The sequence below is a fragment of the Acidiphilium sp. MT5 genome, assembly GCF_054767495.1.
Genome location: NZ_BAABMR010000001.1, coordinates 1 through 54,999, shown reverse-complemented (window position 1 = coordinate 54,999; position 54,999 = coordinate 1). Strand labels below are relative to the sequence as shown.

The following is a 54,999-nucleotide window of genomic DNA, read 5'->3' as shown; positions in this document are numbered from 1 at the left end:
ACCAGTGCGTCATCCTCACGGTCTTGATGGGCGTAGATGGTGTCATAGCCGAGAATCCAGCAGATCGCGGCGGCGTAGAGGCTGAGCGCGGCCAGGGTGAGCTGGCCGGTGGCGGCGATCATGCCGAGCAGCGCGCCCCAGCCGAAGGTGAGGCCCAGCACGATTTGGGGAAACCAGGTGACGCGCTTGGCGGCGGGGTAGAGGGCGACCAGCAGGAGCGAGGCGGCGCCGGTGATTTGGGCGGGGCGGTTGAGTTGCAGCAGGATCAGCAGGCCGACGAGCGACAGCATGGCGAGGAAGGCGAGTGCGGCGGGCACCGAGACTGTGCCCGCTGCGAGTGGGCGGGCGGCGGTGCGCGCCACGGCGCGATCAAGCTTGCGGTCCCACAGATCATTCACCACGCAGCCGGCCCCGCGCATGACGATGGCGCCGATTCCGAACAGCAGGATCAGCCACAGGCTGAACCACAGGCCCTGATCGGCCAGCAAAATGCTCCACAGGCCGGGCAGGAACAGCAGCCAGGCGCCGATGGGCCGGTCCAGCCGGGCGAGGAGCGCGAAAGGTTGGGCGGCGGGCGGCAGGCGGGCAATCCAGCCATCGGGGCGGATATCGGTAAAATCGGCTGGGGCTGCTACAGGGCTGGTCATGGCTTCGATCATTCGCCTCCATTGTGGAGAAAAATTGCACGCTGGCGCGCTCATTGCCATGGATCGGGCGCGGGCGCACTATCTGGGTTCGGTGATGCGCCGGGGGGTTGGCGACACGCTGCTGTTGTTCAATGGCCGCGATGGCGAGTTTCAGGCGGAGATTAGCCGGTTGGAGCGCGGGGCGGTGACGCTGACGCTCGGCGCGCAGACCCGCGCGCCGGAGGCTGAGCCGGATGGTTGGCTGTGTTTTGCGCCGATCAAGCGCGATGCCAGCGAATGGGTGGTGGAAAAAGCCACCGAGCTGGGCATTGCGGTGATCCAGCCGGTGATCACCGCGCGCACCCAGCCACACCGGGTTAACCCGGAGCGGTGGGCGGCGATTGCCACCGAGGCGGCGGAGCAAAGCGAGCGGCTGAGCGTGCCGGAACTGCGCGCCCCCCTGCCCTTCGCCGCGTTGCTGCGCGACTGGCCGGCGGGGCGGATTTTATTTGCGGCGACCGAGCGGATCGCGGCGCCGGGCTTGGAATTACCGGCGGAGCGGACACAGGGCTGGGGCTTGCTGATTGGGCCGGAGGGTGGATTTGCGCCCGCAGAGCTTGACGAGCTGGCTCGGCATCCCTTTGTTACGAGGCGAACACTTGGACCACGGATCCTCCGGGCCGAGACTGCCGCCATTGCCGGGCTGGCTCGGCTGCTTGCCGTGCCGCCGGAAGCCTGATCAGGAGTTTGACGTGTCCAATCCCGGCGAAGCCGATGCCACCCCGATTACCGAGATGCACCAGCTTGCGGACTGGTTTGCCGCTGGCTGCAAGCCTCCGAGCGACTATCGCATTGGCACCGAGCATGAGAGTTTTGGCTTTCGCCATGCCGATCAACGCTCAATCCCGTATGAGCCGGATGGGATTAGGGCGGTGCTGGAGTCGGTTGCGGCGGCGGAGGGGTTGGCGCCGATTATGGATCGGGGGCAGCCGATTGGGCTGAATGGCGCGAATTTTTCGATTTCGCTGGAGCCGGGCGGGCAATTTGAGCTTTCGGGCGGGATTGTTGCGGATTTGCATGCCACAAGGGCGGAAATTGAGGCGCATATTGCGCGGGTGCAGCGCATTGCGAACCAGATGGGTATTGGGTTTGCGCCGCTGGGGTTTCACCCCACCGCGACGCGGGAGGATTTGTTTTGGATGCCGAAGGGGCGCTACGCGATTATGCGGGCGCATATGCCAAGGGTGGGCGCGCGCGGGCTTGATATGATGCTGCGCACTTGCACGGTGCAGGCCAATCTCGATTTTTGCTCTGAAGCGGACATGGTGCGCAAAATGCGCCTTTCGCTCCGGCTGCAACCGTTGGCGACTGCGTTGTTTGCCAATTCGCCGTTTCGCGAGGGCAAGCCGAACGGGATGCTCTCGAACCGGGCCTTTACCTGGCTGGATACTGATAATGCGCGCAGCGGGGTACCGGCGTGTGTGTTTGACGATGATTTCGGGTTTGCGCGGTATGCGGACTATTTGCTCGATGTGCCGATGTATTTTGTCTATCGCGATGGCGCGTATATCGATGTGGCGGGGCATTCGTTCCGCGATTTCATGGCGGGCAAGCTGGCCGGGTTTGAGGGGCAGTATCCGACGATGGGCGATTTTGCCGATCACGCGACCACGGCGTTTCCGGATGTGCGGCTGAAGCGGTTTATCGAGACCAGAGGCGCGGATTCTGGCAATCCGGCGATGTTGCTGGCGCAGCCGGCGTTGTGGACCGGGCTATTTTACGATGACGCCGCGCTGCAAGCCGCCGAGGCTTTGACGGCGGGCCTTGATTATGCGGCGGTGGTGGCGATGCGCGAGGCGGTGCCAGAGCGCGGCCTTGACCTCGCTCTTGGGCGCGGCACGCTGCGCGATTTGGCGCGCGACGTGATCACCATCGCCGCCGATGGCCTACGCGCCCGCGCCCGGCACGACGCGGCGGGGAATGACGAGACGCAGTATCTCGCGCCGCTGGAGGAAATTGCCGCGGGCGGACCGACGCAGGCGGAACATTGGCTGGGGCGGTATTTCGGCGCTTGGCATGGGGATGCGCGGAAGATTTTTGCGGAGGCGGCGCTGTAGGGGCGTGCTTATTAAACTTACTTCGTGTGGGACCCTAGCCGCTGCCTTTCAATGAGACGGGGTGTAATCTCTAGCCCGACGAGATCGCAGTATCTTTTGAAATCGGCACTATTTTCGGGGGGCCTCATATCTAGCCTCTCAGCCACTGCGTATCTTAGAACGGATGTTCCAACATGATCCTTTTTGAGTAAATTAGCAACTTCATCAAGTTCTTTCAACGGGAATGAACGATAACAGTCGAGTTTGATTATAACATCCAGATATTTTTTCATCGAGTTTGGAACTTTTTCTAAAACTTGCTGATAGGTTATATCCAAATTCTCATCCCCAACCGCTCGAGACAGCTTTCGACTACAATACGATATAAACCCTGCAGTGAGAATAAATACAATTTGTCGCGCGATTTTTTCCCTAATATCGTTATTTTTATCTTTGTATTCAGGATTTTGCTTGATCTCAATATGGTATAACGCAGTTTGTATCATATCAACTACTGTATCAATTGATTTTGATAATTTATCCAGCAAGCTACCAATACATCTTAAAATAGCATTTGATGCCACTTCGAGCATATTTTGTTTTGGTTCAGCGTCAATGCGCGCGTAATGATTTCTTAGGATATGACCGATAATTTCGACAGCAACAAACACTCGATCCATCTCGTCCAACATCACATTTGGGCCGGCCTCCATCGCCGACCTTTCAGACGCGTCAATCCTATCATGTGTGTCAAACCTGTTGTTACGACGCTCCTTTGTTTTAGTTTCATCCAAGATTTGATTTGGGATTTGTTCGATTAATCTATTAATAACTTCAGTATTTTCAATAGAAAATTCAAATTGTGGCGCAGCAACATATGCTTCACTTAAGTTTTTTATTAGGCTATCAATTACGATCATACTGTCGGTATGAAACGACAAAAATATTAATATATTGGCGGTCTGTCGTGACCAAGCATTAAGACAGAGGTCTCTTACATGGTCGGCCATCACCTGCTGGTTAAGATTGCGGCTGATATACTCGGACAGAAAAAAATTATATACATAGGTATGTCGGATCCTATAAATATCCTGACCCACCTCAAATATTCCAATTTGACGCATTTTTTCAAGTATTGCGAAAAGCCCTGACTTGCGTAAGGCTCGACGCGACGCGAATTGATCGACTACGCATTCCACTTCGTCAGCCGTCAGCTCCATACTACTAGAATTATATATGGCCCACGCGACCTCGGGAAGAAGGGCGTAAGCTTGCTCGGCCTCGGCAACTTTCAAATTTTTTAGAATAGCGCTATCAATTAGAAATTTGTAATACCTCACGTATCCACTATGGGCCAAGTCCGCCGACTGGCCACTATCAATAGCTTGAAGCAATATCAATACGATTAACGGTGTCCTAGGCACAATATGGGTTGTTAAAATTCTGTTTATAACCGTTCTTTTGCTCTCTACAGCATGCCTAAATTGATCATTAGATAAATCATCATATTTTTTTGCTTTACACCAATTCTCAATGAGTTCATATCTTTTTTTATGCCCCAATTCCGAGATTTCCGATTGAAAAAACTCTCGTAATATTGCGATATCTGCCGTATTTTCTAACACCGAAAACTTGTAAGAGGTCGCCGTAGTTATTATTACGCTATAGTACGAATCTTTGAGCCAACCTAAGATTTTTAAAGCGTATTTTTTACTTAGTGTTATTTGATCAAAATCATCAATTATAATTATAATTTTTTTACTATCAATTTTTTTTGCCTGCTTTTGGGAAAATCCAAGATACTGTTCACTGATGCATTGAGCTATTTTATTACTCAAATCGTCCACATTTGCAGACTTTATTTTTTTACTTGACAATAAGACTGGAAAAAAATTCCCCGCGTGCAGTATCCTAAATAACTTTTTGCAGGCGGTTGACTTTCCTGAAGTCTCACCGCCAACAATATGTATTGAATTACCGGACATTGCTTCGTCGCAGATTCGGGATATGTTCGAACTTAAACGTTTTAACTTTCCAGCAGCATCGCGCTCTTCAACTATAATATCTAGATCAATCCATATGTCTTCGAGACTTATCCAGGAATCTCCACTAATTAGATTTTTGTCAAGAGAATTAAGAACTTCACTCTCAAATACTGTGGAAATTTGGTATGAGCTGACAAGATATTCATTGTTTAAATCTTCAGAGTTTTTTTTTGTAAATTCACGAATTAAAATTTGCTTGATTTTTTCTTTCAAATCTTTTTCATCGATAAAATACTGATATAGTCCTGATGTGCTTATGCGTTCTTTATATTCGGCAATTTTCTGGAGCTGCAAAATTTGATTATTATCAATATGCTTCGCCTGAAACGTAACATCCTTAAAGAAAAAGCTTGCATGCCTCAGAGTCCCTGCCTGTAAAGCGCCAATTGCTCCATTAAACTCTTCCTCCGTGCCGGAACCATACTTTTGAGTCGGTGAACCAAAAGTCGCGCCCATGATTCCTATATATAAATCATATTCGCCAAGCTGCTGCGTGATTATTTCTTGAGGTTTATTACCGAATTCCGATACCGCATTTTCCTCCCACAACCACGGTTCGAGTCGAATACCATTTTTCTCGAAAAAGGACGACGTCTCCAAAATTGCTGATTTTGCCGCCTGCCTCTCGGCGACAACGTCAGTCGGGGACGACACAAATACGCGATAGACAATCATTTTTTGAGACATCGTGACCTAACCCTACAGCCGTGAGCAAAGAAAGAAATTACAACTTGAAAAAGATTGTGTCCACATTTTTTGGTGGCACAAAATGCGACGCAAGCAAACAAATCAGTTTGTCCTGGCGTTCCGATCAAACCTACACCCTGAGTTAGCGGAAATCTTGCAAACACTTGAGTGCTTTGCCGCCCTAAAAGTGTGTTTTTTACGCTGCCCCTAAAATGCCAAAAAGTTTTTTGGTTCTTTTTTACAAAAAAGAACTTTTTCTCCCCTCACCCTTTCAACACCGTCCCAATCGCCGCTGTCAGGTGCGACAATTCGTCGGGACTGATGGTCAGGGCCGGAGCGAGATAAACGATGTCGCGGAAGGGTCTGATCCAGGTGTTGTGGCGCAGGAATTCGGTGCGCAGGGCGGCGGGGTTGGGGATGGATTTGAGTTGGACGACGCCGATGGCGCCCATGACGCGGACATTGACCACGTTGGGCAGGGATTGGAGGGGCGAGAGTTCGGCCTTGAGTTGGTGGCTGAGGGCGGCGGCTTGGGCGAGGCGGTTTTCGCGTTCGAACAGATCGAGTGAGGCGTTGGCGGCGGCGCAGCCGAGCGGGTTGGCCATGAAGGTGGGGCCGTGCATCAGGGCTTTGGCGGGGCTGGCATCGAGGAAGGCGTTGAATAGCGGGGTGGAGACGATGGTGGCGGCGAGGGGTGAGGTGCCGCCGGTGAGGGCTTTGGAGAGGGTGATGATGTCGGGTGTGACGTTGGCTTGCTGGTAGGCGAAGAGGGTGCCGGTGCGGCCAAAGCCGGTGAAGATTTCATCGAAAATTAAGGTCAGGCCGTAATGATCGGCGGTGGCGCGCAGGTGGCGCAGGGTTGCGGGCGGGTGAAAGCGCATGCCGCCCGCGCCTTGGACTAGGGGTTCGACGATGATGCCGGCGAGTTCGGGCGCGTGGCGGGCGGCGATGGCATCGAAGGCGGCGATGCTGGTGGGATCGGTGGGGAGGGGGGCGATGATGTGGTTGGTGAGCATGCCGGCGAACAGGCTGTGCATGCCTTCTTCGGGGTCGCACACGGCCATGGCGGCGAAGGTATCGCCGTGATAGCCGCCGTGGAAGGCGAGGAATTTGGTGCGGGTGGTTTCGCCTTGGTTGAGGCGGGCTTGCAGGGCGATTTTCAGGGCGACTTCGACGGCGACGGAGCCGGAATCGGTGAAGAACACGCGCTCCAGCCCGGCGGGCATCAGGGCGGCGAGGCGGGTGGCGAGGCGGTAGGCGGGTTCGTGGGCGAGGCCGCCGAACATGATGTGGGGCATGGTTTCGAGCTGTTTGGCGACTTCAGCGCGAATATGCGGGTGATTATAGCCGTGGCAGGCGGTCCACCAGGAGGCGATGCCATCGATCAGGGTGCGGCCATCGGCGAGGGTGATGCGGCTGCCTTCGGTGCGGATGGCGGGGGCGGGCAGCGGCGCCGTTTGCATTTGGGCGTAGGGCAGCCAGACGTGATTCCAGCCTTCGGTGAGCCAATCGGGCGTTGGGGTGAGCGGGGTCACGCTGGGATGATTAGGCTTGTTTGGCGATGCCGAGTTTATCAAACAGGGCGTTATCACGGGCGATGGCGGGGTTGGCGGTGGTGAGCAGGGTATCGCCGTAAAAGATCGAGTTGGCGCCGGCGAGGAAGCAGAGGGCTTGGGCTTCATCGCTGAGGGCTTCGCGTCCGGCGGACAGGCGGACCATGGAGGCCGGCATGGTGATGCGGGCGGCGGCGATCATGCGGACGAAATCCAGCGGGTCGAGCGGGGCGGCGTGATCGAGCTTGGTGCCGGTGACGCGGACGAGGGCGTTGATCGGCACGGATTCCGGGTGCGGGTTGAGGCTGGCGAGGCTGGCGAGCAGGCCGGCGCGATCATCGAGGTCTTCGCCCATGCCGATGATGCCGCCGCAGCAGACGGCAATGCCGGCATCGCGCACGGCGGCGAGGGTATCGAGGCGGTCTTGGTAGGTGCGGGTGGTGATGATGTCACCGTAGAATTCGGGCGACGTGTCGAGATTATGGTTGTAGTAATCAAGGCCTGCGGATTTCAGGCGGGTGGCTTGATCGGGGCGGAGCATGCCGAGGGTGACGCAGGTTTCCATGCCGAGAGCTTTGACGCCGGCGACCATGGCGGCGACGCGATCGAGGTCATGATCCTTGGGCGAGCGCCAGGCGGCGCCCATGCAAAAGCGGCTGGCCCCGGCATCGCGCGCGGCTTGGGCGGCTTGCAGCACGGGTTCGAGGTCCATGAGCTTGCTGGCGGGCACGCCGGCATCGAAATGGGCACTTTGCGGGCAATAGCCGCAATCTTCGGGGCAGCCGCCGGTTTTGATCGAGAGCAGGGTGGAGATTTGCACGGCGTTGGGGTCGAAATAGGTGCGGTGCAGGCTGGCGGCGCGGAAAATCAACTCGGCGAAGGGCCGTGCGAGGAGGGTGGCGATTTCATCGCGCGTCCAATTATGGCGCAAATCGGGGCGCAAATCGGGGCGCAAATCGGGGTGGGCTGCGGCGTGATGGGCGGGGGAATCGAGCGTGATGGAATCGGCGGTGACGGACATGGGCGGCCTCCTGGTTGGGCGCAGAATAGTCTTGCGCAACGGCGAAGTGAAGGGCATCGGTAGGGGCGGAATGGGGATGGATCGGATGAGTGGGTCACTCGATGAATTTGCGGCGCGCAAGCTGGCCGGGCTGGAGCGCGCAGCCTTGCGGCGGCGGCTGGTGCCGACCGAGCGCAGCGCGGGGGCGCGGGTGGTGCGTGGCGGGGCGGCGCTGATTTCGTTTAGCTGCAATGATTATTTGAATTTATCGACCGATCCGGCGGTGATTGAGGCGGCGGTGGCGGCGACGCGCCGCTATGGCGCGGGGGCGGGATCATCGCGGCTGGTGACGGGCGATCATCCGCTCTATCGGGCGCTGGAGGAGCGGTTAGCGGCGCTGAAGGGCACCGAGGATTGCCTGGTGTTTGGCTCGGGCTATTTGGCCAATAGCGGGATTATTCCGGCATTGATCGGTCCGGGGGATGTGATTTTTGTGGATGAATTGGCGCATGCCTGCATTCATGCCGGGGCCAGCCTGTCGGGCGCGCTGGTGGTGCGGTTTGCGCATAATGATGTCGCGGCGCTGGCGGATTTGCTGGAGCGGGGGCGCGAGGCGGCGCGGCATGCGATGATTGCCACGGATACGGTGTTTTCGATGGATGGCGATTGTGCGCCGATGGCGGCGCTGGCGGCGCTGGCGGCGCGGTATGATGCGTGGCTGCTGGCGGATGATGCGCATGGGTTGGGGGTGGTGGCGCAATCAGACGTGAAGGTTGCTCTGCAAATGGGCACTTTGTCGAAATCGGTGGGGGCGTATGGCGGGTATTTATGTGCCTCCGCGCTGGTGTGTGCGCTGTTGCGCAATCGGGCGCGCAGTTTTGTGTATACGACCGGGTTGCCGCCGGGGGTGATTGGCGCGGCGCTGGCAGGGGTGGAGCGGATTGCGACCGATGCGGCCTATTGTGCGCGCCCGTTGCAGCATGCGCGCGCCTTTACCGAGGCGTTGGGGCTGCCCGACCCTGAGAGCGCGATTGTGCCGTTGATTTTGGGCACGGCGGATCAGGCGCTGGCGGCGCAGGCGGCGCTGGAGCAGGCGGGGTTTTTGGTGGCGGCGATCCGCCCGCCGACCGTGCCGGAGGGGACGGCGCGGCTGCGCTTCACCTTCACCGCCCAGCATGAGATGGCGGATATTTTGCGATTGGCTGATTGGGTTAGGCGGGAGATTTTGGCACCATGAGCGCGTATTTTGTGACCTCGACCGGGACCGACATGGGCAAGACCTATGTGACGGCGGCGATTTTGCGGCAAAGCCGGGCGCGCGGGCGGGTGGCGCACGCGATCAAGCCGCTGGCGAGCGGGTATCAAGCGGCGGAAGCGGCGACGAGCGATGCTGGCGTGTTGCTGGGGGCGATGGGGCGGGCGCTGACGGCGGAGGCGGTGGCGGCGATTTGCCCGTGGCGGTATGCCGCGCCGATTTCGCCGGATATGGCGGCGGCGCGCGAGGGGCGCAGCATTGATCTGCCCGCTTTGATTGGTTTTTGTCAGGCGGCGATGGCGGCGGCGCCGGGTGATTTATTCATCGAAGGGGTGGGCGGGGCGATGGTGCCGCTCGATCCGGATCATACCGTGCGTGACTGGATTAAGGCGCTGGGCGTGCCGGCGGTGGTGGTGGTCGGCAATTATCTCGGCACGATCAGCCATACATTATGCACGCTGGAGGCGCTGGCCAGCGCTGATATTGCGGTGGCGGCTTTGGTGGTGAACGAGCAGGGCGCAGGGCCGGTGCCGGTGGCGGAGACCATCGCGGCGCTGCGCCAGCATCAGCGGGGCGCGTCCTGCCCGATTGTCGCGGTGGATGCGCCGGGGTGGCTTGATTGGCTGGGCGGCGCGTGAGGCGGGTTACGATACGGTGAAGCCGCGCCCGGTGATGGCGTCACGCAGGGCGTCGGCGGTGATTGGTGAGTCGATGGTGACGTGGTGGGTTTGCAGATCGGCGGTGATTTTGGCGTTCGGATCGAGCGCGTGGACGGCGCCGGTGATGGCGCTGACGCAGCCATTGCATTCCATGTCGGGGATGGTGAATTCGGTCATGATCGGCTCCTGAATTTTCGCCCTTGATATGGGGGCTTGCCCTAGGGGAGGGTCAAGTATCGGGTGTGGGATGGGGCTGGGTGCGGCTTTTGGTGCCCCAGGCGCGCTGGCCGGTGAGCGCGTAAATCCAGCCCCAGCTCGCGCCGAGATGGCGAAATAGTTGGAAGCTGAAGGGTTCGAGCACGGCGGCGAGCAAGGCGTGGCCGAGGCGCACTTTGGTGTGGCCGCCGACCCAGCGTTGATAGAGCCGGACGGACCAGGCGTGAAACGCCAAATCGATCAGGATTTTGCCGAGAATGAACCCGCCGACGGGCAGCAGCAGCGCGATTTTGCCGGTGGCGGCATACCAGAGCAGGAGGGCAAAGGCGCAGAGGCCATAAATCGGCTGGAACGTGTCGATGGCTTTGACCGGCAGCATGGCGGTGCCGAGCCAGCCATAGCGCCCGGCCCCCACCATGTCGCGATACCAGAATTGGGTTTGCAAAAATCCACCGAACCAGCGGCGGCGCTGGCGCAAAAAGGCGAGCGGGGTGGAAGGCGCCGACGTGCGCGCGCGGGCGGCGCCCAGCACGGCGCTGCGCCAGGGCAGATCATGCTGATAGCCATAGCGGCGCAGCCGGTGGATCAGCTCGTAATCCTCGACCAGGCAGTCCGGATCGAACCCGCCGACGCGCATCACCGCGTCATGGCGAAAGCCGGCGAAGGCACCGGAGATCAGCAGCAGGCTGTTGAGTTGCATCCAAGCGAAGCGGCCCAGAAAATTGCGGACATATTCATAGGTTTGGAAATACTCGAAAATCCCGGCACTCAGCCCGGCGCCGCAGTGGGGGGCTAGCACGCCGGTGGCGGCGATCAGGTTGGGGTCACGCGCAAAGGCGGCGCGCATGGCGGCGAGGGCGTCAGGATCGAGCATTGTATCGGCATCGACGGTGAGGAACAGCGTTGTCTCGATGACGGCGAGGGCCGCGTTGAGGGCTTGCGCCTTGCCGCCATGGGGCAGGCGCAGCCAGCGCAGGCGCGGCTCGATCGGGCTTGGCGCGCTGATCGTGCCGAGGGCGGGCGCTTGGAGCGAAAATTGGCTTTGCAAAATGGCGGCGGTGGCATCGATCGAGCCGTCATCGGCGATGATGATGGCCTCCGGCGGATCGCTCTGGCGGGTCAGGCCCGCGATGGTGGCGGCCAGAACGGCGGCTTCGTTATAGGCGGCGACGATGATTGTCACGCTTGGTTTTGCGCCAGAGGGCGGTTCGCTGGTCTTGGGGAGCGGGGTGCGGAGCGAAAAAGTTTGCCAAAAGGTGAAGGCGAGCAGCAACGTGTCATAGGTGATATAGATAATGCCGACGGACCAGCCAGCGAGGCCGGTGGCGATGAAGGCGTTGGCGAACAGGCCGATCCAGAGGGCGAACACCGCGCCATGGATCAGCACGCTGCGGGCGGGCGTGGGCGGCGGCGTCAGGCGCGGCGAGGCGGCGCGCCGGGCGGTGTCTAGATTGCTCACGCAGCGTCTCCGATAAGGGCGTCGTTTGTGGCGATGGCGGGTCAGGGCGGTATGTGTGGCGCCTGGGGCGAATACAAGCCCACTTGATCGGCGCGCCGATCGCCCGCACCATGATAAAGAGCGAATATGGCGGTGAGCGAATATGGCGGTGGGCGAATATGGCGGTGGGCGAATGATGTCAGGAGCGAACAGGCATGGAGCGCGGGATGAACGCTGTTGATCGATATACCCGGATTGCTGTTTTGCTGCATTGGGCGATTGCGGCGATGATTTTGGTGAATATCGGGCTTGGGTTGGGGGCGAATTATGCGCCGGATGCCTGGGTGCGGCCGATGATCGATTTGCATAAATCGATTGGGATTACCGTGTTGGGGCTGGTGCTCGCGCGGCTGATTTGGCGGCTGACCCATCGGCCCCCGCCATTTCCGGCCTCCTATCGGCCTTGGGAGCGGCGTGTGGCGCATGGCGCGCATTTGGCGCTGTATGGGTTGATTTTGGCGCTGCCGATCACCGGCTGGATCCATGATTCTGCCTGGTCGGCGGCGGCGAGCCATCCGCTGGTGCTGTTTGGGGTGATCCCGTGGTTTCGCCTGGGGTTTGTGATGCATTTGGCCCCGGCGACCAAGCATCATTGGCATTTATTGTTCGCCGCGATCCATACCTATTGCGGCTACGCGCTCTATGCGCTGCTCACGCTGCATATTGCCGGGGCGCTGAAGCATCAATTCATTGACAAAGTTCCTGAACTGCAACGGATGTGGCGATGAGCGCGGGGGTAACGATCCATGAGGCTGCCGCGCAAAGCGGTGCCAGCGCCAAGATGATTCGCAATTACGAGGCGATTGGGCTGATCGAGCCGCCGATCCGCGCCGATAATAATTATCGCTATTACACACCCCGGATGATCCATGAACTCAGCTTCATCCGCCGGGCGCGCGAGCTTGGGTTTTCGGTGCAGGATATTCGCAGCTTGTTAGCGCTGTGGCGCGACCGCAGCCGCCCCTCCGCCGATGTCAAGGCGATTGCGCTGGCGCATATCGCGGCCCTCGATGCCAAGGCCGACGCGTTGCGGGCGATGAGCGCCACGCTGCGCCATCTGGCCGGGGCCTGCCATGGCGATGACCGGCCCGATTGCCCGATTCTGGACGATCTGGCCGGGGCGGTTCAGGGCAAGACAGACTCGCGCTGACGCAACGCGTCAGCCGGTAAAATGGCGCGCAGCGCGTAGGGCGATGACCACCGCGAGCAGCGCCGTCCAGGCGGCGAGCAAGGGGAGCAGCAGGCCGACCAATGCGGTGGCCGCCGCGCCGCCGACATACAGCCCCATCGCGCCGATTTGCCGGGCGGTGATCGGCGGGATGGCGCGGGTGGGGCCATCGCTGCGGGCGACGCGCTGGGTGATGGCGCGGGTGATGCCCATCATGATCATGGTGAGGGTGGTGGTGAACACCACGGTGGGGATGCCGGGTAAATCGATGGTGCGTGCGGCGACGCTTTGCAGGCCCATGGCCATCGCGCCGATCAGGATCAGGCCATAGAGCGGCGCATGAAACAGCGGGTGCGGGGCTATCGCCCAGCCAAGCGCCACCAGCAGCAGGAGAAAAAATTCCAGCACCAGCAGCCGACGCAGCCTTGCGGCGCCGCTGGCTTTGGCGCCCAAATCAGCGAGGAACGTGCCGAGCGTGGCCCCCGCGCTGAAGCCGCCAAGGGCGGCAAGCGAGCGCGACGCGGCGATCAGATGGCCCTGGCCGAGCGCGATCCCGAGCAAGGCGGTGTTGCCGGTCATCGCTGAGGTGAACACATCATGGAACCGGTGAAAGGCGAACGCATCGGCACTGCCCGCCGCAAAAGCGAGAGCGCCGACGATCCGGTCCGCTTCGGTCAGATGGCGTGCGCCGGCCCGATCCACCACGTTCTAAATCGTTACACAATCAAGCAAATAATGCCCGGCTTGATCCTTGCGCACGCCGTGAATATCGGTCTCGAAGCCGGGGAATTGGCGGTCCCATTCGGCGGCGAAGCGCAAATAATCGATGATCCGGGGATCGGACACGCGCTCGCCGGGCACGATCAACGCGATGCCGGGCGGATAGGGCACCACCATGCGCGCGAGCACCCGCCCGTGCAGATCATCGAGGCCGACCTGCTCGACATGACCGCCGACCAAGGCGGCATGGGCCTGTTGCGGGGTCATGGCCGCTTCGGGTAGTTGGGCGAACATCGCGTTTTGCACATCGAGCGCCCGGCCGGCGCGATAGGCGTGGTGCTGGGCGGCGCACAGATCGCGCAGGCCCATGCGTTGATAATGGCCGGGGTGATCGCGCAATAAATCGGGCAACACATCCGCGAGCTTGGAATTGGCGGCGTAATGGGCGCGGAAGGCCAGCAATTCGGTGACCAGATTGCTCCATTTGCCGCGGGTGACACCCAGGGTGAACAGGATCAGGAAATGGTAGGTGCCGATTTTTTCAACCACAATGCCGCGTGACCACAGAAAGCGCGCCACAATCGGCGCGGGAATGCCGCCGGCATCGCTCAGATCATCAAGGCCGGGGCATAAAATGGTAACCTTCATCGGATCGAGCAGCGAAAATCCGGGCGAAATATCATCAAACCCGTGCCAATCGCTGCCCGGCGCGAGGGTCCAGCCCGCTTGGTCCAGCCCAGCTTGATCGGGTTCCCACAGGCGGAACCACCAATCGCCCGCTTCGGCGAAGCACCGCCCGATGCCGCTGATTGCGGCGCGGAAGGACGCGGCTTCGTTCAATGTTTCATCGACCAAGGTGCGGCCCGCCGCGCCGCGCATCATCCGAGCGGCGACATCGCAGGAGGCGATGATGCCATACCAGGGCGAGGTGCTGGAATGCATCATGAAGGCTTCGTTGAAGCGGTCCGGATCGAGTTTTTGGGTCTGGCCTTCCTTCAAATGCACCATCGAGGCCTGCGAGAAGGCGGCGAGCACTTTGTGGGTCGATTGGGTGGAGAAGACCAGCGGATCGACCGGGCCGCCGCCATCGCTCATCGCGTAGAACCCATCATAGAACGGGTGAAACCGCGCTTGGGCGAGCCAGGCTTCATCGAAATGGATCGCGTCGCAGACCGGCGCGAGGGCTTGTTTCACCGCATCCGCATTGACGCACAGCCCGTCATAGGTGGAGTTGGTGATGGTGGCGAGGCGCAGACGCCCGCCGGCCCGCGCTTGTAACGCCCCGGCATCGAATTGATGGCGCGGGATCGGGCCGATAATGCCGTAGCGATTGCGGCTGGGCATCAGATAAATCGGTCTTGCGCCGGTGAGGATCAGCGCATGGATGATCGATTTATGGCAATTGCGATCGACCAGCACGGTATCATCGGGGCCGACCAAGCCGCTCCAGACGATTTTATTCGCGCTGGAGGTGCCGTTGGTGACGAAAAACGTGGAATCCGCGCCGAAAATTTGCGCGGCCTCACGCTCCGCCTCGCGCACCGGCCCGGCATGATCGAGCAAGGAGCCGAGTTCCGGCACTGAAACCGACAAATCCGCCCGCAGCGCCGTCTCGCCGAAAAACCGATGAAACGCCTGGCCGACCGGCGAGCGCATGAACGCGACGCCGCCGCCATGGCCGGGCGTGTGCCAGGAATATTTCGCGGCATCGGTGTAGCGCACCAAAGCGCGGAAAAATGGCGGCAGCATGGCCTCCAAATATCGATGGATGGCGCTCGATACGTAGCCCGCCATGAATTCCGGACTATCATCATGGACGTAGAGATAACCATCGATCTGCTGCATCAGCGCGATTGGCGGGTCCGCCGGCATGCGCCGCTCGCCATAGAGAAAAATCGGCATGTCCGGCGCGCGGGCCGAGGCGAGACTGACAATGTCGGTCAGGGTTTCGAGCCATGCGGCCTGATCGGCGCCGCCATCGATCGAGATCAGCACGCAGGACAGGCCGGTGTAGAAAATCCGCCCGGCGCGCGCATCCTCCTGCGCGATGCCGCTCAGCACCCGATGGCCGCGCTCGGTGAGGGCGGCGACCAGGGCGGTGACCACGCGCCCGGCGGCGTTATCCGCGCCAAACCCATCATCGATCACCGCAATCGGATAGTCGATTTTTTCTCTCATCGCCTATTGTTTTCTGTCATAATTGGAATCCGGCGCGACCGCGCGGGGTCAATGCGTCCAATTGCCCCGCCTGGTGACGCGGAAATTATCCGCATAGGCGCGGGGGCGCAGGCGCTGCTCGGCGGGGATTTCCAGATCAAAGCTGATGCCGTGGCGCTGGGCGTAGGCGATGGCCTCATCGCGACTATCGAACATCAGGCGCACTTCGGTGGCCAGCATGTCGGCACTGCCGGTCCAGCCCATCAGCGGATCGGTGGTTTTGGCCATGCTCGGCTCGAATTCGAGCACCCAGCGATGGGTTTTGGCCTTGCCGGACTGCATGGCCGTGCGCGGGGGTAGAAAAATTCGGGCGCGGTTCATCTTTGCTCCGCCTATCGGTAACGATCAACTCAACAAACGACCAACTCAACCGCAGAATCGGGGCGCCCGGACTCGAACCGGGGGCCTCTTGTACCCAAAACAAGCGCGCTACCAGGCTGCGCCACGCCCCGCTCCAACTTTTTCTCTCCTATTCGCCTTGGGCGGCGAACGCAACCGGGCAGGGCAATCGGGGCAGGGCAATCGGGGCAGGGCAATCGGGGCAGGGCAATCGGGGCACCCCCATTGCACGCCGCGCGCCAACGCAATAAACCATAGCGGATCGCCAAGGTGCCACGCGGGTATGATGTAATGGTAGCCTGTCAGCTTCCCAAGCTGAATGCGCGGGTTCGATTCCCGCTACCCGCTCCAATTTGCTGTCCGCCAATGTTCGCAGGTGTCTGGACAAATCCCAAAAATCCAAGATAATTTGAGGCGATCAAGTCGCTATTGTTTTCTCCCATTCGCATTCAACCACCAACTGATGGGGGTATGAAAGGGGGTTTACGGAAAACAGGCTTGTCGATACCCCCACGCGAGGGGGTATGTTTAGTTAGACCTTGGAAAGGCTTATCTCGTTATGGCCCTGACAGACGTTGCAATCCGGCATGCCAAGCCCGGTGAGAAAGCAGTCAAGCTGGCAGACGGTGGCGGCATGTTCCTGCTTGTTACGCCAGCCGGGGGCAAACTCTGGCGGCTCAAATATCGCATTGATGGGCGCGAGAAGCTGTTGGCAATGGGGGCATATCCCGAGATTGGACTGGGCGAAGCCCGCAGGCGTCGCGAAGAGGCGCGGGAACTGATCGCGCTTGGCAAAGACCCGTCACGCGAGAAACAGCGCGACAAGATGCGCGCTCGCATACAGGCAGCGGACACCTTCGCGGCAATCTGTAAGGAGTATTGCGAGAAGCGCAGGCGCGATGGCACCAAGGGCTGGGCACCCGCAACGGCGATCCGCAGCGAATATCTGCTTTCGCTTGTTTGCGGGTCCATCGGCAGACTGCCCATCGGCGAGATTGAACCGGCGGACGTGCTGACGGCTGTTCGCCGAATCGAAGGCAAGGGTAAGCTGGAGAGCGCACGGCGCAGCCTGCAACTTGCTGGTGCAATTTTTCGTTATGCGGTGGCGACGGCGCGGCTAGCATCCGACCCGACCCGTGATTTGCGGGGCGCCCTCACAGCGCCAACTGTCACTCATTACGCCGCGATCACCAATGCAAGGCAGGTAGGCCAATTGCTGCGCGCTATCGATGACTATGACGGCAGCGGCATCACGAAACTCGCATTGCGGATTGCACCTCACGTCTTTGTGCGTCCCTGCGAACTACGCGAAGCCAAATGGAGCGAGTTTGATTTTGACGGCGCGCTTTGGATCATCCCAGCGGTGAGAATGAAAATGCGCAGGGACCACCACGTCCCGCTTTCGCGACAAACTATTTCCCTATTGCATGAAGTTCAAGCAATCACTGGACCAACCGGCTATTTGTTCCCCTCGGTCCGCACGCGCACTCGCCCGATGAGCGAGAATACCATCAATGCCGGGCTAAGGCGGCTGGGCTATGCCGGCGATGAAATGACGGGGCACGGCTTTCGCGCCATGGCTTCCACCTTGTTGAACGAAAGCGGCAAATGGCATCCGGACGCGATCGAGCGCGCGCTGGCGCACGGAGATGCCGACAAAGTCCGGGCGGCATATCACCGGGGCGCACACTGGCATGAGCGCGTAGAAATGGCGCAATGGTGGTCGGACTACCTCGACCAGCTACGGATAGGGGTAGTCGGCGCAACAAAAATTTCGCCCGACGGTTGCGAGATGCCGACTGAAACCTCTGCTCAACTAGGTGTCGAAGGGCGGGGGTGGAGTCGTTGACGAAAGCGGTCGAGATGCATGGGCAGGATATTGCGGGCGAATTGGCCAAGAGAAGGATGGATGTGGCAACAAGGGTAAGGTGAAGTGATCCGATCAAGATAGACGGGTGGGATCGGTGACGAGATTACGTGAGCGTGAAGTATCGACAGAGGGGGACGTCGTGAAAGCCTGCAAGGGTGAAAGTTTGTCGCCCTATGCTTGCGGTGAGCAACGCCCCTTTCGGCGGCTTGCGCGCGAGCGTCAACACGGTGCCTCACGGGACCGCACTGCATAAAGATGATGGGATGGTGCCCGTTCTTGCGAGCGACGGTCGCCGACAGGCCGAGGAGATATTGTCCGTCGTCGAATGCTTTGAGACAGTTGGCGGTCCAGGTCTCGTCGATAAAGACGAGGCGATCCGGGTCCAGATCGAACTGGCCATCGAACCAGTCCTGGCACTGCTTCAGGATATCGGGGCGGTCCTGCTCGGTAGCGCGGCCAGTCTTTTTTTACGCGTCATGCCGCGGCGGATGACGAAGTGGTGAAGCCCGGCCACCGAGAGCGGATTGCCGTCGCCGGCGCTACTCCAAAGCGGGCCACCGCTGCCCGGCAACTCATCCTCTCACCAATCCATCACATCGGATTTGCAGTTGCTGCTATTTCCAGGCGATCGCTGCGCTGCCTTCACCGGCGAGGCGGCGTTGCTCGGTGCGGTGGAAGCCGGCCGCGCGGCACCATTCATCGAACTGGGCGAATGAATAATTGTAGCCGCCCGGTGTTTGGACCAGCATATTCAGCGACATCAGCAAGCCGGATGCGTTCGCGCGTCGCGCATCGTCGATGATGTTCTCGATCACGATGAACGCGCCGCCCTCGGGCAGCGCGGTATAGGCCTTGCGGATCAGGTGCTCCTTGGTCGCAAGGTCCCAGTCGTGCAGAATGTTGCCCATGGTGATGACGTCGGCCGACGGCAGATCGTCGGTGAGGAAATTGCCGCTCTGTGCGAAAATCCGCTCACTAAGACCGGCCGCCTCAATTTTCATGCCGGCGATAGCGGTCACCGCGGGGAGATCATAGGAGATGCATCGGACGGATTGGTGGCGCCGTGCGATGGCGATCGAGAGGGCACCGCCAGCGCCGCCGACATCGCAGATCGTCGTGAAGCGACCGAAATCGAATGTGTCGGCTAGGGCGATGAAATTGCCGAGCTGCCGCCCTGCCATCGCATCGAGAAACTCGGCGAGGCGTTGCGGGTCGGCATAGATTGCGCCAAAAAAATCCCTGCCACCGTTTTGCTTGTCTTCGCTCTGAGGCAGGCCGGTGCGGAGCGCATCGGTCAGGTGGCCCCAATGATGATAGAGGCGGCTGTTGGCCATTCGGAGAATGCCGCCAAGGTAGAGTGGACTCGCCGGGTTGAGGAAAGCGGCGGTATCGGCGGTGTTGGCATAGAGTGCGTCGGCTCCATCGCCCTCGCGGTTCAGCAGACCGAGCGCCACCAGCGCGTCGAGGAAGTCGGCAGTGCCACGTCGGTGTAGGGCGAGGCGGTTGCGCAAATCGTCGCGACTCAGCGGACCTGCGCCGAGGACCTCGAACACGCCGAGTTCAACCGCGCTCAACAGGGTTTTCGAGGCGAAAAACCCCATGCCGATCTGCATGATCTTTGATGGATCCGGTCGTGTCTCTTGCATCAGGCCTCCAAGCTGTTGGCAAAATTGCGTGATGGGGGACGTGAAAGGCGGAGTATCGAAGTGAGTTAGCGCTTGGCTTAAGCTGCCCGGCGGCGTGGCGGGTCGATGTGGCTGAATATCATTATTCTGCCGTTCCGGAAGCCGCAGTCTGTTAAAGATTGCGTGAGGGTCGGTGGGCGGGATTGCGTGCGTCACCGCCTCACTCTTGTCCCTACAGGGCTGTTCAACCCCCCGGAATGACAGCTCACAAAGTCCGGCATGCAATGGCAGCGAGCCATACTTGCACCAAATAAGCTGCTCTGAGCTCACGCTGAGGCCACGTGGTGCTATCGCAGTGCTTATGCTCGACATTGCTTTCTTGGCATCGAGTTTGGGATGGTCAGAACAATGCGCCTTGCCAGTCTGGCGCGCAGAACCTTGGGGTCACCCTCATTCCCGACAATCATGCCGGCCGCCTGCGGCTGGGAAATATACGCTTATTGTCCATCGCTGCGTTTTCCGGCCAGACACTCGGGTGCGAGATCATTAAATAATGATCCTATGATCTTGAGAATCCAAAAAAGTTTTATTGTATTGCTCTCCTTTGGTCTCGCGGTCATCCGTCGCTATTGTATGATCAGATCGGGCGTCGGTGGATTAAATTCTGATCGACAACAACCATCGAAAGGGCATTTCCATGTTTCATGGTTTTAGGTTCTGAAATCAATATGATGGGCGGGAACGTTACGTTTCCGCCCATTCTCTTTTTGTTGAGATTTAACTTTAGATAATTGCGGTGTTCTAATGCTACGCTTTAATCGTGGCCTAGGGATATTGTTGCTGGGCGAAACTATTTCTGCAATTGGCACTCAACTAACGACGATCGCTCTTCCGCTGACTGCTGTGGTGCTCTTGGGCGCATCGACGGCGGAGATTGGTGTGCTGAGTGCTGCCGGACTGGCGGCTTTTGCGGTTTGCGGCATTGCCGCCGGTGCGGCGATCGATCGATCGGCCAAGCGCCGGATTCTGGTGATGACTAATTTTGCAGCCGCACTCATTCTCTCCCTGGTGCCCCTTGCGTTTGAAGTACATTTCCTGTCGCTCGCACTACTGATCGCGGTGAATTTCATCGCCTCGGGTTTGGTCGCAGCGGAGGAAATCGGCCAGATGAGCGCGCTGCCGGAACTTGTCCCATCGGACGCCCTGGGCCAGGCCAATGGGCGGTTATCGGCAGCCATGGCCGTCGCCACGATCGCCGGACCCGCAGTCGCGGCGACGCTGGTGGCGCTCCTGAGCGCACCGGGGGCGATCGCGGTGGACGCGATTTCCTTCGCGTTCGCAGCCGGTATCATGTTGATGCTGCCGGAACTGCCGACGGTGCGCACCGCCCCCTCGCGCGACCAGACGATGAGCGCGCGGATAACCGAGGGACTGAGGACGATCGGCACCGACCCGATGCTGCGCATGTTGATCGGATTGCTGGTTCTGGCCCGCTGCCTAGGCGCGATGTGTATTGCCTTGGAGGCAATTTTCATTGTCCGCCAACTCGGCGTGCCACCTGAATGGTTTGCGCTCGCCTTTGCCGCGGGTGGTGTCGGCGCTCTGATCGGTTCGCTGGCGGCAGGCGCCGTGATGGCCCGCGTTAAGCCGTTGCCATTGTTGGGGGTTGCCCTAGCCGTGGCCGCGACGGCGCGGGCGGCGATGAGCATGCTTCACGGCGCGCCGATGATGGTGGCGATCGGGTTCGCCGCCTGCCTGCTGGTCACCTCAATCGTCGGCTCCCTCATCAGAGTGTCGGTTCTGAGCGCGATCCAGACTCTCCTGCCACCCGCGCTGATGGGCCGGGTGTTCGGCACCCTGTCAACCCTGATGGGTGCCGTGATGCCTCTCGGTGCCATGGCCGGTGGCTTTTTGGGCACCGTGCTGAGCGTGCGTTCGACCTTGATCCTGGCAAGCCTTGGCTACTTAACCCTGGCGCTGGTCATTGCTGCGCGAATTTCTGGCCCTCAATCGGCTGTTATTGCAGTCACACCGAGGCCCGAACAGATCGAATAGATTGACCCAGCAAGACAACATTGTAGGTTTAATTTGTCGGAGATTTGCGTATGACAAGAAGGGCCACCGCCGATCCGGCGGATCCGTATGCCGAAGCCTCCATGGAGGGTCTACGGCACCACTCGCCGCTATTTCATCCGCAGCGCACGGTGATCATCCCCAGCCCCTATGATATCAACGAAACCCTGGCGCAGGTGCTGCCGAGCGAGCAACGGACCAGCGTATCGGCAAGCCGCAGCTTCCAACCGATCGACCGGCGCGGTTATCGGGCCGAGCCTGAGGCGTTCGGCGTCGTGGTCGCGGGCGCTGCGATGGCCAGCACGCAAATCTACGCGAACACGGTCAAGCGGGGGATGGAAATGGTGGTGCAGGACCATCTTCCCCACAGTCACACTTTCGGGTTCCGTAAACGTGGCGCCATGTCGGTGGCGGGCAACGGCCGCGCGTCGGATGGTGAATGGGCGGTCGGGACCGGCGTCGTATTCCGGGAACGGCCGGGTCTCAAGGTAAAAATCAGCGACGACCATGTGGGCATCACCTTCGACTTGCCGCACGAGCGGGTCGTGCGCGTGCTGGAGGGTCTGATCGAACGTCCGGTTAGGGCGGATTTCGCCTTCGCACCGGCATTTTCGATGACCGATGGACCCGGCGCCGCTGTAGCGCGGTTGGTGCAATTCATCGAACTGGAGCTTGGGGCGCCGGGGTCTTTGATGAATGTCGGACCGATCGCGGCAACGATGGAGGATCTGCTGATCCGTGCCCTGTTGTTCGCCCACCGCCACACCCATTCGAACTTGCTGGACGTCGATGCGAAAAGAGCGACTCCAACCAACGTGCGTCGTGCCGAGGCGTTCATGCGCGCGCATGCGGCCGAGGCGATCAGCATTGAACGTTTGGCGGCGGAAGCGGGTTGCGGTGTGCGATCGTTGCAGATGGCGTTTCGGCAGTTCCGTGGGTGTACGCCGATGGAGGCCCTCCGGCGGTTCCGGCTGGAAGCCGCGCATCACGAAATCGAGAACGGTCACGATGGTGCATCCTTAATCGGGATTGCCCTGAAATACCATTTCTCGAACCAGGGCCGGTTTGCCCGGCATTATCGGGCGCTATTCGGCAAAATGCCGTCGGATGGGCAGAGACGCAAAATTTGATTGAACAGATGGAGACTGGAGCTACCACAACACTTGCATTTTATGGCGAGTTCCGAATCAATCGGCAACCATGATTCAGAAGCTGATGAATGGTGGCGCGTCGGTTGACAATACACTGGAACTCTGTGCGTCTTCGCACCGAGATAAGTAGGGTCGCATCCGTTCTTTGTTCACGCAGGCGCGTGTTGCGGCACCGGCCAGGGAATTTCGTAATGCGCTGCTTGGGCGGAACGGTTGGACGTCGATGCCTTGCCTGATGTCTTGCGGGATTACGTTGTCGAGCGTCTGGCCGTGGACGACTTGGTTCTGGTGGTTGACGAGACTGGTTTCCGCAAACAGTGCTGCACGTCATGTGGCATTGGTCGGCCATATACCGGCTCTGTGAGTGAGATCACCAACTGCCAGATTGGCCTGTTTGCAGCCTATGTTTCGCACAAGGGCCATGCATTCATCGACCGGGCGCTGTAATGCCGCAAGCCTAAACATCCGATCCAGCGCGCATGCAGGCGGCCCATGTGCCTAACACGATCACCTTCGCGACCGAGTCCGCGCCGGCTTCGGCGATGATCGGTCGGACGATCGATGCCAGAGTTCTTTTTCCCCTGGGTTGCTGTAATCCGGTGGATTTCTCGCTCGACCATGTTGGTGTCGAGTTCGATGCGACCATCATCAAGGGACATGGTCAGACCTCCCCAATGGCGCAGTGCATAGCGCATCGCACCCGAGGATGATGGCGCGTGGTATGTCGCGTCGATCGCTGTCAATGCCACACGACAGGGTTGCGGGACGGGCCGTCTGCTCCTGGACGAGATCGCGCGTCAGGCACGCGCTGCGAACGTGCGGTCGCTCCGCATCACCGTCATCAACCTACGGGAAGAGCTGATCGCCTGGTATGAGCGGCGAGGCTTCGTGCGGACCGGCGAGACTGAACCATTCCCCTATCACGACCCGAGCGTAGGCCAACCGCTTCGCGGCGACTTGGTCTTGTTCAATCTGGAGATGCCTTTGTGACGACGCGCCAGGTTGCGGTATAAAACGTCGGCTTTTTCAAGCTTGCCGCTCGATCAGGCGCGGGAGTTTTACGAACGGATCAGGCGGGGCGATAATCCTGAATCTCAGTCGTGAATGCGGCGTGCCGCAAAGTTGTGATTTGACCCTTCCAGCCACCCTTAGGCAAAGCGCTTGGGGGTATGATTGGGGTTTTTTTATTATGCAAAAAATAACTGTTGGAATATCATAGAATTGCTTATCATTCGCGGCACCCGCTACCGAAAATACACGGTCGAACCCATATTTGGACACATCACGCAGGCCAGAGGCTTCCGACAATTCCCCTCCACGAAACCGAAACGGTAAAAGCCGAATGGACAATGATCCGCACCTCCCGCAACCTCGGGAAATTCACCGCTTGAGGGCCAACCCGGCAACCAAAGTTTTTGGCCGACACAAATAAATGGCACTAAAAAATTATCGGGACAGGCTCGGGCCCGTTTTGTTTTTATCGGCAATATGTGTGTAATTAGCAGTCACCCCAAACCCGCCCGGAGTGATGACATGAACACCGAGATCAACAAAGCCAAACTTTATAGACTAGCGGAGGCCCGCGCACTGTTATCCATAGGCAACACAATGATATGGAAACTAATTGGGCGCGGAGAACTTGAATGCGTGAAACTAGGCCGGCGTGCGATGATTCCCGGCAGCTCAATCGCCGCGCTTATCGACGGCTTGCCGCGCTATCAACCGAAGTCCAGCCCACATGCCAATCACGATAAGCCATAAATGTGATCCGATCAAAATCCTTTTTTCTTTCCTTTGGATTTCTCGAATCGACCCCTCGTGCGACCGCAGCCCGGCGATGGCAGGCAAGGGCGCGGGGCGGGCCCCTCGCCCGACCCACGGGAAACGCAGCCACGCGCAAGTCGGCGCTCGCGCCGACGAGCATGGCGAGGCCCTACCCCTTGCCGGTCAAGACGGGTGCGTGAGTTCGCCCCGGGAGCATCTGGATTGGGCCGCAACCTCGAAATAAAGTCGTTTCGCGTTGCGGGAACTCATATTCATGCTTTTGTACGCCCCGCGTCCGGCGCGCGGAGTGGCCGGAAGAAGGCACGAATTTCAAAGGCGAGTGCGCGAGGCTGCTCAAGAGCAGCGAAATGGCCACCGGCGGGCATCGACCTCCAGCGTCGGACGTCGAACACGCGTTCGGCCCAGGAGCGCGGCGGTGTCGGAAGTTCTCGCGGGAACACTGCCATGCCGAGCGGCGGAATCACCCGCTCGCCAGGCCCGAAGGCGAGCGGGTCCAGCCGGTTCTCTTTGTATAACCGTAACGAGGCGGCGATGTTGTCGCTGAACCAGTAGAGCGAAATATTCGTCAGCAGACTATCGAGCGAAATGGCGGATTCGACATCTCCGCCGCAATCGCTCCATGCGCGCATCTTCTCAGCGATCCAGGCGGCAAGTCCGAGTGGCGAGTCGGTCAATGCGAATGCCAAGGTTTGCGGCTTGGTGCTCTGTAGAGCTGCGTACGCGCCTTCCTGCACAGCAAATTCTGCCGCCGCATCAAGAAAATGCTGCTCCTCCGGCGCGATGGGAGGTGCGCCAGCACCAAGCGGAGGGCGAAAGCTTCCTGGTATGTAGTTGAGGTGAATACCGGTAAGGTTCTCGGGAAAGAGTCGCGCCAACCAGACCGATACCCCCGCCCCAATGTCGCCGCCCTGCGCCCCAAAGCGGTCGTAGCCGAGCCGACCCATCAACGCCCGCCACAGCTTGGCGATCTCGCGCGAGCTCATGCCTGGCCGCACCGGAGCCGGAGAGAAACCGTAGCCGGGCAGCGACGGGACCACCACGTCGAAGGCATCCTCTGGGGCACCGCCATGCGCGGAGGGGTCCGTCAGTAGGGGGATCAGATTTTCAAACTCAATGAATGAGCCGGGCCAGCCGTGCGTCAGCACCAATGGGAGCGGCGATGGCCCACGGCCCGGCTGAAAGACAAAATGGATGTCCTGGCCGTCTATCGTCGCTATCCTATGCTGCAGGCGGTTGAGCCGCGTTTCCTGGACGCGCCAGTCGAAGCTCTGCAGCCAGTGATCGGCAAGGCGACGCGCGAATGAGAGACTCATTCCGTCCTGCCAGCCTTCAGCGTCGTGCGTGTCCGGTAAGCGCGTTGCGGCGAGCCTGTTGCGCAGGTCTCCCAGCAAGGCGTCAGGGATCGATATCTGGAAGGGACGAATTGTCGTGTTTGCTTCGTCACAAGGTGTCAGCCCAGCAGGCATGTTATATCTCCTTTTGCCACCAACCCCGCGCGTTCATGGCCGCGGCGCCGGCAGGATCGTTGAAGCTGCTGCCAAAATGTTCTTCGCCGGTGCCGCTGCTCTCGCCCGAGGCGAAGCACCCAAGGCGATCCCCGGCGCATCAAATGGCGCCAATGTCTGTCTGCTCATCATTCGAGCTGCGGCAGGCTTGCGTGCGGTCCTCATCCGGGACTTTCGGCGAGACAGGTCTCCCGCCGACGCCCCCCGCAGGAACCTCCCCAATTCGTCGCATCACAGCGCATTTTCCCGCGCCGCCTGCCAGGCAGTCGCCATTGCGGGCCGAAAGCCCAGGCTCAGCGCGAGCGAACCGTCCAACACGCCGTACCAGGGATGGGTGAGCGGCGTGGCCGCAGGCTCCATGGGCTGGCCAGCGAGCGCACTCAGATCGAAGATCGTCATCGGGGCATCGTCCACCGCGTTCACGATGCGCCCGTCCAGGACGCCGTCGAGACCCATTTTGATGAACGTCGTAATGTCTCGGTGATGAATCATGCTTAGCCGGTTGGCCGGATGGAGCCTCATAAGTTGCGCGATATGCGGGATCTGCCCGAGATGGCCGTCCGCATCGCCATAAACGAAGCCAAGACGTAATATCGACCAATTTAAGCCGCTCTCTTGCAGCAGTTGTTCAGCTGCGATTTTACTCGCCGGGTAGTCGCGTTCGGGCGCGACGGAATCGCTTTCCCGTGAGGGCCTGGAGCTGTTTTCGCGATAGACCAGACCGGTGCTCGCCATGATGAAGCGAGCATTGGCCGCATGTGTCTTGGCGGCTGCGATGAGATTGCGTGTGCCATCCACGTTGGCGCGCCAGATTTCACTTACATTCGATGTGCGCAGAATGGCAGCAAGATGGAGGATCGCCGTAGCGCCTCTGACAGCCTCGACCAGGGAGGTCGGGTCGAGAATATCGCCTTCGACTGAAGTGACACCTGACGGAACCGTTTTACCCGAGCGCACCAGCGCCCGACAGTTCAGGCCGGCTTCCAAGAGGCGAGGCAGCAGGCGGCTGCCGACAAGGCCGGTCCCACCGGTCACAAGAATGGTCATAGTTGCTCTCCTTTATTCAGAACCATACGTCGTCTTGCCGCCGTGATCTGACTGTCGGGATGCCCGGGCGCTGTCCGTTGCGATCCGGTCCAGCGTGGTCCTGATTTTTCCAGGCCAGATCAACGTCGTGTGATGATTGAGCCGCAGGGTATCGGGCCGGATGGCTATATGGCGTTACGGCCCGCCCAGTGTTCGTCGATGAACGAAGCGGCGATCTCAAGCGCCGTTCCGGCTGTCTTGAGGGACCCGACATCTCGTTGAAAAACATGATACATTCCCTCAAACAGATCGAGACGGACGATCGTTCCGTGCGCGGCCGCCCGCTCCGCAAAACGGATCGAATCGTCACGTAACAGTTCGTCCTCGCCCACCTGCACATTGATCGGCGGCATGGCTCGCAGAGCCCCGAACAGAGGTGACGCTTTCGGGTCGTGCGGGCTGGCGCCGTCCAGATAGGAATGGGCCAATCCCTGCAGCAGGGCGGGCTTGAAGACCGGGTCGTAGGTTGCTGGATCCGTAAAGGATGCGCCACTATTTGACAGGTCGGTCCAGGGCGAAAACGCCACGATCGAGGCCAGACGTGCATCGGGCGCGGTCTGATCGGCCATCGCGAGTACAAGTCCGCCTCCAGCGGAGTCGCCGACCGCTGCATATTGCTTGAATCCCCTCGATAGAAACCACTCCCGCGACTTGCAGACAGCGTCGAAGGCCGCGGGGAACCGCGCTTCCGGCGCAAGGGGGTAATCGGCGCTGAAGACAGTCCGGCCGGTCAGCGCCGCAAGCTGACTGGCAAAGCCCAAGTAAGATCGGGCGTCTCCAAGATGGTATCCGCCGCCATGAACGAACAGGATCGCGGAGTCCGGATCAGGCGAGGTGGGTTTCAGCCACCATCCTCGGGCTATGCCGAGATCCACCGGCTCCGCCGAAACCGCTTCGGCGAACGGTGCCTGCGCCGCCATTGCGGCGTAGAAGGCTCCACGATCCTCACCATGCAACTGCGCCAGAACGGCGTTGCGCTGGGCGATACGAAGCACCTGTTCGCCTTCGCGTGGCTGGGCGTCATGGCGGATGATCAACGGGCGAGCAGATTTTCCATGCGTAAAGTCAGGCATTGTACCTCTAACAAATTTAGGAGCTTACGGAATGTCAGCCCGCCCGCGACGACGTCGTTCCGGTCGATCGCAGCCAGCTTGATGTCCATCTCCTGCACTGCGCGGTGGAGCTGATAGGAGCCCGCGAAGTCGAGCGGTGTCAGCCCATTATAGATTGGGATAACGATATCAGTCACAGCGGATCTCCTTCTACAAATGAGAATATCGGGAACAGGCAGTGGCGTAAATGACATATAACCCTCGTATTGTGCCATAACGCACCGACCTGTTTCAGCTGCCGAGGACATCGCCTCACGGCATAAGCTCGCTTCTCATCCCCGACCCATAAACAGCGGCGCCGCGGCACGCATACGGTTGGCCAACGCGTCCGCCACGGCACGGATACGCGGGACGTGCCGCGTGTCCTCATGCTGCACCAGCCAGATTTCCCGGGCCGGTAACGGCGGTGCGTCGAGCCGCACGAGATCCGTATCCGCCGCGACATGATGCCCCAGCACCACAATGCCTAACCCAGCCTGTGCGGCTGCCAATTGGCTGCCGCGGCTATCAGTACGCAACGCCACCTCGGCTCTGGGTGCCATGGCAGCCAGCGCATCTATTTCAGGATAAGTGCCGGTTTCGTCGCGGGAGAGAATCAGCCGGTGTCCTGCCCCATCGCCACCTGGCAAGGGCTTCGTCGCCCGCGCGGCAAGATAAGCCGCGCTGGCGTAGAGCCCGAAAGAGACCTCCCCAATCCGACGCCCGAGGAGCAGTTGGCCCTTCGGGCGCGCCAAACGAATGGCCAGATCCGCCTCCCGCGCCGCCAGGGAAAGCGTGCGATCATCGGCAATCAGTTCAACCAGAATACCGGGATACCGTCCTGCCAATTCTGTCAGTGCTTGCATTAAAATGCCCACCGCAAAATCGCTCACCGTAGTGAGCCGCACATTGCCTTCGAGGCGTATATCCCTCCCGCCTACGGCACGCTCAACCGCCTGCGCCGCATCTTCCATCCGCTCTACTTCGGCGCGCGCGGCCTCACCCGCCGGTGTTACCCGAAACCCGCGCGGCGTGCGTTCCAGCAGCCGCACGCCGGCCCTGGCCTCAAGCGCCGCCAGCCGCCGTCCCATGGTGGATTGCCGCACCCCCAACCGCCGGGCTGCCGCCGAAAGGGTACCTTCACGCGCAATGGCCAAAAAGCTGTGCAAATCATTCCAATCCACCCCAGCCTCCATGCGAAAACGCATGATTATAGACCGATTATTGAGAATTAACCAAGCCTATTTGCTTGGCTATCTCGACCGTAAAGGAGATCCGCTGATGACATCAAACATCGACACGAAAACCGCTGGCTACGGCGTTCTGCTGCTCCGTCTCTCGCTGGGCATATTGTTCCTGGCCCATGCCGGGATCAAATATTTCGTCTTCACCCCCGCGGGCACAGAACATTTCTTCGCCAGCCTTGGCCTGCCGGGCTGGTTTGGCATTTTCGTCATGATCTGGGAGTTCGCCGCCGGAATTGCCTTGATCGTTGGAATCTGGCCCCGCTTGGCCGCATTGCTGATCGCTCCGGACCTGATTGGCGCTATACTGATGGTGCATATTCATAACGGCTTCCTCTTCACGGCAAAGGGCGGCGGCTGGGAATATCCGGCATTTTGGACGATTGCGCTCGTTGCGTTCGCACTGATCGGCGACGGTCCTTACACTTTGCTGCCAACCCTAAATCGGAAAATCACATGACGCTCCCCAGCCTGTTTGTCAGCCATGGCTCCCCCATGCTGGCCATCACGGACACACCGGCGAGGAGGTTCCTCGCCGGCTTGCCCACTCTCCTGCCACGGCCACACGCCATTCTCGTGGTGTCCGCGCATTGGGAAACTGCGGTGCCGATGGTGAATAAAGTTGCCAGGAACCAGACGATCCACGACTTCTTTGGGTTTCCGCGCGCGCTTTACGATCTTCACTACCCAGCACCTGGTGATGAAGCTCTGGCAGAACATATCGCCACTATGCTCGGGCAGTCCGGATTTGCCACAAGCCTTGAAACAACGCGCGGCCTTGACCACGGCGCCTGGGTGCCGTTGCTGCTGGCGTGGCCGGAGGCAAACATCCCCACGCTTCAGCTTTCCGTCCAGACAAGTCGCGGCCCGGACCATGCTTATCAGATTGGGCGCGCCTTGGCGCCGTTGCGCGACGAGGGGGTTCTGATTGTCGGCTCCGGCAGCTTCACGCACGATCTCAGGCGCTTCCGTGGGCAGCCGGTAAACGCCCCAGAAAGCGCTGACGTCACCGCGTTCAGCGACTGGATGAACACCGCCATCGTTCATAACGATACAACCGCTTTGCTAAATTACCGTAAACTCGCCCCTTATGCGCGTGACGAGCACCCGACCGAGGAGCATTTGCTTCCGCTCTTCACGGCTCTTGGCGCAAGCGACGGACCACCGCAAAGACTGCATAACTCAACCGAACATTCGATTTTACGAATGGATGCCTACAGCTTTGGATCAATAAACACGACACAGATGGCGCGTGGGCGCGCGCATTCTGCATCGATTTCGCATAAGTGTTATTTGGCGGCGGAACCAACTCGCGGTTAGGGGGCGAATATATGTCTTCGGTCATGAACTCCCTTCGTTATTTACGCGTCGGCACGAGCTTGCGCGACACGGCGTCCGCCCTGCTGCGCGACCTGCCGGCGGATGCGGCTTTCGCGCTACGCACGTCGGCGGCGGCGCTGCTCGCGCTCTATCTCGCGATGGCGCTGCATCTCGACACGCCGCGATGGGCGGCATGGACGGTGCTTACCGTCAGCATCCCCTCGCTCGACCATGCTTTCGTCAAGTCGGCCTATCGGATGATCGGCACAATCGTGGGGGCGGCCGCTGGCATCGTCATCGTCGCGCTGTTCGCGCAGAGGCCGCTGGCATTCGACCTCGCGATGGCGCTGTGGGCGGGTGTGTGTGCTTTCGTCGGCACCCGGGTCCGCCAGTACCAGACCTACGCGCTGGCGCTGACCTGGCTGACCACGGGGATTGTTTCGTATGGCAGTGTGGCGGATCCGACCGGTGTCTTCATCGTCGCGGTGAGCCGTGCTGCCGAGGTCGCGCTTGGCATTGTCTGCGCCGGCGGTACCGCGATTTTTTTCCAGGGGCACCGGGCGACGACGCTCGTTCATGCCGCCTCGCCAGTGCCAGGCCAGGCTAGGCGCAACGCCGTGCGGGCAGGCCTCGCCGTGATGCTAGCCAGCGCGTTCTGGTATGTGTCGCAATGGCAGGACGGGCCGTTCTTCGTGCTGATGTCCGGTGCCGCAACGCTGCTGTTCGCGACGCATCCATCAAAGGTCGCCGCGACGCTCGGCCTGTTGCGCGGGTTTCTGCTGGGGACGCTGCTGGGCCTGTTGGTCCGGTTCGCGCTGTTCACGCGCAGCGCGGGGTTCGTCAAGGAGGCTCTTGTGCTTCTGCCGTTCCTGATGCTCGGTGGGATCGGGCTTGCCGATTCCCGGACCCAGGGACCGGCGACCGGCTATAACCTCGCCTTCATTCTCGCGGCCGATCCGGCCAATACGCTGTCATTCGATCTCGGTGCCGCGCTCAACGAGGCGATGGCAATGATTTTCGGCGTACTCGTCTCGATCAGCGCCTTTCTCAGCCTGGTGCCGATCCGCGCCCAGCTACACCGGGATGGCGCATGATATGATGCCGATGCTCGCCGAAATGTCGATGTTTGGGATCGATATCGAACCTGCGGTGCCGATGCTGCTGCTCGCGGTGGTGCTGACCGACATCATCCGCCGGGGTCTGACCCGTTTGCGGATCGACCGGTTGGTGTGGAACTGGCCGCTGTTCATGCTTTCGATCTATGTCTGTACTGCTGCCGGTCTCATTCTGGGGATGCGGCCGCTATGATCTCCCGACACAGCATGCTCGACACCGCCGAGGGGCCGACCCTGCCGCGCCCGACCTCGTCTGCGGCGGCGCCGGCGCGGCGCTACCGCCCGGTTTTTTCAGGGCTCGCGACGATAATCGTCGTGGCCGTGGCGATCTGGCTCGGCTTTGCCGCCTGGCATCGCTATGACGCGACGCCCTGGACGCGGGATGCGCGCGTCCGCGCCTTTGCCGTGACGGTGGCACCGGAGATTTCGGGCCGGATCGTCGCGGTCGCGGTTCACGACAATGAGCAGGTGCGTAAGGGGCAGGTCCTGTTCAGGATCGATCCGGCAGATTTCGTCAATCGGCTCGCGATCGCACGGGCGACGCTCGCTGCCGACCGGGCGATTGCCGGGATGAAGGCGGCGGATTCGGCCCGCCGTGCGCGGCTGCCCGCGTTCGCGGTTTCGGCAGAAACCCAAGGCAATGCCGCCGCCGCCGCGCGCGCCGCCGCGGCCCGCGTGCTGGCGGACGAGGCGCGGGTTGCCCAGGCCACGCTCGATCTCACGCGCACGGTGGTCCGCGCGCCGGTGAGCGGCACGATCACCAATCTCACTGTCCATGCAGGGGATTATGCCCATGCCGGCAGCGGCGCGATTACGATGGTCGATACCGGTGAGTTCTGGGTGACCGCGTATTTCGAGGAGACCGAGCTGAGTCGGATCAGGCCGGGCGCGCCGGCCCGGGTCGAGCTGATGTCCGACCCCGGCAGGGTGTTGGATGGCCATGTGCAAGGGATCGGGCGCGGTATTGCGGTTGCAAACTCGCAGGATGCGCGCAGCGGGCTGCCGAGCGTCAATCCAGTTTATTCATGGGTGCGGCTGTCACAGCGAATTCCGGTTCATGTTACGCTCGACCATTTGCCGCCGGGCCTGTTCCTCGCCGTCGGCATGACCGCGACAGTACGGATCACAACACCGGCTGCGGGCGGGCATTGAGCATTGACGGTTCGTTGGAGAGGCAAACTTCGCACAATTAACTCGATCACCGGATGCTCCGAGTGAATCTGAGCTCTACATGGTCGTGCCCATCAGCGCTTCAACTGTGGAACGGCCAACTGTCGCACGATGTAGGGGAATGCCGGTGATAATGAACGGTGAAGCCTGTATCAGACTAGCACATTGATCGAGCACCGGATGAATATGCTTTTTAATTAGAACTTCCATTTCATCTTGCCAGCCAGAATGGCCAAAACTCTCAAATAGCAATGCGGCGAGGTCAGATGTGTTTGAACCCACCAGCATGTAAGCACCCAATAACGGCGCCTTTCCGAACACTTTCAAATCCAGGTTGGCTGGATTTTTCAGTAGCCGCCGAATGATCAATGTTTCCCGAATCTGAATCGCAAACATTGTAATGACGCGAACCGCATTCGCGGTCGCATTGGCCGCCTTCACAACGGGTGCCAGGACTGACCCCGCGCCTTTCGCTGCGTGCAAAGCTGCATTCGCACCAAGTGTTGCGGCCTCAATAGTTGCCTTTGCTGTAGCGTTTTTTGTTTCGCGCGAGAGCAACGTTTGCACAGCGTTGAACGCCGCGGCTGGTGCCCCTGCCTCGATCGCAAAGCTGTGACGCGAGAAGCTAAACTGCTCATATGCCTTATGCACGGCTTGGCCGCTATACATCAGCGCTTTTACCCCTCCCGAAACTAAAGAAATAAATGGCAACATATCGGCGATATGCTGTGCTGTCGTGATCAAAGCCGACATGCCATTATCAATCAACAAATTCAGCAAAAACGTCTTGACGTCCTGAATCGGTTCGCCGAATAAATTCTGCAACGCGTCTTTGATTTCAGCGATCTGGCTCGCAAAGGCCGCGTTTGCTGCCGCGTCCACGCCACCCTTGCCTGCGGCTATCGTTGCAGTGCCTGCTTTCATGGCGTCACGTTTCACTTGAGCCGCCTGCGCGAAAAACAATTTATCACCGGCGATGCTTGCATATGTGTTTGATGTTTGGGGACCGCGACCGGATGGACCGGCATTGCTCGGGCCGGCGTTTTTGACAGCCATTTTCAATTCATTTGCCGCAGCGCTCACTTGCTGTGTCGCCTGAAATATTCTTAAGTTAATATGTGCATTACCAAATACTTCCTGTATGCGCCGCTCTCGACTTTTTATCATCTCCTTGATGCCAATTTCATCCGCTTCAGTGAACTGTCGGTCTGATTTCAACGCCTGATCGAGTGCCGTGATTGGGAACTTAGGAGCCCGATTGCGATCACTGTTGATCCAATCCGCCCCAGTACGCTGCTTCCAATTTTGGAATGCGTTGCGAACGGCAACCCGGTTGCTTGGAGTTGGATTGGCTTCGTAGGCACCTATTGCATCGTCTAGCTTGCGCATAGATGGACTGCGCATGCGCGCTTGAAGCGCGGTGTCATTCAGCCACTGAGCCTTGCTGGGTAGTTTTTTCATGGCGCTTTCCTTCAAACATAGACTGGCCGCTATCACGCGTTTGACAAAGGGTTACTCTAACAACCCGACCGAACAAAGGCAGTTGAGTGATGTTATCTGATTTCGGTTCTCTTGATCTACAAGAATGCACAAAATCGATATAGCATCAACTGAAATCACGCGCCAAGAGTTTGCCAGGATGGACTACGCTACGCAAGCGATTTAACCGTTCTCGAATTTACATTGAGAAAATTTTTGATCGGTGATCCATTTGCGAGGTCTTGGCGGAAGAACACGCTTTCTTCACCGCATTTTGTCAATAATGAGCCCCAAAAGGATATTGAAGAGCATGAAAGGTTTTATTATATCATTACAGAATTTCATAAAGCTATCATATACACAATTAATCTGCGAAAAGTTGGTAGTTCGGTTATGCTCGCCGTGCCGCCTGCGTTGCTGGATGTTCTCCACCTCACTGCCGACGCGAAAGTCGGGCTCGCGGCGGTTGCCTGACTCAACGCAGTCGAGAACATAACCATTTCTTCGCTGCCGGATAGAGCGGATTGGGACGCCTATAACACAGCGCGCGGCAATCTCGCTCCGAACCTCTCCCACCGCTACCCCGCGAAGCGCTGTCGACTGACGTCATAATCGCCGCACTGCGGCCATCGCCGTCTTTCCATCACCAAGATACCGATCGGACCAATAATTGACGATCCGACACTGATCCGCCGAGGCGCGCGGCTTTTCGCGCCGCCGCGCGTCTTGCGCCATTCTAGGGCATTTTCCGTTCGCAGCGGCTCACCGACAATGCTCGAGCGCATTGTTTTGGCGAGCAACATCCGATCAGATTAAATCTATCTAATCGGATATTGCTCTAAACGCGATTAGCCCTTGTGCTGCGCGCGCACGGGCGTAGCGTGCACGGTGCGAACCGCTGCGATTTGCGGCGCTTGTGGCACGGGAAAGCTTAGATGATAGGCGCGATCCATCGCCGCCACGAGTTTCGCATGGGCCGCAGTCGAGGGGGCGGCGTGCGCGGCGAGGGGCGCGAAAACGGCGAAGATGGAGACGATTTTTGCCAATTTGGTCATTGTAAGGCTCCTGTCAGGTTGAGCCGGTGCGATCCACCGGCCGGTCAGTGATTGACCTTGATCTGCAATATGGCAGAGCCGACGATGCAGGATAATCGTTGTGCTGGACGTAAGATTCATACAGAAAATGTATAAATCTACGGCAAAGCTGGATCAAAACGAGACCGGCGCGGCGGCGTAAAAACCGGCCACGAGGTTTTGCCCCAATGCTCGCGACCCATCCGAACGCACAACATGGCGTTCAAATGACGCTCAGCGCCGCCGGATTCCGTCGAGTAAGGTCTTGGTAACCAACTCCGAAACAAAGAGCGGCGCTTCCGTTGCGAGTCCGTCGATCAACAGCAGCGTGAGCCCGTGGACTAGGAACCAGGCCGTAAGTACGAGGCGTTCATGCTCGGCCTTGACATCTGCCAACATGGCAAATCGGCTCGCGCGAATCCCAGCAGCAATAACATCCACGAAAACCCGTTTTTTGCTCTGGCAGCCACCGTCGCCACCGCCAGTTCCAGACGGGGAAACAGTCAAACATGGGTCAAATCTCGGTGGAAAAATCCGGCCTTACCGGGTCAGTTCTCAGCAAAAATCAACACTATGTCCTCGCAAGGCTGGCACACTGGTCGTCGATGAACCTTGCGGCGATCTCCAACGCCGCCTCGGCCGTTTTCAGAGCGCCCACGTCCCGTTGGAACACGTGATACATGCCCTCGAACACATCGAGGCGCACCTTGGCGCCGTGCCTTGCGGCCCGCTCCGCCAGGCGCACGGAGTCGTCGCGCAAAAGCTCGTCCTCGCCGACCTGCACATTGATCGGCGGCAGGGCGTTCAAAGCGCCGAACAGGGGCGATGCTCTCGGGTCTTGGGGGTTTGCGCCGTCCAGATAGGATTGCGCGAGTCCCTGGAGGACAGCGGGCTGGAAGACCGGGTCGCGGGTGGTCGGATCGCCGAAGCTCGTTCCGCTGTTTGAAAGGTCGGTCCAAGGGGAAAAAACGACGATCGCGGCAAGGCGGTCGTCCGGCGCCGTGTGGTCCGCTATTGCGAGAACCAGCCCGCCGCCCGCGGAGTCGCCGACGGCGGCGTACCGCTCGACGCCTTGGGACAGAAACCACGCCCGCGCCCGCATAACGTCGTCAAGGGCCGCGGGGAAACGCCGCTCCGGCGCCAGGGCGTAGTCGACGCTGAAGACCGCCCGCCCGGTGCGCACCGCAAGCTGGCTGGCGAAGCCGAGATAGGATCGGGCATCGCCGAGATGGTATCCGCCTCCGTGGACGAAGAACAGAGCGGACCTGGGATCAGAGACCGCGGGCCTGAGCCAATAGCCGCGCACGGTGCCGTCGCGGACGGGCTCGACCCCGACGCCGTTGGCCATGGGCGCCTGGGACGCCATGGCGGCGTAGAAGGCGCGCCGATCTTCTGGGTGCAGTTGCGCGAGGCTCGCGTTACGCTGAAAGATGCGCAGCACCTGCTCGTCCTCGCCTGGCGCCACAGCGTGGCGAATGACGCTTGGACGTGCGATGTCGCCTGGATTGAAATCATGCATCTGTCTCTCCCGAAGTTTCGGCTGGGCTGCGTTCAGGCGGAACCACCATTAACGAAAATCGTCTGTCCGTTGATCCAGTCGCCGTCATGACTGGCGACCATGGAGACGACATTGGCGATCTCTTCCGGTGTACCCAGGCGTTCAAGGGGCGAAAGCCCGGCGATCCTGTCGATGAGCTCAGGCGACTTGCCTTTGAGGAACAGCTCGGTCGCGGTCGGGCCCGGCGCCACGGCGTTGACGGTGACGCCGCGCCCGCGAAGCTCCCGCGCGAGGATGAGGGTGAGCATCTCGACGCCGACCTTGGACGCCGCATAGGCGCCATAGGAAGGCGAGGCGAGACGCGTCTGAGTGGTCGACGTGTTGATAATCTTGCCGCCGCGCGGGAGACGACGCGCGGCTTCCCGCAGCACATAAAATACACCCTTAAGATTAACCGCGAGCATGGCATCGAAGGTGGCGTCGTCCATCTCGGCGATCGGCGCCAGCTTCATGATTCCCGCGTTGTTCACCACCAGGGTGGGTTGGCCGAGCCGCGCCTCCGTCTGGTCGAACAGGCTTGCGACCTCGGTCGATTGGCTGACATCGGCCTTGATGGCGGCGGCTCGGCCGTTCGAGGCTAGGATGTGCGCAACGACGGCCTGCGCGGCATCGGCGTTCGCCGCATAGTTCACCGCCACGGAAAACCCGTCTCGGGCCAGCCGTTTTGCAACCTCGGCCCCGATGCCTCGAGAGGCACCTGTGACGATCGCGACCGGTGCTGGAACAAGGGTCATAAGGTTCTCCTTTTTAAAACGCTACGTTCCGTAAAATATGGAGCCTGAGTCGTCAATTGCAATTCCGCTACGTAGCGTTATTTTAATCGTATGACTCAACCCCTCCGCAGGATCGGCAGGCCCCGAAGCGCTGCCGCCAGCGCCCATGACGCGATCATCGCGGCGGTGCACGAGCTGCTGCAGACAGTTTCGGTCCAGGATCTGACCATCGAGGGCATCGCGAGACGCGCGGGGGTGGGAAAGCCCACCCTCTACAAATGGTGGGGAACCAAGGCCGATATCGTGCTCGCCATGTTGAAGGAACGGATTGAGCCCACCCTCGATCCACCGGCTGCCCTGTCCCTGGAAGCGTCTGTCCAATTCAAGGCAAGACGTCTTGTCGACGCCTTCAATGGGTTCTTTGGCCGGGTGATGGCTGGATTGATCAGTGAGGCGCAGCACGACCCGGGCCTGCAGATCAGGATCAATCAGGCCTACATCCTGCCGCGCCGCGCCGGGACAATTGCGGACATCCGCAAGGCTCAATCAGGCGGAACCTTTCCCGCTGAGATCGACCCGGAGATCATTGTCGATCAGGTCTTTGGCTGCCTGTATTTTCATCTTCTCACAGGCGTGCATCCCCTGACGCACGCCTATGCCGACCAGCTTGTCGAGACGGTCTTTTCACAGTCTCGCCGCAGGGCCTGAGCGGCGCTGGACGGATTCGTCTGGCTGCTGGTACGCGGGGATCGCTGTTCCAATTTGGGCGGCCAGGTTCCGCGCGCGGTCGGCCGCTGCCTGCGCGGAGATGGCCCCGCGCTCGGGCACAGCCTGCCACTCGGCCCGGACGATCTCGACATCGGTCACGCCCATGAACTCGAAGATAAACCGCAGGTAGGGCGACGCAAAGTCCATCGCGGACGCCGGACCCTCGGTATAGGCGCCCCCGCTCGCGACGAAGGCGATCACCTTTTTCCCGGGAGGGAGCAGGCCCTGCGGGGCGCCGTTCACATAGGCGAAGGTGCGGCCGACGCGGACGGTGTGGTCGAGCCAGGCCTTGAGAGTTGAGGGGATGGCGAAATTGTAGAAGGGGGCGCCGATGACGATGATGTCCGCCGCCTCGAGCTCCTCGGTCAGAATATCGGCCAACACGATGTCGGGCGTGGCGGCGCCTTGCCCGGGCAGCAGCGCAGCGGCCAGGGACGGCGAGAGGTGCGGCAGGGGATTTCGGGCGAGATCGCGATGGACGACCTCCGCGTCCGGATGGCGCCGGACATAGGTTTCAACGAAGGTGTCGACCAGCCTGCGGCTGACCGACGTCTCCAGGTTCGCACTGTTCTGAAGTACAAGAAGGTTTGGCATAGCTCTCTCCATTACCAAGACGAGCCGGAAGTGCCACAAGAAAAGACAAAAAAATACTGGGAAAAAACCCGCCAACATCATAAATAAAGCTTATGGATAGCCTGTCCGCCATCAGCCTCAGCCAGATAGACGCATTCCTCGCTGTCGTTGACGCGGGCAGTTTCTCGGCAGCCGCGCGGCGCCTGAACCGCACGCAGCCTGCGTTGACCTATGCGATCGACAAGTTGGAGGACCTCGTCGGCTTTCCGGTGTTCGACCGCAGCCGCTATCGTCCGGTTCTGACCGTCGGCGGAAAGGCGCTCCTGCCTCAGGCCCGACTGGTGGCGCACGACCTGGCGCGCATGAGCGAGCTTGCGCGGATGCTCCGGGCGGAGGTGGAGCCCGAGGTGCGTCTGGTGGTCGACGGGCAGTTCCCCATGTCGCTGCTGCTGCCGGTGGTGGGGCGGTTTCGCGACGCTTGGCCCAGCGTGCTCCTGCGGATCATGGTCGAGAACCTGTCCGCGTCGGTGGCGGCGGTGCGGAACGGATCCCACGGGATCGGCCTGCTCGCCTCGCTGATGGTGAACCACCCAGACTTCGAGCGCACGGCGGTGCTGGACATCGATCTGATCCTGGTGGCGGCGCCCGATCATCCGCTGGCGGCCGGCGCCGACCGGATCGCATGGGACGATCTGCGCCGGCATGTGCAGATCGTGCTCACCGACCGCGCCGAGCCGACCGAGAACCGGGAGTTCGGCGTGATCGCCGCTGAAACCTGGCGCACCAGCGATCTTGGGGCCAAACACGCCATGATCCGCGCGGGACTAGGCTGGGGCAGTCTCCCGGCGCATCTGGTCGAATCGGACATGGCCGACGGTCGCCTCGTCGCACTAAACATGGCCGACACCGGTCCGACCCGGCGCCGAATGGTCTATGACCTGGTCTGGAAGGCCGGCGTCGACCTCGGCCCGGCGACCCGATGGCTGGCGAGCCAGCTGTCATCGCTGACGCCATCATCTGCGTGAGCTCCGGCTAAATCCGTCCGTCGCAGACCCGCGGGGCTCGCGCGCGGAGCGGACCCCTGGTGTAGCGCGCCCAACATCCTGCTGAACCCTGGCCCGTCCTACCCCGCTCAGCGGAGGGAAAACTTCGCCGCTTGACGATTTGTCAACCCTGAGCGGTGGCTCGATTTTCGCCGGGCGGGTTTCGGGTGGTGCCGCGTGCCCGAGCAACTAGTCCGACCGTTTATCGCAGCGGGGCTGCCTCACTTACCTGCCGATAAAAGACGATCCTGCCCACACGGCCGGTCCCGTGACGATCTATACCTCAGTCACGCGGCCGTGCCTCGAGAAAGACGACGACTTGGCTCCTCGACGATCTGAGTGTTCGCTTCGCACAGCGAATTGGCGCGATAAGCTCATCGCGACGTCATACCCGTTGTCCTTACCATCGGTTCTGCTGAATATACCCGATGAATGCGCGGAGCGGGGCGGGCACATGCGCGCGCCCGTGATAATAGAGCGAAGGCCCCTTGAAGCTCTGCCACCACTCTTGCAGAACTGGTTCCAGAGCGCCGCTATCAATCGCGGGTCGCAGCCAATCCTCGAACAGATGCACGATGCCACAACCCTCGATCGCCGTCGCTACGGCCAAGTCGACCGCGGTGACGTCAACGGCGAAAGGCCCGGTTGTCACGACCCTAACAAGCTCGCCATTCCGCTCAAACTCCCAAGGCAATTCCGCGCCGACCCCGACGCAAACCGTTAAGCATGCATGGTTCAGCAAATCGTGCGGGTGCCGCGGCGTGCCGTGTCGCGCGAGATAGGCGGGCGAGGCGGCGGTGGCGAATCTCTGGCGTGCGGGTCCGATCGGCACGACGACCATGTTCTTGGTCAAACGCTCGTCATAACGGATACCCGCATCGCACCCCGCGGCCAGGATATCCACGACGTCGTGTTCGGCGACGATTTCGACCCGCACGTCCGGGAAAGCCCGGGAAAATCCGGGCAGGATGCGCGGCATCACTAAACGGGCCACGCCCAGGGGCACGTTCAGGCGGATCGTTCCGCGGGGGGTGGCGCGGTGATCGTTGGCGCGCTCTAGTGCTGCTTCTATGTCGGCCATTGCCGTCTGCAACCGCTCCAGCAGATGAGCGCCGACCTCGGTCGGAACGACGCTGCGGGTCGTGCGATTGAGCAGGCGGAGACCCAGTTGATCCTCAAGCCGCTTTACCGCACCGCTGAGGCTCGATGCACTCATGCCGGTTGTCTTGGCGGCTTCGCGAAAGCCACCCGCGGCCGCCACTGCCACAAAAGCGCGGGCTGCAGAAAAATCAGTATGCATTGTTCGTTTATCCGTACGTTATGTAAGTTTATAGCCGTCTTATTTAGCACAATTAAGGCGCCTATGTCTCCCCCAGAAGGAGATTATCCATGACAAACCGAACACCTATCGCGATCATCACCGGTGGAAGCAGAGGTATAGGGCGCGACACCGCCCTGCGCCTTGCACAGCGCGGCGTATTCTCGATCATCACCTACAACGAAATGTGGGCTGCGGCGGAAAAAGTGGTTGCGGACATCCGCGCGGCCGGCGCGGACGCTGTGGCCTTGCAACTCGACGTCGGAAAGGCGGCCGATTTCGGCGATTTTGCCACGCGCGTCCGTGAGACGTTGAGCGGATGGGAAGCACAGCGGTTTGATTATCTCGTGAACAACGCCGGCATTTCATCGACCGCCACGCTCGCGGATGGCACGGAAGCTCAATTAGACAAGCAATTCGCCGTGCACTTCAAGGGACCGTATCTGCTTACGCAGACATTGCTGCCATTGATGAATGACGGCGGGCGGATCGTAAACATTTCGTCTGGACTGGCGCGTTTCGCATTTCCCGGACGGACTATCTACGGGCCAATGAAGGCGGCGGTGGAGGCGCTTACCCGCTACATGGCGCTGGAACTGGGGCCGCGCGCCATTGCAGTGAACGTGGTCGCGCCCGGGGCAATTGCCACGGATTTCAGCGGCGGCATCGTCCGCGACAATCCTGACGTGAACAAGGCTCTGGCCTCGCAGACTGCGCTTGGCCGCGTGGGTGGTCCGGAAGATGTCGGTCCGGTCATCGCCGCCTTGCTCTCTGACGATTTCGGCTGGGTCAACGCGCAGCGGATCGAAGTGGCCGGCGGCATTCTGATCTAACGCCTGCCCAACTTTCTGCAAACCCAGAAATCCGGGAGGTCTACCGGTTGAATTCATTAACGAATTCGCCGACAGATCTGTTTTAGGATGAGACTGCTGGACGCCCAGCTTGCACATTCTGGACGGCATCCGAAAGCCTGCCCCGAGCCACTCGCAGCCATGCGATTAGGCCAACGAGCAGATGGACGGATCATCTTCCACGGATTGAAGATCTGCGCTCCTCTAAACTTGGCGTGCGGCCCGACGGATGGCCTGTGGCGGGAGGCCATGGAGCTTGACGAAAGCACGGCGCATGCGTTCGGGATCAGTGAAACCGACGGCGCGTGCGATCTGCTCCACCGGCTCAGCGCTATCTTGCAGTCGCTGGAGTGCGGCCTCGATACGCAGGCGCTCGACGGCTCGCGCAGGTGTTTCGCCGGTTTCTCGGCGGAACGCGCGGCTGAATTGCCGGGGGCTGAGATGCACGGCCTCGGCCAAGCGCTCTACGCCCAACGGCTCTGACAAATGGTCGCGCGCGAAGGTGAGGGCCAAGCGGATGCGATCGGTTGCCGGTTCCATTTGTGACAATTGAGAAAACTGCGACTGTCCTCCCGAGCGCCGATGGTAGACGACAAGCTCGCGCGCGACCCCACGCGCCATTTCGATTCCGTGGTCAGCCTCGATCAGCGCCAAGGCCAAGTCGATGCCCGCCGTGATTCCCGCCGACGTCCAGATGCCGCGATCAGCAATAAAGATGTGATCGGGCTCGACCCGCACCGCGGGATATTCCTGCTGCAGCAAAGGTGCTGAGCGCCAATGCGTTGTCGCCCGGCGCCCCGCCAGTAGTCCCGCTTCTGCCAGCAGGAAAGCCCCCGTGCAGACGCTAGCGACACGCGTGGCTTCGCGCGCCAGAGCGCGCACGGCGGCGACGGCACCGGGCGCCCGCATCGGGGCGATTTCGCCTCCGACGATGATGAGCGTGTCGAGCGCAGCCCCTCTTGCGGCACGGCTTGCGACCAAAGCTCCACCACTGCCGCGCACCATGCCACCGGCCTGCGATAAAGCCTCCAGCGCATAGAGTGGCCGACCGGCGATCCGAGCGACTGACTCGAACGCGCCGAAGGGGCCTGCGAAATCCAAAATTTGGTGGCCTGGGTAGAGAAAGAATCCAATCCGATGCATGGCGTCCGAAATTAAGGGATGTAAGACATTTAAACCATAGGCTTTTTGCGTCAATGTCATTGGTAACAGGAGATTTGCCATGATCCATGTCGTCATCCCCCTCTACGAAGGGGTAACACCGCTCGACTTCACCGGCCCCTATCAACTTCTTCGCGTCCTTGCGGACATTGATATCAAACTAGCCGCGATCGATCGGCGAGAGATCGTCGCAGATGGCCTAACATTTGGGGCGCTGCACGACCTGGAACGGATCGAGGCCTGCGACATCCTTCTCGTCCCCGGCGGCCTCGGCTGCATCGCGGCACTCGAGACGCCGCGCTTCCTTGACGCCATTCGGCGGCTCGCCAACAACGCGACCTATGTTACCTCGGTCTGCACCGGATCGCTCATCCTTGCCGCTTCAGGGCTGTTAAATGGGCGCCGCGCCGCCTGTCATTGGGCTTTCAGGGATCTTCTTGCTGCCTTTGGGGCGATCCCTGACAGCGCCCGGGTAGTGCGAGACGGCAACTGCATCACCGGCGGCGGGGTGACGGCCGGGATGGACTTCGCTCTCTCGTTGATTGCCGAGCTGCGCGGGGATGAGGCCGCGCAGCGCGCGCAGCTTCTGCTGGAATATGCGCCCGAACCACCGTTCGACGCGGGATCGCCTGAGACGGCCGCCCGGCAGGTCTTGGATGCCGTCAATGCGCGCCTCTCTAACGCCATCGCTGATGCAGAACGTCGCATCGAGAATGTCGCGCAGCGGCTGCGAGATGCCGGCTGAAACCTCTACCTGAATAGGAATAAGGAAATGAGACTGAAAGACAAAACTGCTCTGATCACTGGCGGCACTAGCGGAATTGGCCTTGCGACGGCGAAATTGTTTGTGCGCGAAGGCGCGCGGGTGGCTGTCACCGGACGCGATACGAGCCGGTTCGAAGCCGTGCGTGCCGAGCTTGGCGAAGAGGTGCTGATCCTACGTGCCGACGCCCAGTCGGTGACTGACATGCAGACGGTCAGCAGGACGGTCGCGGAGAACTTTGACAAACTCGATATCTTCTTTGCGAATGCCGGCATCGCCTATAGCACGCCGCTCGCGGATACCGACGAAACACGGTACAACGAGATCATGGATATCGACGTTAAGGGGGTCTTCTTCTCGATGCAGGCCGTCGCCCCCATCTTGCGTCACGGCGCCTCGGTTATCCTGACCACCTCATTCATCATTCACGTCGGCCGACCCGGCCTTTCGTTGCTTTCGGCGGCGAAGGCCGCCGTCCGATCTTTTGCGAGAACCTGGTCGCGCGAATTTCTGGATCGCAAGATCCGCGTCAACACGATCAGCCCTGGTTTTGTCGATACGCCACTGATCGGTCGGCATCGCAGCCCGGAGGAGCTTCAGGCGTTCCGCGATCGAGCCGCCGCGACGGTACCGATCGGTCGTATCGGCAAAGCAGAAGACATCGCCGCTGCGGCGCTTTATCTGGCCAGTGATGAATCCAGTTACGTCGTGGGCGCGGAGCTCGTTGTGGATGGCGGCGTCTCGCAGATTTGAGCTCGATCCCAGTCTCATTTCGCGCGATACCAACTAACAGTTCGGCTACCGTTAAGCACGCCTCACATCATACAAACGACGGGGCAACCGGCGTGCTGCGAGGAAAACACAGACCTGGAGAACACAAAGAAGCATGAAACCCCAGGCGTAAGCGCTCTTCACCGCCGCATCAGAGCCATGCGACCCGAGCCTCCAGGCGAGGAATGTCGCGCAGAGCGTTGTTATAATGCCCTCCGAGACGCTGAGAAATATTTAACGAGGTCGTGGCCAGGGGCCAGAAGGTAGCCACTAGTTACCCATTGGATGATTGAAAAGCTTACGAGCAAATCTGCTGCCAGGCTCGACAGGGCGACATTGACGATCATGGCATCGAGCTGTGCCAGCAAGCTGCCAAACGACGCGACAGCAACAATCTTCCACACAGAAGGATCAAGTTGTGTTTTCTGCGCTATTTTCCGCGGCCCAGGCCTGGGCCATGTGCAATCAAGGCCTCGGCGAATGGCCGCCGTGGAACCGACCGAACGCGCGCGCAGAAAATAGCCCGATCAGCAGGACGCCCATCCCGGCGGCGATGATTTGATCGGCAGCATGCAGATTGAAATGACCGACACTAACGAGGAGGCAATAGGCGAACACGAAATTCGCAAATCCCCACAGAACATTAACGGTTGAGGAAGACAGCCCCTGCCCCGGTGGCTTCGCGAAGGGGCTTTGAAATGCCCGGCCCATCATACCGCTGACGAAATGCGGAACGGCATTGGCAAGGAAAGCGCCACCAAACAGATAAGATAAGTCGTGAATGAGGTTCATGGTTCGCAGCCCTCCTCCAGAATATAACAGCAGATAAAATCCGGCGGTTGGGTCCGGCTGGTGCGTGTAACTGGGGTAATGGCCGTTTTGATAGCCATTGTCAGGTCAGAAGAATGACCCATCACTCCCGATTAAAATCAAACAGATAAACTGTCAAGTTGTACTGTTTGTATTGGATAGGGACGAATGTCGCTCCTGTTTCATGCGTGCTCGCCGCCTAGGCGGTTAGCGGCCTCACGGGCTTCTGCTTCGCGGCGTGGCTGAATAGCCGCCATACTCTCACGGCAGGCGCCCAGGATTGTCGTTGACGCGGTTTCCGGGCGTCCTGCTTCAAACGGCGGGGCTGGTGCATATTCAAGCCCAAGCTGAATGGTTTGCGCAAGTTCGACGCCGCCGATCTCCGCCAACACAGTCAGCGCAAAATCAATGCCAGCCGTGACCCCACCCCCAGTAATGACGTTGCCGTCACGCACCACCCGCCCCTCATCGGCGATTGCGCCAAATAACGGCAAAAGATACCGCCATGCCCAATGGCAGGCGGCACGGCGACCAACCAGCAGACCCGCCGCACCGAGGATCAGCGAGCCGGTGCAAACCGAGGTAACATATCGTGATTTCAGTGCCAGCCGCCGGATCTCGGCAATGAAGCTCGTATCCAGGGCCATGGCCGTCGCGCTGCCCCCGCCTGGCACGCAGATCAGATCACAGGCGTCAATATCAGCTAATCGCTTGGTTCCGGCAAAAATTAGCCCTTCGCTTGGTACCTCGCCCCCTGCAGGACTGCCGATGATCATCGTGCTGCTGGGCAGGCGCGAGAGAAATTGGTGCGGCCCGGTAAAATCGAGATGCGTCATGCCGGGGTAGATCGCGAAGACAATACGGAATGGCTGTTCGGTCATGGTAGGCTCCTGCTGATGACGCGAGTATGCCTAAATCGATCAATTGACTAAATGACAATGATCCCTCATTTTCTGCCAGTATGAAAAACGTCGCAATCTTTCTCTTCGATGATTTCCAGATCCTTGACGTTGCAGGCCCAACCGCCGCTTTCGAGATTGCCGAAAGGATCACGCCTGGATCGTACCGCTTTCAGGTTCTCTCAATCAAAGGCGGATCGGTCCGGAGCTCGTCCGGCATCGCGATCGACACGACCATCGCCGACGATACGAAATCGTTGGACACGCTGATCGTGGTGGGCGGCACCGGCACCGCTCAAGCGATGCATCACCAAGAAGTTACTGCCTATTTGCGCGCACGCAACGGGGCTACGCGGCGGTTATGCAGTGTTTGTTCCGGTGCCTTTCTGCTGGCCGCAGCAGGGCTGCTTGATGGTAAACGAGCAACGACCCACTGGAATCGGGCCGACGAACTGCGACGGCTCTTTCCAGCAATCCGGGTTGAAGCCGATCGCATCCATATTCGTGATGGTAAAATCTGGACATCGGCCGGAATCAGCGCGGGGATCGACCTCGCATTGGCGCTGGTTGCGGAGGATTTGGGGGAAGCCGTTGCAAAACGTGTTGCGCAACAGATGGTTGTCTATTACCGCAGGCCGGGCGGGCAGTCCCAATTTTCTGCCCTAGTCGAGTTGGGCAGCGATACCACCGCCTTCGCGCCGTTATTTGGTTACATGCGCGCCCATCTTTCCGAACGCTTGACTGTGGAACAGCTTGCAGAGCGCATGGCGATGAGCCCGCGCAACTTTGCCCGTGCCTTTGTCCGTGAGGTTGGCGTTAGCCCCGCCAAGGCGCTCGAACGCCTGCGGTTGGACGTTGCGCGGGAACGTGTTGAAACCTCGCGTGAGCCGGTTGAACAAATTGCTGCATCGACTGGATTTCATGATCCAGAACGGATGCGTCGGGCATTTGTCCGCTATTTCGGTCAACCGCCGCAGGCTATGCGCCGCCTTTATGCGTGGCCCAGCGCCGAGCTACGAATGCGAGGAGATGGTGATCCGGGTCGATGACGAAACTACGGCGATCCATCATAGCGGAAAATGAGGGATCTATGTCATTTACGATACAGGCATGATGACTGCATAGTTGCGCCTGCCAGAGCGCAAGTAGCAAATGGCCGCCATCCCGATAGTGACCGATTGGCCAGACGCTGCTGGATGAGGAATCGACTGCCAATAACGATCGGGCTGGGGAGGGGCTATCAAAGTCATGTTCCGAAAAAATCTCCGATACTCAATTTCTGATCGGGTGGCCCGCGGCCCTTTTCTCCGTTGAACGATAATGTGGAAACCCATAAGCCAAAGGAGGATTTCACTTGACGGTTCCATCCTATATTGCAGAAACCCTGCCCCAAGGCGTTCGCTCCCGTATGATCCATGGGATTAACGGCCTTGATGTGCATGTTCTCGAAGGCGGCCACGCGGCCCCCGATCGTCCGCTGATCGTGTTGCTGCATGGTTTTCCGGACCTGGCCTATGGCTGACGTCGGTTGATCCCGATCCTCGCTGCGTCTGGATACTATGTCGTTGCACCTGACCTACGTGGGTATGGGGGCACAACTGGCTGGCACAACGCCTATGATACACAGTTGGAGCCGTTCAGCCTTCTGAATATGGTGCGCGATACGCTCGGGCTGGTGTCGGCGCTAGGATATCGACGAACTGTAACAATTGTCGGGCATGATATCGGCTCACCAGTCGCGTCCTATTGCGCGCTTGCCCGGCCCGATGTGTTTCCCTCGCTCGTTTTGATGAGCGCGCCATTCCCGGGTCCGCCGACTTTTCCGTTCCACACGGCGGACAACTTAGCCCCAGCACCGCCATCGGACGATCCGCCTGGCCAGTTGAGCGCCGCGTTAGCAGCACTCGTTCCACCAAGACAGCATTATCAACAATATTTGAGTTCTCGGCAGGCGAACGCTGATCTTTGGCACCCGCCTCAGGGGTTACATGCATTTCTTCGAGCATTTTTCCACGTCAAAAGCGCGGATTGGGCAGAAAATAAACCGCATCCCTTGAACGGTCGAACTGCGGCGGATCTTGCACAAATGCCGACTTACTATGTTATGGAACTCGGTAAGACGATGCCAGCGACTGTTTTGCCTTTTCAACCGTCAGCCGCCGAAATTCAAGCGTGCAAATGGCTGACTGAGCGTGAACTCAGTGTCTACACAGAGGCGTTTGGGCGCACCGGTTTTCAGGGCGCGTTACAGGCCTATCGTGTCTTCTCCGATCCAAATTTGAACGCTGAGTTGCGATTATTTTCGGGCCAGACAATCAATGTCCCGTCGCTCTTCATCGGTGGAACATGTGACTGGGGCACCTACGCCGCGCCAGGAGCGCTCGACCTTCTGCGGACGAAGGCGATGACAAGACTGGAAGGGATTGAGTTCATCGAGCACGCCGGTCATTGGATCCAGCAAGAGCAGCCTGTTCGCCTCGGCCAGTTACTACTCGACTTCGTCAACGAAGTTGCTGAAACGTGATTTGCTTTTACATCTCGCGACAGCATTTCGTTCGGGGTCGTCGATGAATTGAGCGATAAGTTTCAGCGTGGACCAGTGACGATCCCTTCAATCATCACATGTAGTGCATGGCGTTGCCGATTATCAAACTACGCTTGAGGGTGTCGGCGATGGCAATGAGATTGACCTGGATAACAGCCGTGACCAGTCCTCGCCATCGCACGTGACTAAGCCCGTAGCTTCGGTTCCACCGTCGGACCTTCGGAACACCTAAGCATTCAACGCGATGCACAATGGCGTGATTTAAGGGAAATTTGTCGTTTACGCTGCAGCTCACCGACGGTATCTTATGCCGTAACGCTGCAAACCATTTCCGATACCGACGCCGAACCAACCTCATGACGGGCTGACCCATGTGGATTTCCCTGGTCTGCATAGTAAATCGACAAAATTACGAAGACTTAAGTAATCGTCGCGTTTCGGCGTGGCGAGCTCCGGGGTTTGCGCAAGCGACGCCAAATGGTCCAACATTCAATTCAAAAGCATGCAGCTCCACATCGCCACAGCATGGCGGCAACGCTGCTTTCCAGGCCGTGGCGCTGCGCTCGCCGGAAATTCACTGTCGTCTGGCCCGCCGAATTGACCTTCGATGGTCGGCAGCGCGTTCAGCAGCTCGGCGAGCGGTTAATTTGCCCCTCACCCTCGATAGTTTGAAACGGAGCATATCATGCCAATAGCCCCTATTCCCACGGTCACGCTGACCCCGGTCGCATACTTTCCGAAAGGCTATTTCCTAGAGAACCTTGCTGTTCGCAAAGACGGTTCTGTGCTGGTCAGCTCGTTGCTCCATAAGGAATTGTGGTGCGTCCCAGGACCCGAACCCCGTCTCGACGTTAAACCCGTGCTCGTCCACGCGTTCGATACCATTGTCGTGAGCATGGTCGAGGTAGAGCCTGAGATCTTCATCGTCAGCCTAAGCGATGGCTACACCACACACAAATCACATCTCGCCCGGATAGATTTAAGTGGATGGACGCCGGGCGAGCCGGTCTTACCGGAGATCATCTATACGTTTGATTACCGGGTGCGAGCATTGAACGGCAGCTGCCTTCTTGCGCCGGGGGTGATGCTGATCGCCGACTGTTTCGCTGGTTTGATTTGGCGGATTGACCTAGATCCCGGCGCTCACCGTGCACGCGCTCGGATCTGGATGCAGCATCCCACCATGAGCATGGACCTCGATAGCGAGGTTGCGCCGCCACCCCAACCGGGGATCAACGGGATCCAATATGCTCCGATGACCGGGTATGTATATTACACTTCAACGGCGCAGCAGGTATTCATGCGGATTCCAGTCGATCCTAACACGCTGGAACCGGCGGGTTGCCCGGAGTTCGTCGCGGCAATCGACAAAACCGACGATTTTTGCATCGACGAGGTTTCTGGCTTTGCGTATGTGACCCGTCACCGCGGCAATACGATCGACCGGGTGCCGCTCGCACCAGGCCACGGCAGCGAAGTGCGCCACATTGTCGGCGATCCGTTTGACGAGCGACTCGTCGGACCATCGAGCGCTGCCTGGGGTCGAGGCCCTACCGATCAGGGCAGGGTCGCCTACGTCACTTTAGACGGCGGCCGAACCGCGCCACCACCCGACGGCATCGTCCGTGACGCCGCGCTGCTGCGTGTCGAGCTGCATCCGGTCGTTCTCGACGCGGCTCCAGCTTACGCTATGGTCGGTCAGTCGTGAAGCAGCGCAGCGCATTGATAAAGACTGCCACGATTGGGCGGCAATCTTATTTTAACGGCCAACCCGTGCCCGCATGGCCATTGAGGAAGGGCTAATGCTCAATTCGGTGCCTGACCGCTTTTCTTCCGTCGGTAGCCAGCCGAAGCCGCTGTCAAGATAATCAGATTATCTTGACAGTTTAACTTATTAATTATAGCACGCTGATATGAATGCTCTGCCGAACAACCATCAATCCACCCACCCTCCAGCGCTGGCCCAAGATCTTCGCGCCCTGCTCAGCAAGTTGAAGCGCCGACTGCGCGAGCAGGGCAATATGGGCGACCTTACGCCATCCCAGGTCTCCGTACTGTTGCGCCTTGAGAAAGAAGGGCCGACAACAGCGGCATCCTTAGCGCGAGCCGAAGGGATCCGCCCACAATCAATGGGTCCGCTCATCGCGGCACTCGAGACTGCCGGACTGGTCAGTGGCGCGCCGAACCCGAATGACGGTAGGCAAACACTCCTCTCGCTCACGGACGCTTGCCACAAATGGGCCCAGGAGGCGCGGTCAGCAAAACAGGATTGGTTGACCCGCGCCATCGAGACGCGATTATCCCGGCAAGAACAAAACGAACTCGCAGCTTCACTCGAATTGCTCAAGCGCCTGATTAACGACTAACGGCGTTCAGGGAGGGGTCACACCCGCTCGTGCGCATCATCATTTCGGATAGGATTGTCCCTATGGCGCTGACCACACTCGACCCAAAGACGGCCCTGATCATCATTGACCTGCAAAAGGGAATAGTAGGGCTACCTGTCATTCACCCCATGGGTGACATCATCGTTCGGGCCCGCACGCTCGCTGACGCGTTCCGCGAGCGCGGCCTACCCGTAGTGCTCGTGAATGTCGCTGGCGGGGCACCAGGTCGAACGGAACAGCCGCGCCAGACAGTCACTCGTCCAGACGGATGGACGGATATTGTCCGAGAGCTGGATCAACAGCCAAGTGACATTTCGATTACAAAACGAACTTGGGGCGCGTTTGCCTCCACCGATCTGGAAACGCAATTGAAGGCAATAGGCGTTACCCAAGTGGTCATCGCGGGCCTGGTCACGGGAACTGGTGTCGAAGCGACCGCGCGCCAAGCGTATGAACTGGGCTTCAATGTTACCCTAGCCATTGACGTGATTACCGACATATGCTGCGAGGCACACGACTACAGTATTAAAAACGTCGTTCCTCGGCTTGGCGAGACCTGAGCTGTGTCGAAGGCGGCGAAGGGCCCGGTGAGTTCGAGAATCTGATGGTCCTGGACAATAAAGAGACCGACACGATGCATCATGGCGCGATATAAGGGATAAATGTCCTTTACGCCATTGCTTCCAGTCGACATAATCCCGTCGGCAACGGAACAGCGGGCGTCCGCCAATAATCCAATGCACTGAATGGAGAGCGTCGCATGCTGCTGCATGATTCAGGCGATTTTGGCACTTTCGGACGTTTCGTCGAAACGCCGGTGGACCAGATGGGCGACGCCACGCGGAAGGCTTACGACCGTACGTTACAACTTCGTGGACTGGTTCCTGGTCCCCACAAAATCTGGCTGGCCAACCCAAAACTGCTGGAGAGCATCGTCACTGTTGGCGCGTACTTCCAGACAGAGTCGACCTTGACCAAGGCGGAGATCGAGATCGCCACCTGTGTCGTGACTGGGCATTGGAGGGCGGCGTACGCGAACTACGAGCATGAACGGATCGCTGAGCGCCTCGGCCAACTTGAACCTCAAAAGGTCGAGGGCCTAATCGCGGGCCTTCCCGTCGCCTTCGACGATCCACGCCAGCAGATCGTCTACGAGCTCGCATCGGCGCTGGTCGCCTACCGGATACCGCCAACCGGAATGTTCCGCCGGGCCCAGGACCTACTCGGGGATGCGGGCATCGTCGATGTGACCGTGCTCATGGGCTGGTTCAGCGCCGTATCGCTCACCCTCATGGCCTACGACGTCCCATCGAACGCTGTGGGCCTCGACCAGTAGCCCCCAACCACCTTCATTCATCATTCTTGAATGTCGCCATGAACCCGGTTTCCCGGGCAACCTCATGGAGCAATTCGGTGATCCGGATGCGTGGCAGTATGGCGTCGAGTTGATCGGCCAGCGCTTCGGCCTCCACTGGCACCACGGCCCGCACCGGCGTTATCTGCAGGCGGTCATCGACAACGGTAACGCCATCAAGCTGGTTGCGCTTCAGGCGTTGCGCGAATTTTTTCAGCCGCCAGTCCAGTTCTTTGCCGCGCCGATCCATTCATTCATCGGCTGTCGCCGGCAGTCCCAAGGCAGAGACAATCGGTGCCACTGCCTTTGCCGGCCCATCCTGTTCCGGTGATGGCTGAACCTTCGTCACCAGCACACGGTATTTGTGCGGTGCCAGCTTGCGGGCAGCTTCCAACGTCAGGATAAGGGCGTCTGCCATGCGGCTCGATCCGCCGCCTTGAACTCAACTGGCCGTCCACGCATGATTCATGGTCGCGCGCCAGAAACGGCCCAATGATCTTCCACTCCTCACCCGTGCTATCGCTTGCTTACCGCAACGCACTACTGTCATATTGTCGCCGAGTGATTTCAGTCCCGGCCACATGATCTCCATTGTCTTCGCAACCAATTGAAAACCATAGCCAACTGAAATCAATCGCCTTAATTTTTTAGTCAGACGCTGAGCGATCCATCACCGTTGGGGGAGAAACAATCCATGCAGATAGAAGCTGCGGTGACCCGCGCCAAGGGTGGCACCTTCGCAATCGAAACGTTGGAACTCGAAACGCCGCAGCGTGACGAGGTTCTGGTGCGGATCGCTGCGGTCGGGGTATGCCACACCGACATCGCAATGCGCGACCAAGTGTTTCCGGTGCCGTTCCCGATTGTGTTCGGCCATGAAGGGGCGGGCCATGTTGAGGCAGTGGGCGCGGATATAACCGATCTGGCACCTGGCGATGCTGTGCTGATGAGTTTTCGCAGTTGCGGCACTTGCCCCAGTTGCAACGCCCACGCGCCCAGTTACTGCCATGCGTTCTTTCCGCTCAATTTCGGCGGTTCCCGGGCCGATGGCACTACCGCGCTGACCTGCGATGCCGGACCGGTGCATAGCCATTTTTTTCGCCAGTCGGCGTTCGCCACACATGTGCTGGCGCACCGCACAAACGTGGTGAAAGTGGTATCGGACGCGCCGCTAGAAACACTGGCCCCGTTCGGCTGCGGCATCCAGACCGGTGCCGGCGCGGTCATGAACGCGCTGAAATTGCGGGCGGGCGACAGCATCGCGGTGTTCGGCACAGGCTCGGTGGGACTGTCGGCGATCATGGCGGCGGGGATCGTCGGGGCCACTACGATTATCGCGATTGATCGCAATCCCGCGCGGTTGGCGTTGGCCCGTGAACTGGGGGCAACTGCGACGATCGATGTCGCTGGCTCGGATCCGGTAGTGCGTATACGCGAACTAACCAAGGGCGGGGTTGCTTTCGCGCTTGATACGACGGCGGTGCCCGCCGTATTGACTCAGGCGTTCGCGGCGTTGGCACCGCGCGGCACGCTCGGGATTGTCGGGGCGTCGCGCCCGGATGAGACGGTAACGCTTAACATCATCGACATTATGACCAACGGTAAGCACATACGCGGCATCGTCGAAGGCGATTCGGAACCGGAGAATTTCCTGCCCACGCTGATTGCTTTGCACGCGCAAGGCCGGTTTCCTGTCGAAAAGATGATACGCCATTATCCATTCACGGCGATCGAACAGGCAGTGCATGACAGCGGAGTGAGCTGCTGCCGGTTTGATGGACACCATCCTAAGCCGAATCTGCCATTCGTTCGAATTCCA

Annotated in this window: 57 protein-coding genes, 2 tRNA genes and 3 pseudogenes (1 of these 62 only partly in view); 32 read left to right on the top strand and 30 right to left on the bottom strand. The window is 59.7% G+C overall.

What is annotated here, in order from left to right:
* Positions 1–647 carry the 5' portion of a 4-hydroxybenzoate octaprenyltransferase gene (gene ubiA, locus ACYUCQ_RS00310; protein WP_460252496.1) on the bottom strand. Its footprint begins 271 nt before the window's first position, so only the first 647 of its 918 coding nucleotides appear in the window; it begins with the start codon at positions 645–647; its stop codon lies off the left edge, out of view.
* 34 nt (positions 648–681) lie between these two features.
* Here ubiA and ACYUCQ_RS00305 point away from each other — a divergent pair, with 34 nt between their 5' ends.
* Positions 682–1,365 (top strand): 16S rRNA (uracil(1498)-N(3))-methyltransferase, encoded by a 684-nt coding sequence (locus ACYUCQ_RS00305; RefSeq protein WP_460252495.1) that lies wholly within the window; start codon positions 682–684, stop codon positions 1,363–1,365.
* 13 nt (positions 1,366–1,378) lie between these two features.
* Entirely contained in the window at positions 1,379–2,743 is a 1,365-nt protein-coding gene (locus ACYUCQ_RS00300; RefSeq protein WP_460252494.1) for a glutamate--cysteine ligase, read from the top strand.
* Positions 2,744–2,760: 17 nt separating this feature from the next.
* Here the strand turns inward: ACYUCQ_RS00300 and ACYUCQ_RS00295 are convergent, their stop codons facing one another.
* The 3 genes from ACYUCQ_RS00295 to bioB all read right to left on the bottom strand — a co-directional run bounded on the left by ACYUCQ_RS00295 (position 2,761) and on the right by bioB (position 8,028).
* On the bottom strand, positions 2,761–5,442 hold the full coding sequence (locus ACYUCQ_RS00295) for a DUF4062 domain-containing protein (protein WP_460252493.1): 2,682 nt from the start codon (positions 5,440–5,442) through the stop codon (positions 2,761–2,763).
* 275 nt (positions 5,443–5,717) lie between these two features.
* Positions 5,718–6,989: an adenosylmethionine--8-amino-7-oxononanoate transaminase gene (locus ACYUCQ_RS00290; RefSeq protein WP_460252492.1), complete on the bottom strand. Its 1,272-nt coding sequence runs from the start codon at positions 6,987–6,989 to the stop codon at positions 5,718–5,720.
* A 10-nt stretch (positions 6,990–6,999) separates the two neighbouring features.
* Positions 7,000–8,028: a biotin synthase BioB gene (gene bioB, locus ACYUCQ_RS00285; RefSeq protein WP_460252491.1), complete on the bottom strand. Its 1,029-nt coding sequence runs from the start codon at positions 8,026–8,028 to the stop codon at positions 7,000–7,002.
* Between the two features lie 85 nt (positions 8,029–8,113).
* On the opposite strand from bioB, the gene ACYUCQ_RS00280 reads away from it, so the two are divergent.
* Together ACYUCQ_RS00280 and bioD are read left to right on the top strand one after the other, a co-directional pair.
* The gene (locus ACYUCQ_RS00280) at positions 8,114–9,244 is read left to right on the top strand and encodes an aminotransferase class I/II-fold pyridoxal phosphate-dependent enzyme (protein ID WP_460252490.1); all 1,131 of its coding nucleotides are present in this window, start codon (positions 8,114–8,116) and stop codon (positions 9,242–9,244) included.
* Positions 9,241–9,900 carry a dethiobiotin synthase gene (bioD, locus tag ACYUCQ_RS00275; protein ID WP_460252489.1) on the top strand — a complete coding sequence of 220 codons (660 nt, stop codon included), beginning with the start codon at positions 9,241–9,243 and terminating at the stop codon, positions 9,898–9,900. The genes ACYUCQ_RS00280 and bioD overlap by 4 nt, the downstream gene beginning before the upstream one ends.
* 6 nt (positions 9,901–9,906) lie before the next feature.
* Here the strand turns inward: bioD and ACYUCQ_RS00270 are convergent, their stop codons facing one another.
* Positions 9,907–10,098, bottom strand: a complete 192-nt coding sequence (locus ACYUCQ_RS00270; RefSeq protein WP_460252488.1) for a heavy-metal-associated domain-containing protein — start codon at positions 10,096–10,098, stop codon at positions 9,907–9,909.
* Between the two features lie 52 nt (positions 10,099–10,150).
* Positions 10,151–11,596 (bottom strand): glycosyltransferase family 2 protein, encoded by a 1,446-nt coding sequence (locus ACYUCQ_RS00265; protein ID WP_460252487.1) that lies wholly within the window; start codon positions 11,594–11,596, stop codon positions 10,151–10,153.
* 206 nt (positions 11,597–11,802) lie between these two features.
* Here ACYUCQ_RS00265 and ACYUCQ_RS00260 point away from each other — a divergent pair, with 206 nt between their 5' ends.
* Entirely contained in the window at positions 11,803–12,363 is a 561-nt protein-coding gene (locus ACYUCQ_RS00260) for a cytochrome b (RefSeq protein WP_460252486.1), read from the top strand.
* Complete coding sequence (cueR, locus tag ACYUCQ_RS00255; protein ID WP_460252485.1) at positions 12,360–12,785, top strand: Cu(I)-responsive transcriptional regulator; 426 nt, start codon at positions 12,360–12,362, stop codon at positions 12,783–12,785. The genes ACYUCQ_RS00260 and cueR overlap by 4 nt, the downstream gene beginning before the upstream one ends.
* A gap of 9 nt (positions 12,786–12,794) precedes the next feature.
* Here the strand turns inward: cueR and ACYUCQ_RS00250 are convergent, their stop codons facing one another.
* The 4 genes from ACYUCQ_RS00250 to ACYUCQ_RS00235 all read right to left on the bottom strand — a co-directional run bounded on the left by ACYUCQ_RS00250 (position 12,795) and on the right by ACYUCQ_RS00235 (position 16,192).
* On the bottom strand, positions 12,795–13,508 hold the full coding sequence (locus ACYUCQ_RS00250) for a YoaK family protein (RefSeq protein WP_460252484.1): 714 nt from the start codon (positions 13,506–13,508) through the stop codon (positions 12,795–12,797).
* 3 nt (positions 13,509–13,511) lie between these two features.
* Positions 13,512–15,701, bottom strand: coding sequence for an Orn/Lys/Arg family decarboxylase (locus ACYUCQ_RS00245; RefSeq protein ID WP_460252483.1), 2,190 nt, complete (start codon positions 15,699–15,701; stop codon positions 13,512–13,514).
* A gap of 48 nt (positions 15,702–15,749) precedes the next feature.
* A complete protein-coding gene (locus ACYUCQ_RS00240; protein WP_460252482.1) occupies positions 15,750–16,061 on the bottom strand; it encodes an ETC complex I subunit in 312 nt (103 codons plus the stop codon).
* Positions 16,062–16,118: 57 nt separating this feature from the next.
* Positions 16,119–16,192: transfer RNA gene (locus tag ACYUCQ_RS00235), tRNA-Pro, on the bottom strand.
* A 164-nt stretch (positions 16,193–16,356) separates the two neighbouring features.
* Between ACYUCQ_RS00235 and ACYUCQ_RS00230 the strand changes: the two genes are divergently transcribed.
* Together ACYUCQ_RS00230 and ACYUCQ_RS00225 are read left to right on the top strand one after the other, a co-directional pair.
* Positions 16,357–16,430 (top strand) — tRNA-Gly (locus tag ACYUCQ_RS00230).
* A gap of 208 nt (positions 16,431–16,638) precedes the next feature.
* Positions 16,639–17,928, top strand: coding sequence for a tyrosine-type recombinase/integrase (locus ACYUCQ_RS00225; RefSeq protein WP_460252481.1), 1,290 nt, complete (start codon positions 16,639–16,641; stop codon positions 17,926–17,928).
* A gap of 361 nt (positions 17,929–18,289) precedes the next feature.
* Here ACYUCQ_RS00225 and ACYUCQ_RS00220 read toward each other — a convergent pair.
* A pseudogene (locus ACYUCQ_RS00220) lies at positions 18,290–18,416 on the bottom strand (IS630 family transposase); the annotation flags it as partial.
* A 147-nt stretch (positions 18,417–18,563) separates the two neighbouring features.
* Positions 18,564–19,595, bottom strand: coding sequence for a methyltransferase (locus ACYUCQ_RS00215; RefSeq protein WP_460252480.1), 1,032 nt, complete (start codon positions 19,593–19,595; stop codon positions 18,564–18,566).
* Positions 19,596–20,378: 783 nt separating this feature from the next.
* Here ACYUCQ_RS00215 and ACYUCQ_RS00210 point away from each other — a divergent pair.
* The 3 genes and pseudogenes from ACYUCQ_RS00210 to ACYUCQ_RS00200 all read left to right on the top strand — a co-directional run.
* Entirely contained in the window at positions 20,379–21,629 is a 1,251-nt protein-coding gene (locus tag ACYUCQ_RS00210) for an MFS transporter (protein WP_460252479.1), read from the top strand.
* A 50-nt stretch (positions 21,630–21,679) separates the two neighbouring features.
* Positions 21,680–22,777, top strand: a complete 1,098-nt coding sequence (locus ACYUCQ_RS00205) for a helix-turn-helix domain-containing protein (RefSeq protein ID WP_460252836.1) — start codon at positions 21,680–21,682, stop codon at positions 22,775–22,777.
* Positions 22,778–22,847: 70 nt separating this feature from the next.
* Positions 22,848–23,376: pseudogene (locus tag ACYUCQ_RS00200) on the top strand (transposase); the annotation flags it as partial.
* A 15-nt stretch (positions 23,377–23,391) separates the two neighbouring features.
* Here the strand turns inward: ACYUCQ_RS00200 and ACYUCQ_RS00195 are convergent.
* Positions 23,392–23,496 (bottom strand): annotated as a pseudogene (locus tag ACYUCQ_RS00195) (IS66 family transposase); the annotation flags it as partial.
* Here ACYUCQ_RS00195 and ACYUCQ_RS00190 point away from each other — a divergent pair.
* The gene (locus ACYUCQ_RS00190) at positions 23,492–23,788 is read left to right on the top strand and encodes a GNAT family N-acetyltransferase (RefSeq protein WP_460252835.1); all 297 of its coding nucleotides are present in this window, start codon (positions 23,492–23,494) and stop codon (positions 23,786–23,788) included. The pseudogene ACYUCQ_RS00195 and the gene ACYUCQ_RS00190 sit on opposite strands and share 5 nt — an antisense overlap.
* Positions 23,789–24,331: 543 nt before the next feature.
* Positions 24,332–24,559, top strand: a complete 228-nt coding sequence (locus tag ACYUCQ_RS00185; protein ID WP_460252478.1) for a helix-turn-helix domain-containing protein — start codon at positions 24,332–24,334, stop codon at positions 24,557–24,559.
* Between the two features lie 275 nt (positions 24,560–24,834).
* Here the strand turns inward: ACYUCQ_RS00185 and ACYUCQ_RS00180 are convergent, their stop codons facing one another.
* The 5 genes from ACYUCQ_RS00180 to ACYUCQ_RS00160 all read right to left on the bottom strand — a co-directional run bounded on the left by ACYUCQ_RS00180 (position 24,835) and on the right by ACYUCQ_RS00160 (position 29,461).
* Positions 24,835–26,049, bottom strand: coding sequence for an epoxide hydrolase family protein (locus ACYUCQ_RS00180; protein WP_460252477.1), 1,215 nt, complete (start codon positions 26,047–26,049; stop codon positions 24,835–24,837).
* A 270-nt stretch (positions 26,050–26,319) separates the two neighbouring features.
* Positions 26,320–27,135: an NAD-dependent epimerase/dehydratase family protein gene (locus ACYUCQ_RS00175; RefSeq protein ID WP_460252476.1), complete on the bottom strand. Its 816-nt coding sequence runs from the start codon at positions 27,133–27,135 to the stop codon at positions 26,320–26,322.
* 164 nt (positions 27,136–27,299) lie between these two features.
* On the bottom strand, positions 27,300–28,247 hold the full coding sequence (locus ACYUCQ_RS00170; protein WP_460252475.1) for an alpha/beta hydrolase: 948 nt from the start codon (positions 28,245–28,247) through the stop codon (positions 27,300–27,302).
* Entirely contained in the window at positions 28,208–28,423 is a 216-nt protein-coding gene (locus ACYUCQ_RS00165) for a hypothetical protein (RefSeq protein WP_460252474.1), read from the bottom strand. Before ACYUCQ_RS00165 ends, ACYUCQ_RS00170 begins: the two co-directional genes overlap by 40 nt.
* A 135-nt stretch (positions 28,424–28,558) precedes the next feature.
* Positions 28,559–29,461 carry a LysR family transcriptional regulator gene (locus ACYUCQ_RS00160; RefSeq protein WP_460252473.1) on the bottom strand — a complete coding sequence of 301 codons (903 nt, stop codon included), beginning with the start codon at positions 29,459–29,461 and terminating at the stop codon, positions 28,559–28,561.
* Here ACYUCQ_RS00160 and ACYUCQ_RS00155 point away from each other — a divergent pair.
* The 5 genes from ACYUCQ_RS00155 to ACYUCQ_RS00135 are packed head-to-tail and all read left to right on the top strand — an operon-like array spanning position 29,460 to position 33,096.
* Positions 29,460–29,969 carry a DoxX family protein gene (locus ACYUCQ_RS00155; RefSeq protein ID WP_460252472.1) on the top strand — a complete coding sequence of 170 codons (510 nt, stop codon included), beginning with the start codon at positions 29,460–29,462 and terminating at the stop codon, positions 29,967–29,969. The genes ACYUCQ_RS00160 and ACYUCQ_RS00155 overlap by 2 nt on opposite strands.
* Positions 29,966–30,829: a DODA-type extradiol aromatic ring-opening family dioxygenase gene (locus tag ACYUCQ_RS00150; RefSeq protein WP_460252471.1), complete on the top strand. Its 864-nt coding sequence runs from the start codon at positions 29,966–29,968 to the stop codon at positions 30,827–30,829. Before ACYUCQ_RS00155 ends, ACYUCQ_RS00150 begins: the two co-directional genes overlap by 4 nt.
* 11 nt (positions 30,830–30,840) lie before the next feature.
* Positions 30,841–31,923 carry an FUSC family protein gene (locus ACYUCQ_RS00145; protein WP_460252470.1) on the top strand — a complete coding sequence of 361 codons (1,083 nt, stop codon included), beginning with the start codon at positions 30,841–30,843 and terminating at the stop codon, positions 31,921–31,923.
* Position 31,924: 1 nt separating this feature from the next.
* Positions 31,925–32,137, top strand: coding sequence for a DUF1656 domain-containing protein (locus tag ACYUCQ_RS00140; RefSeq protein ID WP_460252469.1), 213 nt, complete (start codon positions 31,925–31,927; stop codon positions 32,135–32,137).
* 14 nt (positions 32,138–32,151) lie between these two features.
* Positions 32,152–33,096, top strand: a complete 945-nt coding sequence (locus ACYUCQ_RS00135) for an efflux RND transporter periplasmic adaptor subunit (protein ID WP_460252468.1) — start codon at positions 32,152–32,154, stop codon at positions 33,094–33,096.
* A 75-nt stretch (positions 33,097–33,171) separates the two neighbouring features.
* Here the strand turns inward: ACYUCQ_RS00135 and ACYUCQ_RS00130 are convergent, their stop codons facing one another.
* Positions 33,172–34,575, bottom strand: coding sequence for a hypothetical protein (locus ACYUCQ_RS00130; RefSeq protein ID WP_460252467.1), 1,404 nt, complete (start codon positions 34,573–34,575; stop codon positions 33,172–33,174).
* Between the two features lie 234 nt (positions 34,576–34,809).
* On the opposite strand from ACYUCQ_RS00130, the gene ACYUCQ_RS00125 reads away from it, so the two are divergent.
* Positions 34,810–35,067 carry an AbrB/MazE/SpoVT family DNA-binding domain-containing protein gene (locus tag ACYUCQ_RS00125; RefSeq protein ID WP_460252466.1) on the top strand — a complete coding sequence of 86 codons (258 nt, stop codon included), beginning with the start codon at positions 34,810–34,812 and terminating at the stop codon, positions 35,065–35,067.
* A gap of 374 nt (positions 35,068–35,441) precedes the next feature.
* On the opposite strand, the gene ACYUCQ_RS00120 is transcribed toward ACYUCQ_RS00125, so the two are convergent.
* The 4 genes from ACYUCQ_RS00120 to ACYUCQ_RS00105 all read right to left on the bottom strand — a co-directional run bounded on the left by ACYUCQ_RS00120 (position 35,442) and on the right by ACYUCQ_RS00105 (position 37,958).
* On the bottom strand, positions 35,442–35,648 hold the full coding sequence (locus ACYUCQ_RS00120; RefSeq protein ID WP_460252465.1) for a hypothetical protein: 207 nt from the start codon (positions 35,646–35,648) through the stop codon (positions 35,442–35,444).
* 252 nt (positions 35,649–35,900) lie between these two features.
* Positions 35,901–36,107 (bottom strand): hypothetical protein, encoded by a 207-nt coding sequence (locus tag ACYUCQ_RS00115; RefSeq protein WP_460252464.1) that lies wholly within the window; start codon positions 36,105–36,107, stop codon positions 35,901–35,903.
* A gap of 130 nt (positions 36,108–36,237) precedes the next feature.
* Positions 36,238–37,185 (bottom strand): alpha/beta hydrolase, encoded by a 948-nt coding sequence (locus tag ACYUCQ_RS00110; protein ID WP_460252463.1) that lies wholly within the window; start codon positions 37,183–37,185, stop codon positions 36,238–36,240.
* 32 nt (positions 37,186–37,217) lie between these two features.
* A complete protein-coding gene (locus tag ACYUCQ_RS00105; protein ID WP_460252462.1) occupies positions 37,218–37,958 on the bottom strand; it encodes an SDR family oxidoreductase in 741 nt (246 codons plus the stop codon).
* Between the two features lie 90 nt (positions 37,959–38,048).
* Here ACYUCQ_RS00105 and ACYUCQ_RS00100 point away from each other — a divergent pair, with 90 nt between their 5' ends.
* Positions 38,049–38,645: a TetR/AcrR family transcriptional regulator gene (locus ACYUCQ_RS00100; RefSeq protein WP_460252461.1), complete on the top strand. Its 597-nt coding sequence runs from the start codon at positions 38,049–38,051 to the stop codon at positions 38,643–38,645.
* Here the strand turns inward: ACYUCQ_RS00100 and ACYUCQ_RS00095 are convergent.
* Positions 38,622–39,299, bottom strand: coding sequence for an FMN-dependent NADH-azoreductase (locus ACYUCQ_RS00095; protein ID WP_460252460.1), 678 nt, complete (start codon positions 39,297–39,299; stop codon positions 38,622–38,624). The genes ACYUCQ_RS00100 and ACYUCQ_RS00095 overlap by 24 nt on opposite strands.
* A 92-nt stretch (positions 39,300–39,391) precedes the next feature.
* Between ACYUCQ_RS00095 and ACYUCQ_RS00090 the strand changes: the two genes are divergently transcribed.
* A complete protein-coding gene (locus ACYUCQ_RS00090) occupies positions 39,392–40,303 on the top strand; it encodes a LysR family transcriptional regulator (RefSeq protein WP_460252459.1) in 912 nt (303 codons plus the stop codon).
* Positions 40,304–40,721: 418 nt separating this feature from the next.
* Here the strand turns inward: ACYUCQ_RS00090 and ACYUCQ_RS00085 are convergent, their stop codons facing one another.
* Complete coding sequence (locus ACYUCQ_RS00085; RefSeq protein WP_460252458.1) at positions 40,722–41,621, bottom strand: LysR substrate-binding domain-containing protein; 900 nt, start codon at positions 41,619–41,621, stop codon at positions 40,722–40,724.
* Positions 41,622–41,710: 89 nt separating this feature from the next.
* Between ACYUCQ_RS00085 and ACYUCQ_RS00080 the strand changes: the two genes are divergently transcribed.
* On the top strand, positions 41,711–42,472 hold the full coding sequence (locus tag ACYUCQ_RS00080; protein ID WP_460252457.1) for an SDR family NAD(P)-dependent oxidoreductase: 762 nt from the start codon (positions 41,711–41,713) through the stop codon (positions 42,470–42,472).
* 222 nt (positions 42,473–42,694) lie between these two features.
* Here ACYUCQ_RS00080 and ACYUCQ_RS00075 read toward each other — a convergent pair whose 3' ends face one another.
* Positions 42,695–43,633, bottom strand: a complete 939-nt coding sequence (locus ACYUCQ_RS00075) for a GlxA family transcriptional regulator (RefSeq protein WP_460252456.1) — start codon at positions 43,631–43,633, stop codon at positions 42,695–42,697.
* Positions 43,634–43,712: 79 nt separating this feature from the next.
* Between ACYUCQ_RS00075 and ACYUCQ_RS00070 the strand changes: the two genes are divergently transcribed.
* Positions 43,713–44,396 (top strand): DJ-1/PfpI family protein, encoded by a 684-nt coding sequence (locus ACYUCQ_RS00070; RefSeq protein ID WP_460252455.1) that lies wholly within the window; start codon positions 43,713–43,715, stop codon positions 44,394–44,396.
* Positions 44,397–44,423: 27 nt separating this feature from the next.
* Entirely contained in the window at positions 44,424–45,167 is a 744-nt protein-coding gene (locus ACYUCQ_RS00065) for an SDR family oxidoreductase (RefSeq protein ID WP_460252454.1), read from the top strand.
* Positions 45,168–45,650: 483 nt separating this feature from the next.
* Here ACYUCQ_RS00065 and ACYUCQ_RS00060 read toward each other — a convergent pair whose 3' ends face one another.
* Together ACYUCQ_RS00060 and ACYUCQ_RS00055 are read right to left on the bottom strand one after the other, a co-directional pair.
* Complete coding sequence (locus ACYUCQ_RS00060) at positions 45,651–45,977, bottom strand: hypothetical protein (RefSeq protein WP_460252453.1); 327 nt, start codon at positions 45,975–45,977, stop codon at positions 45,651–45,653.
* Between the two features lie 200 nt (positions 45,978–46,177).
* Complete coding sequence (locus ACYUCQ_RS00055) at positions 46,178–46,876, bottom strand: DJ-1/PfpI family protein (protein ID WP_460252452.1); 699 nt, start codon at positions 46,874–46,876, stop codon at positions 46,178–46,180.
* Positions 46,877–46,956: 80 nt separating this feature from the next.
* Here ACYUCQ_RS00055 and ACYUCQ_RS00050 point away from each other — a divergent pair, with 80 nt between their 5' ends.
* From ACYUCQ_RS00050 to ACYUCQ_RS00020, 7 genes are all read left to right on the top strand, one after another.
* On the top strand, positions 46,957–47,943 hold the full coding sequence (locus tag ACYUCQ_RS00050; protein ID WP_460252451.1) for a GlxA family transcriptional regulator: 987 nt from the start codon (positions 46,957–46,959) through the stop codon (positions 47,941–47,943).
* A 305-nt stretch (positions 47,944–48,248) separates the two neighbouring features.
* Positions 48,249–48,416 (top strand): hypothetical protein, encoded by a 168-nt coding sequence (locus ACYUCQ_RS00045; protein WP_460252450.1) that lies wholly within the window; start codon positions 48,249–48,251, stop codon positions 48,414–48,416.
* Between the two features lie 6 nt (positions 48,417–48,422).
* Entirely contained in the window at positions 48,423–49,418 is a 996-nt protein-coding gene (locus tag ACYUCQ_RS00040; protein WP_460252449.1) for an alpha/beta fold hydrolase, read from the top strand.
* Between the two features lie 706 nt (positions 49,419–50,124).
* The gene (locus ACYUCQ_RS00035; RefSeq protein ID WP_460252448.1) at positions 50,125–51,147 is read left to right on the top strand and encodes a hypothetical protein; all 1,023 of its coding nucleotides are present in this window, start codon (positions 50,125–50,127) and stop codon (positions 51,145–51,147) included.
* Positions 51,148–51,352: 205 nt separating this feature from the next.
* Positions 51,353–51,805, top strand: a complete 453-nt coding sequence (locus tag ACYUCQ_RS00030) for a MarR family winged helix-turn-helix transcriptional regulator (protein WP_460252447.1) — start codon at positions 51,353–51,355, stop codon at positions 51,803–51,805.
* Between the two features lie 62 nt (positions 51,806–51,867).
* The gene (locus ACYUCQ_RS00025) at positions 51,868–52,386 is read left to right on the top strand and encodes an isochorismatase family protein (RefSeq protein WP_460252446.1); all 519 of its coding nucleotides are present in this window, start codon (positions 51,868–51,870) and stop codon (positions 52,384–52,386) included.
* Between the two features lie 200 nt (positions 52,387–52,586).
* A complete protein-coding gene (locus ACYUCQ_RS00020; protein ID WP_460252445.1) occupies positions 52,587–53,162 on the top strand; it encodes a carboxymuconolactone decarboxylase family protein in 576 nt (191 codons plus the stop codon).
* 13 nt (positions 53,163–53,175) lie between these two features.
* Here the strand turns inward: ACYUCQ_RS00020 and ACYUCQ_RS00015 are convergent, their stop codons facing one another.
* Both ACYUCQ_RS00015 and ACYUCQ_RS00010 read right to left on the bottom strand, forming a co-directional pair.
* Entirely contained in the window at positions 53,176–53,430 is a 255-nt protein-coding gene (locus tag ACYUCQ_RS00015) for a hypothetical protein (protein WP_460252444.1), read from the bottom strand.
* Complete coding sequence (locus tag ACYUCQ_RS00010) at positions 53,431–53,598, bottom strand: hypothetical protein (RefSeq protein WP_460252443.1); 168 nt, start codon at positions 53,596–53,598, stop codon at positions 53,431–53,433.
* Between the two features lie 294 nt (positions 53,599–53,892).
* On the opposite strand from ACYUCQ_RS00010, the gene ACYUCQ_RS00005 reads away from it, so the two are divergent.
* On the top strand, positions 53,893–54,999 hold a 1,107-nt coding region (locus ACYUCQ_RS00005), incomplete at its 3' end, for an NAD(P)-dependent alcohol dehydrogenase (protein ID WP_460252442.1).

What these genes read in the sequence shown, in the direction of transcription:
- ACYUCQ_RS00295 (WP_460252493.1), bottom strand. Translation starts at nt 5,442, where the DNA reads ATGATTGTCTATCGCGTATTTGTGTCGTCCCCGACTGACGTTGTCGCC.
- bioB (WP_460252491.1), bottom strand. Translation starts at nt 8,028, where the DNA reads ATGTCCGTCACCGCCGATTCCATCACGCTCGATTCCCCCGCCCATCAC.
- ACYUCQ_RS00280 (WP_460252490.1), top strand. Translation starts at nt 8,114, where the DNA reads ATGAGTGGGTCACTCGATGAATTTGCGGCGCGCAAGCTGGCCGGGCTG.
- bioD (WP_460252489.1), top strand. Translation starts at nt 9,241, where the DNA reads ATGAGCGCGTATTTTGTGACCTCGACCGGGACCGACATGGGCAAGACC.
- ACYUCQ_RS00270 (WP_460252488.1), bottom strand. Translation starts at nt 10,098, where the DNA reads ATGACCGAATTCACCATCCCCGACATGGAATGCAATGGCTGCGTCAGC.
- ACYUCQ_RS00260 (WP_460252486.1), top strand. Translation starts at nt 11,803, where the DNA reads ATGAACGCTGTTGATCGATATACCCGGATTGCTGTTTTGCTGCATTGG.
- cueR (WP_460252485.1), top strand. Translation starts at nt 12,360, where the DNA reads ATGAGCGCGGGGGTAACGATCCATGAGGCTGCCGCGCAAAGCGGTGCC.
- ACYUCQ_RS00245 (WP_460252483.1), bottom strand. Translation starts at nt 15,701, where the DNA reads ATGAGAGAAAAAATCGACTATCCGATTGCGGTGATCGATGATGGGTTT.
- ACYUCQ_RS00240 (WP_460252482.1), bottom strand. Translation starts at nt 16,061, where the DNA reads ATGAACCGCGCCCGAATTTTTCTACCCCCGCGCACGGCCATGCAGTCC.
- ACYUCQ_RS00225 (WP_460252481.1), top strand. Translation starts at nt 16,639, where the DNA reads ATGGCCCTGACAGACGTTGCAATCCGGCATGCCAAGCCCGGTGAGAAA.
- ACYUCQ_RS00215 (WP_460252480.1), bottom strand. Translation starts at nt 19,595, where the DNA reads ATGCAAGAGACACGACCGGATCCATCAAAGATCATGCAGATCGGCATG.
- ACYUCQ_RS00210 (WP_460252479.1), top strand. Translation starts at nt 20,379, where the DNA reads ATGCTACGCTTTAATCGTGGCCTAGGGATATTGTTGCTGGGCGAAACT.
- ACYUCQ_RS00205 (WP_460252836.1), top strand. Translation starts at nt 21,680, where the DNA reads ATGACAAGAAGGGCCACCGCCGATCCGGCGGATCCGTATGCCGAAGCC.
- ACYUCQ_RS00185 (WP_460252478.1), top strand. Translation starts at nt 24,332, where the DNA reads ATGAACACCGAGATCAACAAAGCCAAACTTTATAGACTAGCGGAGGCC.
- ACYUCQ_RS00180 (WP_460252477.1), bottom strand. Translation starts at nt 26,049, where the DNA reads ATGCCTGCTGGGCTGACACCTTGTGACGAAGCAAACACGACAATTCGT.
- ACYUCQ_RS00175 (WP_460252476.1), bottom strand. Translation starts at nt 27,135, where the DNA reads ATGACCATTCTTGTGACCGGTGGGACCGGCCTTGTCGGCAGCCGCCTG.
- ACYUCQ_RS00170 (WP_460252475.1), bottom strand. Translation starts at nt 28,247, where the DNA reads ATGCCTGACTTTACGCATGGAAAATCTGCTCGCCCGTTGATCATCCGC.
- ACYUCQ_RS00155 (WP_460252472.1), top strand. Translation starts at nt 29,460, where the DNA reads ATGCGAAAACGCATGATTATAGACCGATTATTGAGAATTAACCAAGCC.
- ACYUCQ_RS00160 (WP_460252473.1), bottom strand. Translation starts at nt 29,461, where the DNA reads ATGGAGGCTGGGGTGGATTGGAATGATTTGCACAGCTTTTTGGCCATT.
- ACYUCQ_RS00150 (WP_460252471.1), top strand. Translation starts at nt 29,966, where the DNA reads ATGACGCTCCCCAGCCTGTTTGTCAGCCATGGCTCCCCCATGCTGGCC.
- ACYUCQ_RS00145 (WP_460252470.1), top strand. Translation starts at nt 30,841, where the DNA reads ATGTCTTCGGTCATGAACTCCCTTCGTTATTTACGCGTCGGCACGAGC.
- ACYUCQ_RS00140 (WP_460252469.1), top strand. Translation starts at nt 31,925, where the DNA reads ATGATGCCGATGCTCGCCGAAATGTCGATGTTTGGGATCGATATCGAA.
- ACYUCQ_RS00135 (WP_460252468.1), top strand. Translation starts at nt 32,152, where the DNA reads ATGCTCGACACCGCCGAGGGGCCGACCCTGCCGCGCCCGACCTCGTCT.
- ACYUCQ_RS00130 (WP_460252467.1), bottom strand. Translation starts at nt 34,575, where the DNA reads ATGAAAAAACTACCCAGCAAGGCTCAGTGGCTGAATGACACCGCGCTT.
- ACYUCQ_RS00120 (WP_460252465.1), bottom strand. Translation starts at nt 35,648, where the DNA reads ATGACCAAATTGGCAAAAATCGTCTCCATCTTCGCCGTTTTCGCGCCC.
- ACYUCQ_RS00110 (WP_460252463.1), bottom strand. Translation starts at nt 37,185, where the DNA reads ATGCATGATTTCAATCCAGGCGACATCGCACGTCCAAGCGTCATTCGC.
- ACYUCQ_RS00105 (WP_460252462.1), bottom strand. Translation starts at nt 37,958, where the DNA reads ATGACCCTTGTTCCAGCACCGGTCGCGATCGTCACAGGTGCCTCTCGA.
- ACYUCQ_RS00100 (WP_460252461.1), top strand. Translation starts at nt 38,049, where the DNA reads ATGACTCAACCCCTCCGCAGGATCGGCAGGCCCCGAAGCGCTGCCGCC.
- ACYUCQ_RS00095 (WP_460252460.1), bottom strand. Translation starts at nt 39,299, where the DNA reads ATGCCAAACCTTCTTGTACTTCAGAACAGTGCGAACCTGGAGACGTCG.
- ACYUCQ_RS00090 (WP_460252459.1), top strand. Translation starts at nt 39,392, where the DNA reads ATGGATAGCCTGTCCGCCATCAGCCTCAGCCAGATAGACGCATTCCTC.
- ACYUCQ_RS00085 (WP_460252458.1), bottom strand. Translation starts at nt 41,621, where the DNA reads ATGCATACTGATTTTTCTGCAGCCCGCGCTTTTGTGGCAGTGGCGGCC.
- ACYUCQ_RS00080 (WP_460252457.1), top strand. Translation starts at nt 41,711, where the DNA reads ATGACAAACCGAACACCTATCGCGATCATCACCGGTGGAAGCAGAGGT.
- ACYUCQ_RS00075 (WP_460252456.1), bottom strand. Translation starts at nt 43,633, where the DNA reads ATGCATCGGATTGGATTCTTTCTCTACCCAGGCCACCAAATTTTGGAT.
- ACYUCQ_RS00070 (WP_460252455.1), top strand. Translation starts at nt 43,713, where the DNA reads ATGATCCATGTCGTCATCCCCCTCTACGAAGGGGTAACACCGCTCGAC.
- ACYUCQ_RS00065 (WP_460252454.1), top strand. Translation starts at nt 44,424, where the DNA reads ATGAGACTGAAAGACAAAACTGCTCTGATCACTGGCGGCACTAGCGGA.
- ACYUCQ_RS00060 (WP_460252453.1), bottom strand. Translation starts at nt 45,977, where the DNA reads ATGAACCTCATTCACGACTTATCTTATCTGTTTGGTGGCGCTTTCCTT.
- ACYUCQ_RS00055 (WP_460252452.1), bottom strand. Translation starts at nt 46,876, where the DNA reads ATGACCGAACAGCCATTCCGTATTGTCTTCGCGATCTACCCCGGCATG.
- ACYUCQ_RS00050 (WP_460252451.1), top strand. Translation starts at nt 46,957, where the DNA reads ATGAAAAACGTCGCAATCTTTCTCTTCGATGATTTCCAGATCCTTGAC.
- ACYUCQ_RS00035 (WP_460252448.1), top strand. Translation starts at nt 50,125, where the DNA reads ATGCCAATAGCCCCTATTCCCACGGTCACGCTGACCCCGGTCGCATAC.
- ACYUCQ_RS00030 (WP_460252447.1), top strand. Translation starts at nt 51,353, where the DNA reads ATGAATGCTCTGCCGAACAACCATCAATCCACCCACCCTCCAGCGCTG.
- ACYUCQ_RS00025 (WP_460252446.1), top strand. Translation starts at nt 51,868, where the DNA reads ATGGCGCTGACCACACTCGACCCAAAGACGGCCCTGATCATCATTGAC.
- ACYUCQ_RS00020 (WP_460252445.1), top strand. Translation starts at nt 52,587, where the DNA reads ATGCTGCTGCATGATTCAGGCGATTTTGGCACTTTCGGACGTTTCGTC.
- ACYUCQ_RS00015 (WP_460252444.1), bottom strand. Translation starts at nt 53,430, where the DNA reads ATGGATCGGCGCGGCAAAGAACTGGACTGGCGGCTGAAAAAATTCGCG.
- ACYUCQ_RS00010 (WP_460252443.1), bottom strand. Translation starts at nt 53,598, where the DNA reads ATGGCAGACGCCCTTATCCTGACGTTGGAAGCTGCCCGCAAGCTGGCA.